A 54,613-nucleotide genomic window follows, 5' to 3' on the forward strand; every position below is an offset into this window, starting at 1 on the left:
CGATGCCGGTGCTGGAGAAGAAGATCGACGACTGGGTCGCGGCGCAGAAGTAACGCCGAACCCCAGCACGCGCGGGTCAGGGTAGCGGACGGTCGCGGGTCACCGGGCGGGCGGCGATGCCGAGTGCCGGGGCGAGTTTCGCCATCGCGTGCTCGGCGAGCGCGCGGGCGGTGGTGATCTTGCCCCCGAAGATCGAGAGGATCGGCGCGGCGTCCGCATCGAGTTCTAGGTGATAGTCGCGGGTGACCGTCCGCGCCTCGCCCGCGCCATCGTCGTGCAGCGCGCGGATGCCGGACCACGTGCCGGTGACGGTCTCCGGTGCGATCTGGTCCCGGAAATAGCGGTTCGCCGCTGCGCAGAGATAGGCGATCTCCGCAGGGTCGATGCCCGCGTCTTCGGGCCGGTCGACCGGAACGTCGGTGGTGCCGATCATGGTCTGGCCCTGCCACGGCGCAGCGAAGACGACGCGGCGGTCGGGCTGTTGCAGGATATAGGCGTGGTCGCCCTGCCACAGCGGCGGGACCGTGATGTGGCTGCCCTTGACCAGCCGCAGGCCGCTGTCGGTGCGGATGTCCAGCGTGGCGAGCACCTGCTTCACCCACGGGCCGGCGGCATTGACGACCGCACGGGTGGCGACGCTGCGACCGTCGGACAGCGCGACCTTCCAGCCCTTTCCTTCGCGCTGAGCGCCGGTGACGGCGACCCCGGTTTCGATCCGCGCGCCGTTCGCGGTCGCGTCGGCGGCGTTGGCGCGGGTTAGGGCGACGTCGTCGACCTGCGCGTCCCAGTAGAGAAAGCCGCTGCTGTCAGGCCGCAGCGGGGCGAGGCGCGGATCCTCGCGGCGCAGCGCACGTGAGCGCGGGAGCGAGGACCCGATCCCGAGCGCGTCGTAGAGATACAGGCCCGCACGCACCATCCACCAGGGGCGGACGGCATGCGCGTGGGGGAGGACGAACGCCATCGGCCGGATCAGCTGAGGCGCAGTGGCGAGCATCCGTTCGCGCTCGACCAGCGCTTCGCGCACCAGCCGGAACTCATAGGTTTCGAGATAGCGGAGCCCGCCATGGATCAGCTTGCTCGATGCCGATGAGGTGTGGGCGGCGAGATCGTCCTTCTCGACCAGCAGGACGCCGAGCCCCAGCAGCGCCGCTTCACGCGCGATGGCGCAGCCGTTGATGCCGCCGCCGACGATCAGGATGTCATAGGTCACGCACGGCAGTGTAGAGGCTCGCGCGCGGTGGATCGACCGCTTTTGTCCCGCTGGGCGGCCTCCCGCCTGTAAGCGCTATTCGACGTCGAAGAATTCGACGATGCCCGAGCCGATATGATATTCGGCGCCGACGATCTTGAGCTTGCCAGCGCGGCGGGGCGCGGCGAGCAGGCGCTGGTGCGGCGCGCGCAGGTCGTGCACCACATGATGCACATTTTCCCGGATCGAGTTTTCGACCAGATCGCCGACGATGCCGTGCGCGGTGTGCACGGCGGGGACGATCGGTTCGACCATCGCGCCCAGGCTGCCGGGTAGCTTGGCGTCCTTGTCGACGACCTCGATCGCGGCCTTGACCGCACCGCACGAGCTATGGCCGAGCACGACGATCAGCGGCACGCCGAGATGCGCGATCGAATATTCGATGCTGCCCATCGCCTGCGGGTTGGCGACCGTGCTGCCCGCGTTGCGCACGACGAACAGCTGGCCCACGCCGGTTTCGAAAATCTGTTCGGGCGCGGCGCGGCTGTCCGAACAGCAGACGATCGTCGCGAACGGGCGCTGCCCGGCGAGAAAGGCGCGGCGCTGGCCATCGTTCAGGCCATAGTTGAACGCGCGGCCCATGGTGAACGCCTGGTTGCCCTTCTTCAACGTCGCGAGCGCAGCGTCGGGGGTGATCGCCGAGCCGGCATGGCCGCTCTCGGCGGCAACGAGCGGGCGGGTGGCGAGCGCGGCGCCACCGGCAGCGGCGGCGGCAAAGAAATGGCGACGAGTAAGAGACATGGCGCGGATCTCGGGATGATGGAGCGTTGGTGCTTCATAGATCGCCGCGAGACGGGTCCGGTGTCGGGCGGCAGGTTTTTTGCGCGCGCCGCGGCCGATTGGACTTGGCCGCGATGCGCACTATCTTGAGGGCCAATGACAAAACAGAACAAAGCAAAGAACAGGCCCGCACCGGGCATGCCGACACGGCAGCAGATCATCGATTTCATCACCTCTTCGAACACGCCGGCGGGTAAGCGCGAAATCGCGCGCGCCTTCGGCCTGTCGGGGCAGGAGAAGATCGCGCTCAAGGCGCTGCTCAAGGACATGAGCGACGAGGGGCTGATCGACGCTGCCCCAGGTCGCGCCTTTCACAAGATGGGCGGGGTGCCCAAGGTGACCGTGCTGCGCGTGGTCGAGGCCGATGGCGACACCGTATGGGCGGTGCCCGAACGCTGGGAGGCCGAGGGCATTCCGGTGCCGCGGCTGCGTGTTCGCGAAAAGCGCGGGCCGGGCGGCGCGCTGGGCGTCGGCGATCGCATCCTCGCGCGCACCGAAGAAGCCGGGAAGGGCTGGGTCGCGCACCCGATGAAGAAGCTCGCCAAGGGCGATGCGGCGGTGCTCGGCGTGGTCCACGAAGAGGGCGGGCGGCTGTATCTGCAGGGGCTCGACAAGAAGGAGCGCGCCAGCCCGGTGATTTCGGAGCGCAACGGGGCCGAACCCGGCGACCTGGTGATGGCGGAAGTTACGGGCAAGGGCCCACGGCTGTTCGCCAAGGTCACCGAAATCCTGGGCGATCCGTTCGCGCCGCGCAGCTTCTCGCTCATCGCGATCCACAAGCATGAGATCCCGCACATCTTTTCCGAAGAATTGCTTGCCGAAGCCGAGCGGGTGGCGAAGCAGCCGCTGGGCGACGGTCGCGAGGATCTGACCGACCTGCCGATTGTCGCGATCGACCCGGCGGACGCGCGTGACCATGACGATTCGGTGTGGGCGACGCCCGACGATGACCCGAAGAACAAGGGCGGGTGGAAGGCGGTCGTCGCGATCGCCGACGTCAGCTTCTATGTCCGCCCCGGATCGCTGCTCGACCGCGAGGCGCGCAAGCGGGGCAACAGCGTCTATTTCCCCGACCGCGTCGTACCGATGCTGCCCGAGATCCTGTCGGCGGATGTGTGTTCGCTCAAGGAAGGTGTCGAGCGCGCGGCGATGGCGTGCCACATGCGCATCTCCGCCGATGGCGAGATCAGGGACTGGCGCTTCACCCGTGCGGTGGTGAAGCTGGCGGCGAATATCGCGTACGAGGACGCGCAGGCGGCGATCGACGGAGCGAGCGACCATCCGCTGACCGAAACCGCGCTGCGCCCGCTCTGGGATTGCTGGGCAGCGCTGGGCAAGGCGCGGGCGAAGCGCGAGCCGCTCGACCTCGACCTGCCCGAACGGCGCATCGTGCTCGACGAGAAGGGGCGTATCCTCTCGGTCGCACCGCGCGAGCGGCTCGATGCGCACAAGCTGATCGAGGATTACATGATCGCCGCCAACGTCGCGGCGGCCAAGGCGCTCGAGAAGAAGAAGGCGCCGGTGATGTACCGCATCCACGAGCCGCCGAGCCGAGAGAAGCTGGTCGCGCTCAAGGACTATCTCAAGACGCTCGATGTCGCCTTCACCTTGGGGCAGGTGATCCGGCCCAAGACGTTCAACCATGTCATCGAGCGGACCAAGGACGCCGATTTCCACGGCGATGTGATGACGCAGGTGCTGCGCACGCAGACCCAGGCCTATTACGGGCCGCAGAACGCCGGGCATTTCGGGCTGGCGCTGGGCAGCTACGCGCATTTCACCTCGCCGATCCGCCGCTATGCCGACCTCGTCGTCCACCGCGCGCTGACCGAGGCGTTCAAGCTGGGGCCGGGCGGCGAACTGCCGGCGGACAAGGATATGGAGCGGACAGGGGAGCTGATCAGCAAGCTCGAGCGTCGCGCGATGGAGGCCGAGCGCGACACGGTCGATCGCTATGTCGCCGCCTATCTCGCCACCCATGTCGGCGAGGTGCTGGATGCCAAGATCACCGGCGTGCAGAGTTTCGGCTTCTTCGCGACGGTCGAGGGGATCGGCGGCGACGGGCTGGTTCCCGCGCGCGATCTCGGCCGCGAATATTTCCGCTATGACGAGGCGGGACAACGGCTGGTCGGCGAGCAGACCGGCGAGGCGTTCGCGCTGGGCCAGCGGCTGAAACTGCGGCTGGCCGAGGCGAACCCCGTGTCGGGCGCGCTGCGCTTCGAACTGCCCGACGGCAAGGGCAGCGGATCGGGTCCGGGCGGCGAGGGCGACGGCCGCCGCAAGGGTGGACCGCCGCGCCCGCTGCACCGGCGCGGGCGGCCGGCGAACATCCGGCATCAGGGCAAGAAGCGCTAGCTCCCGCCGCGGCTGGCCTGCCATGCCGCCGCGACCATCAGTTGCGCGGCTTCGGTGCGCTTGCGGGCGAGGGCGACATCGCTGGCACTCGCCCGCGCGGCATCGCCGACGAACCGTGCCGAGGTGCGCGCGGCGAGCGCGATGCGCGCCGGAGTGAGTGCGGCACCCGCTCGGCCCGACCGCAGCAGCGCGCGGGCAAATGGCTCGGCGACGTCGAGCGATTGCGGACTGTCGACGCCATAGATGCGCGTGCTGGTCGCGAGCCGCTCGCCGAACAGCTTCGTCCCTTCGTCCTTGCCCTGCATCGTCAGATTGGATGCGAGCGCAAGCAGCGCTTCGCGGCGATATTCGCCCTCCCACGGGATCATGTCGTTCTGTTCGATCTTCCTGAGCAACAGGCGCCGGATCGGTTCGGCCTGCGCGGCGCGGCCCTGGCGTTCGAGCAGATGGGCGAGCCGCGCGCGGACGAAGACATTGGGGTCGTTGAACGCCGCGGCGATGTTCATCTTCTCGTCGCTGTCGCCGAGCGTCAGTGCTTCGCGAACCAGCGCCTCCGCCTCCGCCAGCGCGCCCGACGCCTCGACGGTTTCGGCGCGGGTCAGGATATAGAACATGCGCCGCCACGCATTCACGTCCGCCGCCGCGCGCACCTTTGCGAGACCGTCCCCGGTGAAAGAGGATGCTTCCGCCGTGAGGCCGCGCGCGAGCAGGGTGCGGGCAATGCCGGAAAAGGCGTTACGCACGTCCTCATCGTCATAGACGCCGTGGCGGACGCCGAGGTCCCAGATACGGCGGTAGAGCAGTTCGGCCTCGGCCGCGCGGTTCTGCGCTTCGACCGCCGCGCCGAGATCGACGACATAGCCGACCGCCCAGCCCGATTCCGGCCCCCAGCGCTTTTCCGCCGCCGCGAGAAGCTCGATCACGATCGCTTCCGACCGCGCCGGTTCCCCGCTGGTCAGATAGAGGTTGGCGAGCGCCGCCCCGGCATTCTGTCGCTTGAGATCGTCGACGGCGAGCTGCTGGCGATAGACCGGATAGACGCGTTCGTAGATGGCGAGCGTGGCGGCGTTGCCGGTGCCGGTATAGCCGGCAAGATCGGCCAGCTTGTCGGCAACCGCGCGCGAGATCGTCGGGGAGGGTGGTTCGCGCAGCGCGGTCTGCACGGCGCGGATGCCGGCGTCGATCTCTCCGGCCGAGAACATCAGCGCGATCTCGACGTCCTCGGGCGGCGCGCCGGGCTTGCGCGCCTTGGCATAGGCGGCGCGTGCGCCGGCGACGTCTCCGCTCGTGCTCAGGAACGCGCCCTGCACGCGGTAGAGTGCCCGGACGGCGTCGGGCGCGCGCCCGCCCGGTCGGTCGAAGGTGGCGAGCGCGAAGTTCGTCAGGCGGACCGCGCGCGGCTTGTCCTCGCCGCCCCAGCTCTGAACGCTGAGCGCGCGTTCGCTCATGTCCTTGGCGAAGGCGGCTTCGAAAGCCGGATCGGGGGCGGCGATGAAGGGCGCGATGAATGCCTTGGCGCGGTCCAGCTCGCCCGCCAGGACGAGGCCGTAGGTCATGAAGAACAGGTCGTCGATATCGTCGGGTTCGACCGGTCCGGTCTCGCTTGTTCGGCCCGCCGCGCCCTTCATGCGATAGGCCGAGGTGAGCCAGGCCCAGCGCGCGAAGGCCGCGAAATCGCGCGCCTTCATCGCGGCGGAGCGTGCGGCGAGCCAGCGCGAATAGACGTCGAACTGGGTGGCGCCTTCGAGCTTTGCGACGTCGTCGGCCGGGCCGGCGAGCGCGAGCGCCTGCGTCACCAGCGGCAATGCTTCGGCACGGCGACCGGCGATCAGCTGCTCGGTGGCCTGGATCAGCAGCGTATCGGCGCGGGCCTGATCCTGCGCGGTCAGCGTCGGAGGTGCCGGCGGCGGCGCGTCCTGCGCGGCGGCGGGGAGGGCGAGGAGCAGCGACAGGGCAAGGGCGGTGGTGCGCATCGGGTTCCTTCCGGCAGCCTGTGTCGCATCGCCCGGCGGGGTCGGCAACGGTTGAAATCGGGCGGGGGGCACCGAATCCTCCCCCGCCAGGGGGAGGTGGCAGCGAAGCTGACGGAGGGGGCGGAAAGGTATCGGCCCGAAACATGCGTTCGAGCCCGTCCTCCCCCTCCGTCGCCTGCGGCGCCACCTCCCCCTTGCGGGGGAGGATTACATACGGCTCAGATCGCCTGACCGGCTGCCCAGCCGCTCGACCACGCCCATTGGAAATTATAGCCGCCGAGCCAGCCGGTGACGTCGACGGCTTCACCGATGGCATAGAGGCCAGGGACGGTGCGGGCTTCCATCGTTTGCGACGAGAGGTCGGCGGTGCTGATGCCGCCGATGGTTACCTCGGCCTTGGCGAAGCCTTCCGTCCCGTTGGGGTGGAAGGTCCAGGCGGCCAGCGCGCGTTCGGCTTCGGCGAGGCGCTTGTCGGCGGTGTTGGCGAGTTCGGTGTCGAGCGCGAGTTGGTCGGCGAGCGTGTCGGCGAGGCGGTTTGGGAGCGCGTCACCGAGTAGCTTGCGCACGGTGGTGCGCGGGGCGGTGCGCTTCGCCTCGGTCAGCCAGCCGGGCGCGCGGTCGGGGAGGAAGTCGATCGCGACCGGCTGGCCGTGGCGCCAGTAGGAGCTGATCTGGAGGATCGCGGGGCCGGAGAGGCCACGATGGGTGAAGAGCGCGGCTTCGCGAAAGCTGGTCTTCCCGGCGCGGGCCGCAACCGGGGCGGCGACGCCGGAGAGTTCGCGGAACAGCACTTCGTCGCCACCGAGCGTGAGCGGGACGAGCGCGGGGCGCGGCTCGACCACCTTGAGCCCGAACTTGCGGGCAAGGTCATAGGCGAAGCCGGTGGCGCCCATTTTAGGGATCGACGGCCCGCCGGTGGCGATGACCAGTGCGGGGGCGGTGGCCTGACGTTCGCCCCAGGTGACGGTGTAGCTGGCGTCGGAATGGGTGACGTCGCGGATGGCGTGGCCGAGCGCGATCTCGACATCGCCAGCTTCGCATTCGGCGAGCAGCATCGCGACGATCTGCTTGGCGCTGCCGTCGCAGAACAGCTGGCCGAGCGTCTTTTCGTGCCACGCGATGCCGTGCCGGTCGACCAGCGCGATGAAATCATGCTGGGTGTAGCGGCGCAGCGCGGACTTGGCGAAATGGGGGTTGGCGGACAGGTAGCGGTCGGGTGTTATACCCAGATTGGTGAAATTGCACCGGCCGCCGCCGGAGATCAGGATTTTCTTTCCGACCTGTTCCGCGTGATCGATCAGCAGGACCCGGCGCCCGCGCTGGCCAGCGATGAACGCGCACATCAGGCCGGCTGCGCCTGCGCCGAGGATGATCGCGTCGTAGGGAGTGGGGGTGGACAGGGCGGCGCTTTCAAACTTTTGTCACCCCGGCCCTGTGCCGGGGTCCACCGGGCGGCAGGCGCGAAGCGAGAGGCTCAAGCGCCGGATGTGCGGCACAGCGGACCCCGGCACAAGGCCGGGGTGACGACCAGGGATATGGGAAGTGGAAGTGCTACCGCAGCTTCGCGATCGACAGGCCGTCTTCCTTGGCGCGCGCCTTCACCGATTCCTCGCTGCGGGTCAGCGCCTTGGCGATGGCCTTGAGCGCCATGCCCTTCTTGGCCAGCGTGTGCAGCTTCTGGATTTCGTCCTGCCGCCAGGGTTGGCGGTGACGTTCGAATTTTCCCTCCGCCATGATTATGCGTAGGGTGGGTTGTGGCGGCCGGTGGGGCTCTGCGTGAAGATTTCGCAGCCGGTCTCGGTGATGCCGATCGAATGTTCGAACTGCGCCGAGAGCGAGCGGTCGCGGGTGACCGCGGTCCAGCCATCGTCGAGCAGCTTCACGTCGGGGCGGCCGATGTTGATCATCGGCTCGATCGTGAAGAACATGCCGGGCTTCAGCTCCGGCCCGGTGCCGGGGCGGCCGACATGGACGACTTCGGGCGCGTCGTGGAACACGCGGCCAAGGCCGTGGCCGCAGAAGTCGCGCACGACGCCATAGCGGTGCTTTTCGGCATGGCGCTGAATCGCGTGGCCGATATCGCCCATGGTGTTGCCGGGCTTGGCCATTTCGATGCCGATCATCAGGCACTCATAGGTCACGTCGACCAGCCGCCTGGCCTTCAACGGGACGTCACCGACCAGGTACATGCGGCTGGTGTCGCCATGCCAGCCGTCGAGTAACGGGGTCACGTCGATATTGACGATGTCGCCATCCTTGAGCGTGCGATCGCCGGGAATGCCGTGGCACACGACATGGTTCACGCTGATGCAGCAGCTGTGCGTATAGCCGCGATATCCGAGCGTGGCAGGGACCGCGCCACCGTCGAACGTCATGCGGCGCACGATGTCGTCGAGTTCGGCGGTGGTCACGCCGGGCACCACGTGCGGCACCAGCGCGTCGAGGATTTCGGCGGCAAGGCGCCCGGCGGCGCGCATCCCGGCGAACCCGTCGGGGCCATAGAGCTTGATCGCTCCGTCGCGGGCGAAATTGGTGTCGGCGGTTACGGCAACATAGTCGGTCATCGCGAACATATAGGCGAAATGTCCGCGCTTTGCGAGGGCGCGGGTCGACGCTATGGCATTCGCCATGAGCGAACGTATTTGGACAGCGGGACTGGTCGTCATCGGCGACGAGATCCTCTCGGGCCGGACCCAGGACAAGAATGTCGCGCAGATCGCGCTGTGGCTCAACGTTCAGGGCATTCGCCTGTCCGAAGTGCGCGTGGTCCCCGATGTGCAGGAGCGCATCGTCGAGGCGGTGAACGCGGTCCGCACCGGCTATGACTATTGCTTCACGACCGGCGGGATTGGACCCACGCATGACGACATCACCGTCGACGCGATCGCCGCGGCGCTGGGCGTGCCGGTCGTCGTCCATCCGCAGGCGCGCGCGGTGCTGGAGAAACACTATGAAACGCGCGGCGGGCTGACCGAGGCGCGGCTGCGCATGGCGCGCGTGCCGGAGGGCGCGGACCTGATCGTCAATCGCATGTCAGGGGCGCCCGGGATTCGCATCGGCAATGTCCTGATCCTTGCCGGGGTGCCGTCGATCACCGCGGGCATGCTCGATGCGCTGACCGGCACGCTGGAGGGCGGCCGGCCGGTGGTGAGCGGGACGCTCGGCTGCTGGGTCGCGGAGAGCGAGATCGCCGATCTGCTGCGCGCGACCGAAAAGGCGCATGCCGGGGTCGCGATCGGCAGCTACCCCTTTTTCCGCGAGGGCACGACCGGGGCGAATTTCGTCGTCCGGGCGACCGACCAGTCGCTGGTCGATGCCTGTATCGCCGACCTGACCCAGCGGCTTGCGGAAACCGGCCGCGAGGTGGTTGCGGGCGGAATCTAGCGCGCAGGTCTTCGTTCCGACTTTCCTTTTATCGATAAGCGATATATCGTTTATCGATAAATAGGGGACTCGGATATGGCTGGAGACAGGTTGTTGATCGCTGCGCGATGGGCGGTGCGCCTGCTCGCCTGGGCCAATGTCGCATGCGCGATCGGCTTCCTCGTCGCCCTCATCGCCAGCGTGCCGTTCGGATCGATGATCGAAGCCCGGCTGGTCGCGAAATATGGCGCCGGCTTCGACGTGGCGACCCTCGTCACGATCCTGCGGCTGATGCTCGCGCTCGGCATCGCCGCCAGCCTCGCGCTCTGGATCATCCTCGACCGGTTGTCGCGCATGTTGAAGACAGTCGAGGCCGGCGACCCGTTCGTGCGGGCCAATGCCCGACGGTTGCAAGCGATCGGCTGGGCGCTGCTGGCGCTGCAGTTCGTCGAGCTCGGCTTTGGCGGACTCGTGCGCTGGCTCGACGCGCTGGGCGCAGACAGTGGTGCCGGGTGGCAGCCATCGGTGATGGGGTGGATCGCAGTCCTGCTCGTCTTCGTCCTGGCGCGAATTTTCGCGGTGGGAAGCGCGATGCGCGACGATCTCGAAGGAACGGTCTGACCATGCCGGTCATCGTCACCCTCGACGAAGCGCTCCACCGCCGTCGCATGACCCTCACCGATCTGTCGGAACAGGTCGGAATCACGCTCGCCAACCTGTCGGTGCTCAAGACCGGGAAGGCGAAGGCGATCCGCTTTTCGACGCTGGAGGCCATTTGCGAGGCGCTGGACTGTCAGCCCGGCGACATTTTGACGTTCACGGACGCAGGGGAACAACCATGATCGCTGCCTTGAAGACTGTGTTCGGGGGCTCGGCGCGTTACGCATGGGCCTGTCCCCTGCTGTTCGCGGTGCCGTTGCTCGCCGAGTTCGCCCAGCATGTCGTCGAGGTGCACCTTGGCCTGTATGAAAGCGTCGCTCAGGCAAAGGCGCTGGAGGGCCATCCGCTGCGCATGGGGTTCGGCTATATCAAGGTCATCGCGCTGGTCCTGACCGGATATTGGGCGGTGCGCTTCCTCGGCTTTGGCAATTCTGCACGGGCGGCGCGCCGGATCGATCCGGTCGCGCTGCGCCTGTATGGCTGGGTCGTCGCCTGGGGCCTGTTCTGGCTGGCGGTGAACATGGCGCCAGGCTGGTTCGTGACCGACCAGACCGCGCTGATGTCGATCACGCTAGCCTTGATGGTGTTCGGAACAGCGTTCGAGATCTGCCTAAGCGGGTGGAAGGCGGCAGCGGCGATGGGCAATCCGCGGATCGGATTCCTTCGATCCATCACGATGATCCGCGGCAGCTTCTGGTGGGCGGTGGGGGTGTTTCTCCTGACGATCATGCCGCTGATGATTGCGCATTATGCGGCATTCGCGCTGGCATTGGGGGCGGGGCCGGTCCGGATGTGGACGGTGATGGTGCTCGATTCGGTCCTCACCGCCTATCTGGGCGTGGTGATCGCGGCGAATGTATATGTGGTCGGGCGACGCATGGCGGAGCGCCATGGCGAGACGCTGGCCCCGGCCTGAGGATAGCGCCGAGAAAGCGGCTTTCGCGTTCGATGCTGTACCGATAGCATCGCGCACAATCGATCTGATGAGGGGATGATCATGACGATGAAGCGATGGGTGACGGCGGTCGCGCTCGCCGGGGCGGCGCTGCCGCTCGGGCTGGCGGCGATGCCAGCGGCGGCGCAAGAGGCGCCGGCAAGGCTGAAGGTCGAGACGCAGTATTTCACGCTCGACAACGGGCTGCGCGTCGTGCTGGCCAAGGATACGATCAGCCCGACCGTGACCGTCGGCGTCTATTACGGCATCGGGTTCCGCGTCGAGCCGCGTGAGCGCACCGGCTTTGCGCATCTGTTCGAGCATCTGCTGTTCCAGGGATCGAAGAACGCGCCAAAGGGCGTGCATATCAGCACGATCAGCAATGCCGGCGGCGTGCTCAACGGTTCGACCCGCTTCGACTTCACCAACTATTTCGAGGTCGTCCCCTCGAACGCACTGGAGCGCATGCTGTGGCTCGAGGCCGATCGAATGTCCGCGCCGGTGATCAACGACGAGGTGCTGAAGAACCAGCAGGGCGTCGTCGGCAACGAGGTGAAGGTCAACGTCCTCAACCAGCCCTACAGCACCTGGCCGTGGATCGACCTGCCAATGCTGGCCAACACCAACTGGTACAACAGCCATAACTTCTACGGCGAGCTGAAGGAGATCGAGGCGGCGACCGTGGCCGATGCCAAGACCTTCTTCGACGCCTTCTACAAGCCGTCCAATGCGGTTCTAGTGGTCGCGGGCGACATCGATTATGCGCAGACCCGCGCGATGGTGCAGAAATATTTCGGCTGGATGCCGAAGGCGCCGCCAGTCGCGCTTCCCGATATCAGCGAACCGCGCCAGACGGCGGAGAAGTTCCGTGCGCGTACTGACCGGCTGGCGCCCAAGCCGGGCTGGGCGGCGGGTTACCATGTCCCCGCGCGCGGCACGCCCGAATGGTATGCGATGGGCCTGATCGACCAGATGCTGGTCAAGGGGCAGGACAGCCGCCTCTATCGCAAGCTGGTTGCCGAGACCGGCATCGCTGGGGAAGTCAGCGGGGGCATCAATTATCCGCTGGGCAACATGTTCAACTATCATGGGCCGATGCTGTGGAGCTTCAACTTCACGCATGACGCCAATCGAAGCCGCGACGAGATCAAGATGGCGGTGGACGCGGTGATCGAGGATTTGCGCACCAGGCCGGTCGGCAAGGAGGAACTGGAGCGTGCGCGCACCAAGATGCGTTCCTCGCTCTATTCGACGATCGACGGGACAGGGCGGATCGGCCTGATCGACCTGCTCGCCGTCTATGCGCTGTTCGACAACGATCCGAACCGCGTCAACACGCTCGACGACGGCTTCGCCAAGGTGACGCCGGAGCTGATCCAGAAGACTGCGCAGGAATATCTGCGCCCCACCAACCGGTCGATCTACGTCATCGATCCCGGCGCGGCCCAGCCCGCCGCCGCCGCCGCCCAGCAAGGAGGCAAGTGAGATGCGCCGCCTGATCGCCAGCCTGACGGCTGCCGCCCTGCTCGCCGCGCCGGTTGCCGGTGTCGCGGCGCAGGAGCTTCCCTCCACGCCCCCACCGATCCCCGCGCCCAAGTCGTTCAAGATGCCGGCGAGCGAGACCTATACGCTCGCGAACGGGATGAAGGTGACGCTGATCCCCTATGGTGTCGCGCCCAAGGCGGTGGTTTCGCTCCAGGTCTATGCGGGGGGAATCAACGAAGGGCCGGATACCTGGCTCGCCGGGCTGACGCTCGACATGATGCGCGAGGGTGCGGCAGGCATGACCGCAGCGCAGATCGCGCAGAAGGCCGCGGATATGGGCGGCGGTCTCGGCACGGGGGCAGGGGCCACCAGCTCCGGCGTGTCGATCAATGTACTGTCCGAGCGGACGCCCGATGCCATTGCACTGGTCGCCGATGTCGCGCAGCGGCCGAGCTTTCCCGAGAGCGAACTGGCGCGGGTCAAGGCCAACTGGAATCGTCGGCTGGCAATCGGCCTGACGCAGCCGGGTACGCTCGCCAATGCCGCGATCACGCGCGCTTATTATGGTGCGGATCACCCCTATGGTCGCGTCCTGCCCACGCCCGAGCAGTTCGGCGCCTATAGCGCCGCCCAGCTCAAGGCCTGGCATGCCGCCAATTTCGGGGCGAAGCGATCGCACCTCTACATCGCCGGCCGGTTCGACGCGAAAGCGGTGAAGGCGGCGGTGGAGAAGGCGTTCGGCGGCTGGGCCGCGGGGCCGGAGCGCGAACTGATCCCCGTCGATCCCAAGGCCGGGCCGAAGGTGTTGCTCGTCGACCGGCCCGGCGCGCCCCAGTCGACGATCAACCTGATGTTCCCCGCGCCCGATGCCGGGGACAAAGAGGATATCCCGACGCGGGTGATGAATGCGCTGTTGGGCGGGTCGTTCAGCTCACGCATCACGCGGAATATTCGCGAGGAAAAGGGGTATACCTATTCGCCGGGATCGGGGGTCAGCCAGCTGCCGACCAATGCGGTGTGGACGTTCAACGCGGACGTCACCACCGCCGCGACCGGCGCGTCGCTGATCGAGGTGTTCAAGGAGATCCGCACGCTCCAGCAGACGCCCCCGGGCGACGAGGAAGCGGCCGGGATGCGGCAATATATGGCGGGACTGTTCGTCATCACCAATTCCACCGCAGGCACGCTGGTGAACACGCTGGCTACGCGCGATTCACTGGGCCTGCCCCGCGACTGGGTCGACAACTATGTCCCGGCGACGCTCGCCGTCACCCCGGCGCAGATGAGCGAGGCGGCCCGCCGCCTTCCGCTCGAGAAGATGACGCTGGTGGTGGTCGGCGATCTGAAAGTGATCACTCCGCAGCTACAGGCCGTACCCGAGTTGAAGGGAATCAAGTTCGAGACGGTCACTGTTCCCTGAACAACTATTCAGGAAGTAACTAGTCAGGGAAAGGGGGCGTCGAAAGTCGCCCCTCTTTTCATTTCGTCTCCAGAATGGATATTCACTTGGGCGACCGAAGTAAACAATTTGCCGCAATTGTGAGGCCCGATTGCGACGAATCGCAGGTTCCACTTGTTGAACCCCCGTTATGACCCACACACCACATCATGCGCACCCCGCGCTTCGCCGGGCCGCGGCGCTGCTTCTCGCCGCCGCCGCCTTCCCCTCAACAGCCCTTGCGCAGGAAACGGTAACGCCACCCACGGTGATGGTACCGAGCCAGCCTGCGCCAGCCCCAGCGCCCGCACCGGTCACACCGCCGCGCGTGCAGGTGCCAACCGCCACGACCTCCAGCCAAACGACGTCCGGCGAATCGCGGACCACGATCGCGCCCGGCGTCGTCGAACAGGCCGAGCAGGAGGCACGCCAGCGCGCCGCCGCGCGTCAGGCAGAGGCGCGTGCTGCCCGGACCACGCGCGCCGCAGGCCAGCCCGCGCGTGCGCCGGCATCGGCTCCGGCGGCCGCTTCGGCCCCCGCTGCCGACGCGGCGCCGACAGCCGAAGCAGCGCCGGTGACGCCGCCGACTGAAACGGCGCCGGCGGAGCCCGTACTGGAAGCGGCTCCCGCCGCGCCACCGGTCGCCGACGTCGCGCCTGCGCCCGTCGAGCAGCCCGCCACTGGCGGCACGATGTGGCTGATTCTGGCCGCACTGGGCGGCGTCGCCGTGCTGGTCGCGGGAGCGATGATGCTCCGCCGCCGCCGCGAGGACGCGCCCTATATTGAGGAAGAGGTCGCGGTCGCCGCCCCGGTGAGCGAACGCCCGGTCGACCCTGTAACTGTGACCGAGCGCGCGATCGTCGCGCCGCCTGTCGAAGCGCCGATCGAACGGCCGATCGCCGATCCGGTCGCTGCCACGCCGGTGCTGGCGGGCTTCACGCCGCCGCGTGCCGACCCTGTCGCGGCGCCGAGCGCAGCGGTGAAGAAAACCGCCGTGTCCGAGCGTACGGCACTAGAGCATGCCGAGTTCACCGACGCTGACCCCGCCGATGTCGCGGCGGTGCTGGGCGGTGCGAGCCCCGCTGGCCAGCGCCCGCAGCTCGAACTGGCCATGCGACCGATCCGGGCCGGCATGAGCCGCCGTGGCGCGATGGTCGGGTTCGAGCTGACCGTCGCCAATGCCGGCGGCGTCGCCGCGGACGATGTCCGGATCGGCGCATTCATGCTGGGCGAGAATGCCGCGCGTGAGACGGAGATCGAGCGTCTGCTGGTCAGTCCGCCGGTCGACTCGATCCTTCCCGCCGATCGGATCGCGCCGGGCGACGGCACGACGCTCGAGGCTTCGGTCACCATGTCGCGCGACGAGGTCGACGGGATCGCCGATGGCGAGGACAGCTTCACCCCGGTGCTGGTCGCCGATGCGCGCTATCGTCTCCCGGACGGTCGCGAGGGGCGTACCGCCGCGGCGTTCAAGATCGGTCGCGTCAATGGTGGCGAACATCTGGTCCCGATCGCGATCCAGGACGATCCGTCGATGTATGTCGATATCGAGGCCGAACTGGTCGGGGTACCGGCCAAGGTCTGATCACGCTCCCGCCATCCCGGCATTGCGCCGGGATGGCTTAATCCCGGGCGGCCGCGCGCATTTTTTGATGCGCGGGGCCGCCCTTCTCATGCTAACGCGCCCCGCGTGACTGCGTTGACTCTCCGCGCGACGACCGCGCTGACCTCCTTCCTGCTCCTTGCGGCTCCGGCGACAGCCCAGAACAGCCAGGCGCCCGTGATCATCACGCCGCCGATCGGCGATTTCGATCTGCAGCCGCGCGGCGCGACCCCGACACCATCGCCGCGGCCGGTCGCATCGCCGAGCCCGACACAGCGCCCCGGACCGAGTCCGACGCCCGCCCCACGTCCAACGGCATCGCCCACCCCGACGCGGAGCCAGGCGCGGCCCACGCCAGTCCCGACGCCAGCCGCGACGCCGAGCCGGGCCGTTCCATCGCCCGGCGCCCCGTTGCCGTCGTCAGCGCCCCCCGTGCAGCTCGATCCGATCCCGACCCTGTCGCCGATCCCTTCCGCGCCTGCGGTGGAGAGTACGCTTAGCCCGGACATCGCCGCGGCGCCCACTGCCCAGGCCCCGGGGTGGCTGTGGCCGCTTCTGGGCGGGGCCGGGCTGTTGCTGGCGGGGCTGGCTGGCGGCTGGTGGATGGCCAATCGGGCGCGACGGCGCGAGGAGGAGGAAACCGAGAAAGTGGCGCTGGCGCCTGCTGCGGTCGTCGTGCCGCCACCGACCCCCGGCCCGCCGGCGCGCACATCGCCAACCGGCCCGGTTCCCGCGGCGCCCGCATCCCCGGCACCTGCCGCGCGTGTGCCGCCGCCGCCGCCCGCGCAACCGGGAACGCCGGCGGCGCCGGTCGCCCCGCCCCCCGGGCCGCTGGTCATGGAAATCCGGCCCCTGCGTGCGGCGATCCGCGACGGGCTGGTGAGCGTGGAACTGGAACTCTACATCCAGAATCGCGGGCGCGAATCCGCCGACAATGTCCGTGCGGTGCTGGCGCTGCTGGGCGCGAACGCCGAGCAGGATGCGCAGATCGCCGCATTTCACGGCGCGGCGCGGATGGCGCCCGGGTCGGAACCGTTCAGCATCGCGTCGGGCGGGATCCACATGCTCAAGGCGCAGGTCAGCCTGCCGGGCGACCAGATGCGGGTGGTCACCGTGCAGGGCAAGCCGATGTTCGTGCCGATCGTGCCGGTCGCGCTCAAATGGTATTCGGGCCTGTCGATCCGCACGCTGCGCGACGCGTTCATGGTGGGGACGGTCCCCGCGCCGGGCAGCGACCGGCTGGGGCCGCTATGGGTCGAGCGTGCAGCCGAGGGGTTCGGGCGGCTGGCGGCGAAGCGCTACGTGCCGACGGTTGCCGCCGGAACCTAGCGCACCACGGCGATCAGCAGCGCGACGATCGCTACGCCGGCAATCAGCAGAACGACCATCATCCTGCTGAGATTTCCAAGGGCGCGAGCCGGAAATGCCTCTTCGAGCAGCGGACTGTCGGGCGTGATCGTCGCGGGATCGACGCCGGTTTCCTGCGTGAGGGCGGTCGCGAACCGACCCCATGTCTCGGGAGCGAGCGCGACGTCCGGCGGAAGGCAGGCTTGGAGCGCGCGGAACACGTCGCCAGCGGTCTGCCACGTCGCGGCGTAGGCATAGTCGAGCGTGACCCCGAAGGTCATCTCGACCTCGTCGATCGCCGCGATTTCGTCGCTGTCGCCGCCAAGGCCGACGCTGACCGGCTTGCTCTCATCCATCGGTGCGCAGCGCTATCAGTTCGAGCCGCGACCGCAAACGAAAAGGGGGCGGCCCGTTGCCGGACCGCCCCCTTCATAAGCTGCAGGTGCAGCCGCGAGATTACTTGATCTCGACGGTCGCGCCGGCTTCCTCGAGCTGCTTCTTGAGCTTCTCGGCTTCGTCCTTGCTCACGCCTTCCTTGACGGGCTTCGGCGCGCCTTCGACGAGCGCCTTGGCTTCGGTCAGGCCGAGCTGCGTGATCGCGCGGACTTCCTTGATGACGTTGATCTTCTTGCCACCGTCGCCGGTGAGGATCACGTCGAACTCGGTCTTCTCTTCGGCAGCCGGAGCAGCCGCACCGGCGCCGCCGGCAGCCGCAACGGCGACCGGAGCAGCGGCGCTGACGCCCCACTTTTCTTCGAGAAGCTTCGAGAGCTCAGCGGCCTCGAGGACGGTCAGTTCCGACAGCTGGTCAACAAGAGCGTTCAGGTCAGCCATTTGATATTCCCTTCAAAAATTCAGATTGGTTCGAAAAAGTCGCAAATGAACGCGGCCTCAGGCTGCGTCCTTCTCCGCATAGGCATTGAACACGCGGGCGAGCTGCGCCGCGGGTGCCTGGGTGATCGCTGCGAGCTTCGATGCCGGGGCCTGAAGCAGGCCGACAATCTTGCCACGCAGTTCGTCGAGCGAAGGCAGCGATGCGAGCGCCTTCACGCCGTCCGCGTCGAGCAGTTGGCTTCCCATCGCGCCGCCGACGATCTCGATCTTGTCGGTCGTCTTGGCGAAATCCGACACCACCTTGGCGGCGGCGACCGGATCGGTCGAATAGGAAAGCGCCGTCGGACCCGTCAGCAGGTCCGCGAGCACCGAATAATCGGTGCCGTCGATCGCGATCTTGGCAAGGCGGTTCTTCGCGACCTTGTAGCTCGCACCGGCTTCGCGCGCCTTGTTGCGGAGGTCCGTCGACTGCTTGACGGTCATCCCGAGGTTGCGGGTGACGACCACCACTGCAACTTCGCCAAAGGTGCGGTTCAGCTCGGCAACGGCTTCGGTCTTCTGAGCACGATCCATGCCGGTCTCCTCAAAATACCCCGATCCAGGCGGATCGGAGCCGGTTACGCCGGAGGTCGGGCGGATGCCCGGCCCCCTCGTCCGAGGGGCATGATCGTCAGGGCCAGATGGCTCCGGCGGGCTGACCCGGACGCTCCGCAGCGCGGAAACGGCCGGTAAAATCCGTGTCCCCGTCTTGGCAGGACATTAAGACCGGCATATTCCGGTCACCTGCTGTCTCGGACGGTACGCGCGCAGGTTCCCCCGCGACGCGAAGGCGCGCTCATAGCGGCTGGGCCGCAGGAGTCAAGCTGCCTGCGGCCCCGCGCCGGCGTTACTGGACGGGCGCGACGGTGTTGCCGACGGACTCGCTGCGATCGACGCGCGCGGTCATGCCGACCGATTCCGCGTCGTCGATGATCTGCTCTTCATCGGGGAGCGGGGCTGCGGCGATGGGCGTCGGGGTCGCGCTGGGGGTCGGGGTCGGTTCGGGTTCGGCGAAATTCTCGATCGGCGCTTCCTCGATCACGTCGACATCGTTGGTCGTCTCGTTGACGGGCGCCGGAGCCTCGTCGCTGCCCGAACAGGCGGCAAGGGCGGCGCTGGCGAGCAGCGTGGCGGTGAGGGCGGTAATGCGACGGTTCATGCGTGGTCCCCTTGGTTCAGCGTGCGGCGGACTGGGCCTGGGTGGCCGAGCGCGCCTCGATCTTCGAGGCGAGCGCCTTGTCCCAGTTATACGGATCGCCGCGGAAATTCATCGTGCCGTTCGAACTGCCATAGGCAGTCCAGTAGAGCAGGTAGACCGCGACCTGCTTCTGCAGCGGGACGCGCGTGGTCTCCCCCTCGGCGACCGTCTCCGCGATCTTTTCCGGGGTCCATTCAGGGTCGCCCTGGAGCAGCAAATTGGCAAGGTCTTCCGGGCGTTCGAGGCGGATGCAGCCATGGCTGGCGAGCCGGTCGAAGCGCGAGAAGGTCCCCTTGGTCGGGGTATCGTGCAGATAGACGGCGAAGGGATTGTTGAAGTCGAACTTGAACTTGCCCAGCGCCGAATGCGACGGCTGTTGCTGCAGGCGGCGGCCGGCGCCGGTGCCGATCACCTTGAACCCGTTGCGGGCGAGATAGGCCGAGCCCTTGGGGAAGAGCTCGCGCGCGGCGATGCCGGCCGGGACGTTCCAGGGCGGATTGACCACGATCGAATGGATGTTCGACGCCAGCATCGGCGTCTCGCCGCCGCCGGGCTTTCCGGTGACGCCGCGCATCGACATGACCGGGCGATCGCCCTCGAACACCGCGACGCTGGCTGAGGCGATGTTTACCTGCACCCGGTCGGTCGGCATCGTCTTGGGCATCCAGCGCCAGCGTTCCATGTTCGCCATGATCTGGCGGATGCGCTGCTCCACCGGCACGTTGAGTGCGCCGAGCGTGCCGCTCGACACGGTGCCGGTGGGGTTCAGGCCGTAGCGGCGCTGGGCGCGGATCACCGCTTCCTTGAGTTCGGCGTCGAAGGAGGTGCCGAGCCGGGCGACGTCGTCGTCCTCGACCGCGAGCCGCGCGCGCAGGGCGGTGACGCGCGCGCCGGTGGCGCCAACGCTCATATCGGGTCCGGCGGGGATCGCGCTCCAGCCGCCGGCCGCCTCGATCAGGCGGTAGCGGGCGAGGCCGTCGCGCAACGTCTCATAGCCGGCATAGGGCGGGGCGAGATCGCGGAACCACGCCGCCAGCCGGTTCTCGGCCAGCGCGCGGGTGAAACCGGGCAGCGGATCCCAGTCGGCGGGACGCAGCGCCCAATCCTCCTGGAAGTCGGACGGGTCGAGCCGTCCGATATGGATCGCGCGCGCATAATCGAGCGCGGCGCGCACGAGGCCGGCATCGTCGGCGGGCAGGATTTCGGCCGCGGCGGAGGAATAGCGCAGTCCCTGGCCGATGCGGCCCTGGACGATGATGCGGCGCAGCTGGTCGGCCTGGTCGGGCGTGACCGTAGGAAGCGGCAGCGCGACGGGCTGGATCTGGAGCGGCGCGGGGGTCGCGGACGGAGCAGGGGTCGGCGCAGCGGTCTGCGCCGAAGCGGGCAGGGTGGCGCCAAGTGCGAGGGAGGCGGCAGCGGCGTGCAGCCCGGATCGTCCGAACATCGAGAGCATTTTCCTTCTCACCGGTCTGGTGATGATAGGGGCGGCCACGGCGAATGTCACCCGCCGAGCGCCCGGTTCAACTTGCTGCGGTCAGCTTCGTACCGACCACCCCGACTACCACGAGCGCCATGAATGCCGCCTGCACCGGCGACACGCGGTCGCCGAACAGGATCATGCCGCCGATGATGACGCCGACCGCGCCGAGGCCGGTCCAGATCGCATAGGCGGTGCCGGCCGGAATGTCGCGCATCGCCAGCGCGAGCAGTGCCATATTGACGAAGCTGAGCACGACCGGGACCGCCGACGCCTGCCAGGTGCCGACAGTCGCGGCCCATTTGAGGCTGAGCGCCCAGATGATTTCGGTGACGACGGCGATGCCGAGGATGAGCCACGCCATGTGGACCTCCATAAGTCGGGCTCGTGGGGGAACGGCGCGCGGGCCGGAAACCCGTAAGAGGCGGCGCGCCGGACCGGGCGGACCCGGTGTTCGCCGCGCATCTGGCCGCTCGGCGTGGCGGGGTCAAGCCGGAGCGGCTATCCGGGCGTCGGTCCAGGCGAGGATATCGGCCAGCACCTCTTCCTTGCCGATATCGGCGAGGAGGTCGTGATAATGGCCCTCATAGAGTTTGAGCGTCTTGTCGACGGAGCCGGCATGATCGTGGAAGAAGCGGCTGCCGGCCGGGAGGGTCGCATGATCCTGCGTCCCGTGGATGATCAGCAGGGGCAGGGTCAGCGTGTCGAACGAAGCCTCGAGCCGCTTGTCTGCCTTCCACATCTCGCCCACCGTCTTCGCCGGCTGGGTCTCGTTCGCGATCAGCGGATCGGCGTCCATCATCGCGACATGCGCGGGATCGCGCGAGAAATCGGCATTTTTGAGCTTCAGCACGCCGAGACGCGGGAACGGGCCGCTGAGCCATTGCAGCAGGTTGAGCACCAGGCGCGGCGCGGGGACGCGGAAGGCGAAGCTGTGGCAGATCAGGCCGGCGAGCGCGCCCTGATGCCGCAGCGCATAGCTGGTTGCGACGACGCCGCCCGCGCTGTGGCCGATCAGGAAGACCGGCAGGCCGGGGTGGTCGGCGCGCGCGCGATCGAATGCGAGCTGCAGATCGGCGAGATATTCGTCGAAATCGTCGACGAAGAAGCGTTCGCCGTCCGATTTTCCCCGGCCACGCAGATCGACCGCATAACAGGCATAGCCCGCCGCGCTGAACCGGAACGCCGCCCAGGCCATGTGCCCGCCATGCGCGTTGAACCCGTGCTGGAGCAGCATGACCGCGCGTGCGGCGCCGGTGGCGGGCCAGATGTGAAGGTTGATGCCGGTACCGTCGGGGTGGGTGATCCGCTCTTCGCTCATGCGCGCCTCCGCTGAAGCGACGCGCATGCTATCACGGCTGCGCAACGATCACGATTGCATTGTGGGTAAGCGTCAGCGCGCGAGCCGGACGAGCAGTTCGTCGAGCGCGGACAGGAAGCGCGACCGATCTTCCTTGCGAAACGGGGGCGGTCCGCCGATCTGGTCGCCGCCCGCGCGCAGGTCTGCCATGATCGCGCGCGTGGCGATCGCCGCGCCGATCGAACTGGTGGTGAACGGCTTCCCATTGGGTGCCAGGACGCTCGCGCCCGCCTTGAGACAGCGGTCGGCGAGGAGGATGTCGGCGGTGATGACGACGGTGTTCGAGCCCGCGCGTTCGGCGATCCAGTCGTCGGCGGCGTCGAACCCGTCGGAGACGATCTCGCGGGCGATCAGCGGGTGATCGGGGATGCGGATGAAGCTGTTGGCGACGATGGTGACGGGCACCGCGCGGCGCCAGGCGACCTTGTAGATCTCGTCCTTTACGGGGCAGGCGTCGGCGTCGACGAGGATTTGGAGCGGTGCGGTCATGGCCTTATCCCTCCTTCGTCACCCCGGCCTTGTGCCGGGGTCCACCGGGCTCCGTTTCCCGTCGTTTGCCGCGCTCGCCCCGCGTCAGCCGCGCGCGCTGGGAAGGTCTGAAGAGTGGACCCCGGCACAAGGCCGGGGTGACGAGCGTGGGTGGGGCTCACTTCTTCGGCGGTTTGCCGCGATGGGGCTTGGGCGGGCGGCCGGTGCCGGCGCCGGGGCCGCCGGCGGGGCGGGCGCGGTGCATCGGGCGACTGTGGTCGCGCGGCTTGCCGTGACGCGGGCGGTGGTCGTTCGGGGCATGATCGCCGCGCGTGCCGGGCGGGGGCGGGCCGTCGGCCGGTTCGATCAGCACATCTTCATCCGGCCCCGCCGACTTGCCGACTTCGCGCATGAAGCGGTCTGCGATCGTGCGCGGGATCTGGAAGCGGCTCTCGCCCGCGCCGATGCGGATCGCGCCGATCTCGCTCTTGGTGACGTGCCCGCGGCGGCAGATCAGCGGGAGCAGCCAGCGCGGGTCGGCATTCTGGCGGCGGCCGACATTGACGCGGAACCAGACGATGTCCTCGAACCCCGGCCGATGCACCGGCCCGCGCTGATCGGACGGGCCGCGGTCGATCAGCTCCTCAGGCGCGGGCATCGATGCGCGGTGGGCGCGGACCAAAGCGGCGGCGATATCCTCCGCCGTCATCTTTTCCATCAGCTCGGTGGCGAGCGTGCGATCGTCCTCGTCCGGCTCGACCGGGGCGGTGATCTTTTCGATCAGGCGGTCGCGGTCCTTGGCCTTGATGTCCTCGACGCTGGGGACGGGCAGCCACTCGGCGTTAATCTTGGCCTGCTTGAGCGTCATTTCGACTCGGCGGCGGCGCGGATAGGGAACGATGAGCACGGCGGTGCCCTTCTTCCCCGCGCGTCCGGTACGGCCCGAACGGTGCTGAAGCGCTTCGGCATCGCGCGGCAGCTCGACATGGATGACCAGGCTGAGCGTCGGCAGGTCGATCCCGCGCGCGGCGACGTCGGTGGCGACGCAGACGCGCGCACGGCGGTCGCGCAACGCCTGAAGCGCGTGGTTGCGCTCCGACTGGCTGTGCTCGCCCGACAGCGCCACGGCGGAAAAGCCGCGCTCGACCAGATTGGCGTGGAGGTGACGGACATTGTCGCGCGTCGCGCAGAACAGCATCGCCGTTTCCGCCTCGTGAAAGCGCAGCAGGTTGATTACGGCATGTTCGATATCGGACGGCGCGACGGTGATCGCCTGATAGGCGATGTCACCATGGCCGCGGTCTTCGCCCACGGTCGAAATACGCAGCGCGTCGCGCTGATAGCGCTTGGCCAGCGTGACGATCGGCTTGGCAAGCGTCGCGGAGAACAGGAAGGTGCGGCGCTCGGTCGGGGTCGCATCGAGCAGCGCCTCCAGCTCCTCGCGAAAGCCCATGTCGAGCATCTCGTCGGCTTCATCGAGCACAGCGACCTTGAGCGCGGACAGGTCGAGCGCGCCGCGTTCGAGATGGTCGCGCAGGCGCCCCGGCGTCCCGACGACGATATGCGTGCCGTGCGACAGCGCACGCCGCTCACGCGAGGCGTCCATGCCACCGACACAGGTCGCGACCCGGGCGCCCGCCGCAGCGTAGAGCCACCCCAGTTCCTTGGCGACCTGAAGCGCCAGTTCGCGCGTCGGAGCGATCACCAGCGCCAGCGGGAGGCGCGGCGCGGGGAGGGCGTCGCCGTCGAGCAGTTCGTCGGCCATGGCGAGGCCGAAGGCGACGGTCTTGCCCGATCCGGTCTGGGCCGAGACGAGGAGGTCGCGACCGCGCGCTTCGTCCTGGGTGACTTCGGCCTGGACCGGGGTGAGCGCGGCGTATCCGCGCTGGGTCAGCGCCTCGGCGAGGCGCGTGGGAAGGTGTGAAAAGGGCATCAAGCTCACAAATATGCCGCGCGCCCCGCGGGCAGCGCGTCGGAATCGAATTTATCGCGGGGATTTGCGCGGCCCATAGCGCATTTTCGCGCCGTTGGCGAGGGGCGCGCGCCGCCACGAAAAAACCCCGGGGTTTCCCCCGGGGTCCTTCATGTTCGGTACGGGACCGAGGATCAGACGGCCGAAACCTCGGCGACGTCGATCTTCACGCCCGGGCCCATCGAGGACGAGACCGCGGCCTTGCGCAGATACTTGCCCTTGGCGCCCGACGGCTTGGCCTTCACGATCGCGTCGACCAGCGCGTCGAAGTTCGCGCGCAGGTCGGCGGCCGAGAACGACGCCTTGCCGATGCCCGAATGGATGATGCCGGCCTTTTCGACGCGATATTCGACCTGGCCGCCCTTGGCAGCCTTGACCGCTTCGGCGACGTTCATGGTCACGGTGCCGAGCTTCGGGTTCGGCATCAGGCCCTTGGGACCCAGCACCTTGCCGAGGCGGCCGACCAGACCCATCATGTCCGGGGTCGCGATGCAGCGATCGAACTCGATCTTGCCGCCCTGAACGATCTCGAGCAGGTCTTCGGCGCCGACGACGTCCGCACCCGCTTCACGGGCTTCGTCTGCCTTCGCGCCCTTGGCGAACACGCCGACGCGAACGGTCTTGCCGGTGCCGGCGGGCAGGGTGACGACGCCACGGACCATCTGGTCGGCGTGACGCGGATCGACGCCGAGGTTCAGCGCGACTTCGATCGTCTCGTCGAACTTGGCGGTCGCGTTCTTCTGCGCCAGCGCGATGGCTTCGTCGACGCCGTACAGCTTTTCGCGGTCGACGGTGCCGGCCAGGGCCTTCTGCTTCTTGGTCTGCTTAGCCATGGGTTCAGCCCTCCACCACTTCGAGGCCCATCGAGCGGGCGCTGCCTTCAAGGATGCGCGTCGCGGCGTCGATGTCGTTCGCGTTCAGATCCTTCATCTTGGTCTCGGCGATGGCCGACAGCGCGCTGCGCTTGATCTTGCCCGCGCTCGCCTTGCCCGGCTCCTTCGAACCCGACTTGAGGTTCGCCGCCTTCTTGATGAGGTAGGTTGCCGGCGGCTGCTTCGTTTCGAAGCTGAAGCTGCGATCGGCATAGACGGTGATGACGGTGGGGAGGGGCGTGCCCTTCTCCTGCTCGCCGGTCGCCGCGTTGAACGCCTTGCAGAATTCCATGATGTTCACGCCGCGCTGACCCAAGGCAGGGCCGATCGGCGGCGAGGGATTGGCGGCGCCCGCAGGCACCTGGAGCTTGATATAGCCCGTGATTTTCTTAGCCATTGCACTCACTCTGTAGCGGGGCGAAGCCTAGGGTTCCGCCCGGTTCAAGTTTAGCGGTTCATGCGCCCCGGACTTGCGCCCGATGCTCCCGCAATTCCAACGATGCCTCGTGGAAGCGGGCGCCCTTAGCCAAGAGTGGGCGCAATGGCAAGGGGAGCGACAGAGCGCTTGCAATGTTGGAACTCATATGTTCCACTATTGTTCTTGATCAGATGCGCCCGACCCCGCTCTTGTCGCCCCTTGTGCGGCGTCAAAAGCGGGGCTAAAGGCACGCACCGCACAGGGGTGTAGCTCAGCTGGTTAGAGCGTCGGTCTCCAAAACCGAAGGCCCTCGGTTCGAATCCGAGCTCCCCTGCCATCCTTCCCGGGCGCGCCCGGACCCCTTGCAGAGGTTTCGCCCCGCATGTTCCGCGCGCTGTACGACTGGACGCTGAGGCTCGCCGGTCACCGCCATGCCGACCGTTACATGGCCGCGGTCAGTTTCGCCGAATCGAGCTTCTTCCCGATCCCGCCCGACGTGATGCTGGTGCCGATGATCCTGGCGCGGCGCGAGCAGGCGTATCGCATCGCCGCGATCTGCACGATCGCGTCGGTGCTGGGCGGCATCGTCGGCTATGGCATCGGCTATTTCCTGTACGAGAGCGTCGGCCAGTGGGTGATCACCGCCTATGGCATGGGCGACAAGATCGCCGATGCGCGGGCATGGTTCGACAAATGGGGCGCGGCGGTGATCCTGATCAAGGGACTAACGCCGATCCCGTTCAAGCTGGTCACCATCGTCAGCGGGGTGATGGAGTTCAATTTCCTGATCTTCGTCGTCACCGCGACGATCACGCGCGGCGCGCGCTTCTTCCTGGTCGCGTTCCTGCTCAAGAAGTTCGGCGCGCCGGTGCAGAAGGTGCTCGAGGAGCGGCTGAACCTGATCGGCTGGATCGTCCTCGCCGCGCTGATCGGCGGATTTGCTGTCGTCGCGCTGATCTGAGGCGGCACCCCGTCAGGACCTGACCGAGGATCGCGGCGCGCGTCGCGGATAGCGGCATGGCGATCCCGTTTCCGATGGAGGATGCCATGCTGAAGAAGTTCCTGATGACGACGCTTGCCGCCACGGCGCTGATGGGCGCCAGCGCGCAGGCCGCGCCGGCGCGTGCGCTGAGCCTTGCCCGCGTGTCGGCCGATGTCCGGGCGGCGAGCGCGCCGGGCAAGGCGAACGGGCTGTTCGGCCTGGGCGCCACGGGGACACTGGCGGGCGTTCTGGCCGCGATGCTGGGGATCTGGGGGATCGTCGAACTCGCCGATGACGATGCGCCGACCAGTCCGTGACCCGGCGCGGCCGGCCCGGCCCGGTTCGCAATCCTGACGGGGCGTCCGGCGCGGCGCCCCGTTTTGCGTTCGCAGCGCTGGGCGCAACGCCCCTTGCCCCCCATGGGCCAAGTCGCTAGATAGCGTCCCCAATCCGACAGCGTGATGGGTATCGCCGGGTCTCTCCAACGAGGGGCCGGGCGGAGAAACCTGTCCCGCTGACGGGCACATTATTTGCGAGGCAGAAAGTGGCGAAGACGAATCCAGTGGAATTCATGCGCCAGGTCGAGGCAGAGCGAAAGAAGATCGCCTGGCCGACCCGCAAGGAAACCGTGATGACCGCCGTGATGGTGTTCATCATGGCCGCACTGCTCGGCATCTTCTTCTTCGGCATCGATCGCCTGTTCGGCGCGATCGTCAACTTCCTGCTCAGCCTCGCGGGCTGAGCGGCCAGATAACGGGAAAAACCATGGCGGCGCGCTGGTTCATCATTCACGCCTATTCGGGCTTCGAAAACAAGGTTCGCGACCAGATCCTGGCGGACGCGACGCGGCTGGGCCTCGACGCGCTGGTCGAGGCGGTGGAGGTGCCGGTCGAGACCGTCACCGAGGTGCGCCGCGGCAAGAAGGTGCAGTCGGAGCGGAAATTCTTCCCCGGCTATGTTCTCGCCAAGCTGAACATGAACGACGACGTCTATCACCTCGTCAAGAACACCCCCAAGGTCACCGGATTCCTGGGATCGTCGGGCAAGCCGCAGCCGATCAGCGAGGGCGAGGCCGCACGCATCCTGAACACCAAGGAAGAGGCGGCTGCAGCGCCCAAGCACCAGATCAAGGTCGATTACGAGATCGGCGATTCGGTCAAGGTGCTCGACGGCCCGTTCGCGAGCTTCAACGGCGTGGTCGAGGAACTGGATTTCGACAAGTCGAAGGTGAAGGTCAGCGTGTCGATCTTCGGACGCGCGACGCCGGTCGAACTGGACTTCGATCAGGTGGAGCGGTCGAAGTAAGACTGCGCGATATCATTGGATTACGGGAAAGCCGGGGTCGAAACGCCCCGGCTTTTTTGTTGGCGGCGGGGAGAGGGACCGCATTCGGCGCGAGTGCGGTCGCGCCGGATCGTTCCAGACGGCCTAGTGCGCGGGTTGGTCGGCAATCGGCGCGGGCGGTTGCACGCGGGGCGCGGCCACCGCGTTGCCCTGGGTGCCGCCGACAAACAGGATCGCCGCGACCGCGATCAGCGAGCCGCCGAGGATATCGACACCATAATGCCCGCCGATTGGCACCGCCGCGACGAGCATCAGTCCATTGGCGATGGTGGCGGCCGCGCGTGCCTGCCGGATCGGCCATAGCGCCCAGGCAAACAGGATCGCCATCGTGGCGTGAAAGCTGGGAAAGGTGAGAATGCCGCCGAGGTTGCGCAGATCGATCGCGGTCAGCGAGCCGTCGCGAAGGCCGGCGATGATCTCGCCATAGTGCAGCGCGTTCTGAGGCACGGGCGAATAGCCGTAAAAGGCAAAGGCGGCGATCGCCGGGAAGAAGAGCGCGACCGCTAATGTCACCACGAGCGCGACCGCGAACAGCTTGAGGAACCGGTAACAGCGATCCGACCGGTGCGTGGCGCACAGCAGCGCCACGATCAGCAGCGGCATCGGGGTGCACAGGTTATAGGCATGGGTCAGGACGGAGATGAGCACGGGCGTCTGCTCGACCCAGGCCCGGATCGCCGTCCAGCTGAATCCCATCGCACGATCCGCCTGATCGAGCAGACTGTCGGTCAGGGTGCCCGACTGTTTCATCCCCACATAGCTGGCGACCGCGCCCAGACCGCTGATGACGAGAAACAGGATCAGGGCATCCGCCGCGACGGCGACACGGCCAAAGGGAACGGGGTCCAGGTACAGGGCGATGGCGATGACGAGCGCGTAGAGGGCGAGGAGGTTCGCGCTGTCAGGGCTGACGGACAGTCCGGACAGATGGCAGGCGAAGAGCGTCACGCAGGCGGCGATGGCGGTCGCCACCCAAAGCGATCTGCGATCCTGAACGTCCATCCCCGGCCCCCGCTATCAGCCACGGGAGATATGCCAAACAGGAGTTAACAGATGTGACCGTATCGGGCGCAATGTTACGCTGGCGATTAATCATGCCGGTCGCGCGGCCGTGCGTATTCCGGACACCAAGGAAGAGGCGGACGCCGCGCCACGCACCAGATCAAGGTCGATTGCGAGATCGGCGATTCGATCAAGGTGCCCGACGGAACGTTCGCGCGCTTCAACGGCGTGGTCGAGGTGCTGGACTTCGACAAGTCGAAGGTGAAGGTGAGCGTGTCGATCTTCGGGCGCGCGACGCCTGTCGAGCTGGACTTCGGTCGGGTGGAGCGGTCGAAGTAAGGCTTTCGGAATTAGGTTATGAGGAGTCGGGGCGGCGACGCCCCGCCTTTTTCGGTTGCGGAACCCATTAAGTTAGGATGATCGGCCTGCAGCCAACGGAGGGGATCAGATTTCCTCGACCTTGGCGTTGGCCAGCGCCAGGCCCGTGACGCCTTCGGCCAGGAAGCAGTCCGCCAGCGCGTCCGAGATGAATACTGTCGCGCGGCCAAGGTAGCAGTCCGCCCACATATGGTAGGGCCTCACCGCCTCGGACCGAAATACCAGCTTTGAGGGTGCATCGGGATCGAGGCCGTCCGGCATCGGTTCGTTGTTGCGGAGCAAATCTCTCGGCAAACGCCATTGGCGCTTCAGCAGCGCCATGTTCGAGGGGCCACCCGCGACAGCGTCGATGCGATTGCCGACATTGACCCAGAAGCGGGTCTCAGTCGCGCCCCGACTGTAGGTATAAGCGACCGGCGCAAATTCGTGGACGCCCGGTTCCCAGCGTTCGATGATTGCTTTCGCCGTGGCTGAGACATTCAGCCACGGCGACACATCAAAGTCTGGAGCGGCGCGGCCAGCGCGATCGCGCCACAGCATGCTGTTGGGGAGAATGGGCATTCTTTTGCTCGAAAAGTCGGGCGTTCCGTCCGCCTTAGTCGGGAGCAAATGCCTGAATTCGTCTTTGAGCGACCCGATCTTCTTGAAGCGATCGTCGAGCGACTCGACCTTTGGATATTTTCCGTAAACGGGCTGGATGTTCAAACCATAGGCCATAAGCTCGAATTCACTTTCGTCGCCATGATCCGGTAGAGCGCAGATAGCGGTTCGGCGGTGAAGAAATGGTGAGTGGTCTCCGAGGCTTGAAGGCGAAGTACTTCTTTCTCACCCCTTCCCCTTGCGCCACCCCTTGACCTGATCGAGCGCCGGTAGCGTCGGGAATGGCTTCTCAAACGGGCTTTCGCTGCTTGCCGCCGTCGCCGCGCGGCGCTCTGCCTCGGCGACGTCGAAGGCGTCGCGGTCGCGTTGCAGGCGGGCCTTGTACATCTCGCTCAGGCGGAAGCTGTGTGCTTCGCGGCTTTCGCCGCGGCGTCGCTTGAGGTGCGGGGGTTCGGCCTGGAGGCGGACGCTCTGGTGGTGGAGGCGGAGCAGGGTCAGCGCCTCGTCCGCGGTCATGCTGGGGATCGGCGGGGGATCATTATGGCGCCAGGCGTCGTCGCGATAGCTGGACGGGTGGGCAGCGGCGAGGAGCGCCATCTCGACGCGCTCATAGCCGGTTTGCAGCGCGAGCTGCATTTCGCGGGCGAAGGCGGGGCTTTGACGGCGGCGGGCGTAGAAGGCGGAGTGGCTGAAACCGGCAGCTGCGGCGGAGAGGCGGATGTTCGCGGTGGCGCTGAGCGCGGACAGGAACGCCTGTTCGGCGGCGCGATCGAGCGCGCGGCCGGGGACGGCGCGCAGCTGCATGCGGCCCGATGCGGTGCGGATCGCGCGCGGCTCGGTGGTGTCGGGCTGGGCGGGGGTTGCTGCTTCGCTTCGTTCAGGCGGGCATGGGCGAAGGCGAGCGCGGCATCCCATTCGGCGGCGAACGCGGCGTCCCTGGCGCGGCGCTTGGTCATGGTCGAGCGATGGAAGCCGAGACTTCGTGCCGCCTCGCGCGCATTGCCGGTGCGGCGCAGCGCGGCGAGGAAGGCCTGGTTCTCGTGCGCCTGGCGCCGGTTGAAGGGGCGGGGGCCGGTCATCGGACAGTCTTCCGAAACCAGTTCCAACATTGCAAGGCCCAGATGGCCGTTGCCGCGCATATGCGCAGCGCGCTCGGCCCCTAGCCGACGCGCACGTCGCGCAGCACGCGGAAGCGCGCTTCGATCAGGCTGAACAGGCCGAAGCCGAACAGGCCGGCAGCGACCAGCAGGTCGACGGGGCTTTCGAGCCAGGCGAGCGCCTGGGCCATGCCGCCGGCCTGATCGGCGTCGGCCTCCAGCCCCGCCTGCACGATGAACCAGCCGCTGAGCGCGAAGATCACGCCGCGCGCCGCATAGCCCAGCCGCCCGCTCCATTTCGCCCAGGGGTGGCGCGCGATGCGGGGTTCGAGATGCTTGAGGAACGAGCCCTTTGCCGCGCGGACGAGCTGATAGACGCCGAGTGCGGCGAGCAGTATGCCTGCCACGACCACCAGCGCCGGGCCGGCGGGCAGGTCCAGCGCCATGCGCACGCCCTGTTCGGTGCTGTCGCCCGATGCGCGGGCGCCCTGGAACAGGTGGATCGCCTGCCATGCCAGCAGGAAGTGGACGGCACCGCTCAAGGCCGCGCCGACGCGTTCGGCCACACCCTTGGCATCGTCGTCGTGGCGCTCGACATTGAACGCGGCGTCGGCCAGCCGCCACACGCCATAGGCGATCAGGCCCGCGGCAATGACGATCAGCAAGATCCCCGAATGCGCGCCGAGATATTGCACGGCGCCGCCCGGATCCTCGGCCCGACCCAGCCGGGCGATGAGGATGGCGATGACGAGATAGAGGACGCCGCGGACGGCGAAGCCGACCCGGGTCAGCCAGGTCAGGCGCGTTGCGACATTCATCGGGTTCCTCCTGTGCCCGCCCAACGGTGCAGGCGGGGCAGGGTTCCGTGCCGGCGCGTGGCGTCCGCTTGACTTCAGTCTTGCGGTTGGGCCGGTGGGGGGACCGAGACGCCCGCGTCGGTCTGGACCACCGGCTTCAGCGTGCCGTCGGGATTGTACTGGAGATATTCGACGGTGACCGCGCGGCGGCCGAGTGCGCCCTCGCGGTCGCCGATGCGCAGCGCAGCATTGTGGAGGAACAGATACCAGTTGCCGCGGAACTGCGCGATGCCGGGGTGGATGGTGAAGCTGTTGCGCGCCGAGCCGGTGAGCTCGCCGCGGTAGGTCCACGGGCCGCGGATCGAGGGGGCGGTGGCGTAGGAGATGCGCTCGTCCTTGTGCGTCGCGCGGTCGAGCGAGGCGTAGGTGAGGTAATAGAGGTCGCCGCGCTTGTGCAGCCACGGCCCTTCCTCGAAATGCGGCGGGGTGATTTCGGTGATGTCGCCGTCGATCTCGATCATGTTGGGCTTGAGGCGGGCGATATAGGCCTGGCGGTTGCCCCAGGCGATCCAGGTCGTGCCGTCGTCGTCGGTGAAGACGGTGGGGTCGATATCCTCCCAGCTGTGATCGCCCTTGGGCGTCATCTGGTTGGTGATCAGCGCCGAGCCCTTGGCGTCGACAAACGGGCCGGTCGGGCTGTCGGAGACGGCGACGCCGATCGCCTTGCCGGGATGCGTGTCGTCATGCTCGACCGCGGCGTAGAACCAGTATTTGCCGTTCTTCGCGATCGTCTGCGCTGCCCAGGCGTCCTTCTTGGCCCATTTGAAGTCGGTCACTTTCATGATCGCGCCGTGATCGGTCCAGTGCTTCATGTCGGTGGTCGAATAGACGCGCCAGTCGCGCATGTTGAACATCTCGCCCGGGCCGGCCTCGTCATGCCCGACATAGAGGTAGAGCCGGTCGCCGATCACCAGCGGGGCGGGGTCGGCGGTGAAGCGATCTCGGATGATCGGGTTGGAACCTGGAGCCGGCGCGGACTGGGCCAGCGTCAGCGATGGGAGCGCTACCATTATCAATGCTGCGCCGATGCGTTGCCAGTTCATCATCCTCACCCGATCTGTATGATTGAGCGCGAAGCGTAGCGGCCCTGCGCGCCGGGTCAATGCGGGCGCGTCAGGCGACCTGGGCGATGCCGCTGTCGCTGTCGCGGGTGGCGAGGCCGCGGGCTTCGATGACGGGGAGCGGGCGGCCGAAATAATAGCCCTGCACCTTGGAGCAGCCGAGCGCCTGGATCATGCGGTGCTCGTCCTCGGTCTCCACGCCCTCGGCGGTGGTGGCCATGCCCAGGCTGTCGGCGAGCGCGACGACGGCGCGGATGATCGCGATCGCCTCCTTCTGCCCCTGCGACGCGCCCTGGACGAAGCTGCGGTCGATCTTGATCGAGCTGAAGCGGGTGCGCGAGAGATAGCCAAGCGAGGAATAACCGGTGCCGAAATCGTCGAGGCTGAGGCGCACGCCCATGTCGAGGATCGCCTCGAGCGTCTGCACCGCAGCGGTCCCTTCGCGCATGAACACGCTTTCGGTGACCTCGAGTTCGAGACGGCTCGGGTGGAGCCCGCTTTCCCGGAGCGCCTGGGCGACGAAGGCGGCGAAATTGGCGTTGTGGAGCTGTTCGGGGCTGACATTGACCGCGACGCGGATCGGATCGTCCCATTTGGCGGCTTCGCGACATGCGCTGCGCAGCACCCATTCGCCGATCGGCGCGATGAGGCGGGCGTCCTCGGCCAGCGGCACGAACTTGACCGGAGAGATCGGGCCGAGTTCGGGATGGGTCCAGCGCAACAGCGCCTCGAACCCCATCAGCGCGCCGGTGCCGGCCTGGACGACGGGCTGATAGAGAAGATGGAGCTGATCGTTCTCGATCGCGCTGCGCAGCGCGATTTCGAGGACGCGGCGCTCCTCCGCCTCGACGTGAAGCTGCGGCTCGTAGCTGTGGAAATGGCCGCCGCCAGCGTCCTTTGAGCGATAGAGGGCGAGGTCGGCCGAACGGATCAGCATCTCGGCGGTGCGGCCGTCGCGCGGGCCGATGGCGAGGCCGACGCTGGCGCCGATGTACAGGGTGTGGTGATCGACGTCGTAGGGGGCGGAGAGGACGTCGATGATGGTGCGCGCGAGCCCTTCGACCGCGGCGGTGTCGCTGGCGTCGCGCACGACGACGGCGAATTCGTCGCCACCCAGCCGGCCGATGATGTCGTTGGCGCTCATCAGCTGCCTCAGCCGCTCCGAGACGCGCATCAGCAAACGGTCGCCGACGGGGTGTCCGAGCGTATCGTTCACCGCCTTGAAGCGGTCGAGATCGATCATCATGAAGGCGCAGCGCGTGTTCCACTTGTCCGCCTCGGCCATCGCGGTGGCGAGCGTCTCGTTGATGAGCAGACGGTTGGGCAGGCCCGTCAGCGTATCGTAGCGCGCCATCTTGCTGATCTTGTTCGCGGATTCGCGCGCTTCGGTGACGTCGGAGCCGACGCCGCGAAAGCCGATGAAGCTGCCGTTTTCGCTGAACCGGGGCGAGCCGGTGAGCTCCCACCAGCGTTCGGCGCCGTCGACGATGACGGGGAGGAGGATGTCGCGAAACGGCTCGCGCTTCTTGAGCGATTCGGCGAGCACGCGCAGCCCGGGCGCGAAATTGCCGCTGTCCCAGGCGGGACCGGCCAACACCTGAAGAAAGGGCATGTTGTTGATCGCTTTCGGATCGACGCCCAGGGAAACGGCAAAGCGCGGATTTGCGCGACACACGCGGCGCTGCGCATCGGTTTCCCACAGCCAGTCGGCCGCCTTGTCCTCGAACTCGCGGAGCAACAGGCTGACGGTTTCGTCGCGCTCGGCGATTGCGATTTCGTCGGCGCGGATCACCACCAGCGCCTTCCCCCGTGCGGTGCACGCGAAAATGAGGAGAAGCGCGAAGAGCAAGGATGCGACGCCCAGCGCGGGCGAATGGATCAGGCTGATCGCAACGGCGTTGGCGCCGCCCAGCACGATGAGAAACAGGATCGTCGCCAGCGGAAGCGCAGCCATCGCAAACGACGAGGCTGCCATCAGGATCGAGAGGATGATCCACATTCCCGCGGCCGCTTCGGCATCGGCAAAGGCGCCGAACAACAGGGGGGCGATCGACCAGACCGCGCCCAGCGAAAGTCCGTCGAGCGCGGTGTCGCGGACGTCGCGCAACGTCGCCGTGCGTTCGGTGCGGTGGCGGGCGGCGAGGCGGCGAAAGGCGACCGCTACCCCGACGGCGCCGACCAGGGCACCCCAGCCGGCGAGTTTCCACAGCGGAACCAGCGCGGCGAAGTTGAGGACGATCAAAGCGGCGCCGACGACATTGGCGGCGAGCATGAACAGCGCAAGCTGGCTGCCCGCATTCATCTGGGCGGCGCGAATCGGACCCCAGTCGGTCGTGTCCGCCGGATCGTAGAGGCCGAGAAGCGCGCGCATGTCGATGCGCGGCCTGGCGAACTGGGAAGTCGTCTGGCTGGTCACGCGGCGACCCTAGCCGGGGATCGTTAGCGAGAGGTTAGAGTCCGGGGAAAGACGGAAAATTTCCCGATCTTTCCCCGAACGAGAGCGGATTCAGGCGGCGATGCTGTAGGGCTTGATCTCGCCGTTGAGGTAGAGATTGCGTGCCTTGGCGCGGCTGAGCTTGCCCGAACTGGTGCGTGGCAGCGTGCGCGGCGGGATCAGTTCGACCACGCAGTTCATGCCGGTGACGGCGCGGACGCGCTCGCGAATATCGTCGCGCAGCTTCGAACGTTCCGAATCGTCGCTGGTGCGGCACTGGACGAGGACGGCGGGCGTTTCCTCGCCGCCCGGCGTGGTGATCGCGAAGGCGGCGATGTCGCCCTGCTTGAAACCCGGCAACTGCTCCACGGCCCATTCGATGTCCTGGGGCCAGTGGTTCTTGCCGTTGATGATGATCATGTCCTTCGCCCGGCCGACGATATAGACATAGCCATCGGACATATAGCCCATGTCGCCGGTATCGAGCCAGCCGTCCTTCATGCACGCGGCGGTCGACTCGGGATCGCGGAAATAGCCGACCATGACGCTGGGACCGCGACACCAGACCTTGCCGATCGCGCGGTCGGGCAGCGGGGTGCCGTCCTCCTCGCGGATCTCGATCTCCATGTCCTTGACCGGCTTGCCGCAATTGACGATCGCGCGGTAGCGCTGCGGCCGGTTGCCGTCGGCGTCGGTGCCGCCCGACAGCTGGGTTTCCTCGACCAGTTCGACGATGATGCCCTCACCCGGGGGCATGATCGACACCGCCAGCGTCGCTTCGGCAAGGCCGTAGCTGGGCAGGAAGGCGCTGGCCTGGAAGCCGGCATCGGCGAAGGCGTCGACGAACGACTGCATCACGTCCGGACGGATCATGTCCGCGCCGTTGCCCGCGACGCGCCAGCGCGACAGGTCGAACCGCTCCGACGCCTTGGTCTGGCTCGACATGCGGCGCGCGCAGATGTCGTAGCCGAAGGTCGGCGAATAGGAGAGGGTGGTGCCGCTATTGCGCGTGATGAGGTCGAGCCAGGCGAGCGGACGACGGGCGAAATCCTCGGTCTTGAGATAGTCGGTCGAGACCTGATTGGCGACGACCGAGAGGAAGCAGCCGACCAGCCCCATGTCGTGATACCAGGGCAGCCACGAGACGCAGCGGTCGCTGTCGCGGATTTCCATGCCGTGGCTGTGCGCCGAGAGGTTGTTGAGCAGCGCGTGATGGGTGATCGCGACGCCGTGCGGGAAGCGCGTCGAGCCGCTGCTGTACTGGAGATAGGCGATGTCGTCGGTCTTCGCCTGGGGCAGGTCGGCGGCGGGCGCGTCGCGTCCGGCGAATTCGGCCCAGTCGATCCCCTCGACGCCCTTGAGGCGCGCCGCCTCACCCGCCATCGCGGCGAGTTCGGTCGGGAAGAACAGCATCGTCGGGTCGCAGCTTTCGAGCTGGACCGAGAGCTGGTCGATATAATGCTGGCTGCCGCCGAAGCTGGTGGGCAGCGGCAGCGGTACCGGCCAGGCGCCCGCATAGATCACGCCGAAGAACAGCGAGGCGAAATCGGTGCCGGTTTCCGCGATCAACGCGATGCGGTCGAGCGGCTTGACGCCCGCAGCGATCAGGCGGCGTGCCTGGTCGAGCGCGTCGGCGCGCATCTCGCTGAACGGATAGGGGCGCAGCAGCGCGCCGCGGGCATCATGGAAATTCAGCCCGCGCGCGCCTTGCGCAGCATAATCCAATGCCTCGCCCAGCGTTGCGAAATCCGCCAGTCGGCGGGGGAGAGTATCGTCGGTCGGCGTCGGCTGCACTGCTGCTTCCTTCACCTCAACCTGATCCTTCACGTCCAAAGCCATATCCTATAATCCGTGCCCCTGATCGCGCAGGCCACCCGCCCATCATCGACGAAAAGGCCCCACATCGGAAAATGCGGGCGGCTCTGCTACGCACTGTCGTTCAAATTCGGTTGCCAGTGTGGCACAAACAAGGCGCATGCGCTCCTCACGTCGTCCCATCCCCCCGCTCGACCGCGCTTCGCTCGATCGGCTGGCGCTGCGCTATGTCGAGAGATTCGCGACCACGCGGGGCAAGCTGACCGCCTATCTTGCGCGCAAGATCCGCGAGCGCGGGTGGGACGGGGAGCCTGCCGATCCGCAGGCCATCGCCGAACGCTTTGCCGAACTGGGCTATATCAACGACCGGTTGTACGCCGAATCCAAGGCCGCGGCGATGGCGCGACGCGGATTGGGCGCACGGCGGGTGGGCGAGGCGCTGCGCCACGCCGGAATCGAGGGCGACGATGCCGAAGCCGTGGCGCCGCAGGTCGAGGAGCGTGCCGAGGAGACGGCGCTCGCCTTTGCCAGGCGGCGGCGAATCGGGCCTTATGCGACAGCGGTGGCGGATCGCGAGGCGATCGCCAAGCAGGTCGCGGCGATGGTGCGCGCGGGACATTCGCCCGCGTTGGCGTGGCGGATCGCGCGGATGGAGCCGGATGCGGATGTCGATGGCCTGATCTGACCGCCCAGCTTCCCCAATCGAGGTGCCGACAGGCTCGATGGTGCATACTCGATCTTCTGAACAGATCGTAACAAAGGATTCGCACCTTACGGAAATGCTGTGTTAACATCCCGATCCAGGGGGAAATGTTGTAATGCGAGCCGACCCGCACCGTGCTTCGCACGATGTTGGAAACCTGGGGGAGCCGAACGCCGCGCCGGTGCTGGCCGACGCGGTCGGCGACGAATGCCTGTCCGGTACCGTGAAGTGGTTCGACGTGACCCGCGGCTTCGGATTCATCGTTGCCGACGACGAGCGTGCCGGCGACATCCTGGTTCATTTCTCGGTGCTCCAGCCGCTCGGCCGTCGCAGCCTGCCCGAAGGCGCGCGGGTCGAATGCACGGTGGTGCAGCGCGAGCGGGGATTGCAGGCGCGCGAAATCGTCTCGCTCGATCTGACCGATGCGATCGAGCCGCTGCGGACCCGCCCGGGGGCCGGGGACCGGATCGACCGGGTGAAGCTGATCGAAGAGGCCGGGCCGTTCGAGGCGGTGACCGTCAAATGGTTCAACCGGCTCAAAGGCTATGGGTTTCTGGTGCGCGACGACGATTCGGCGGATATATTCGTGCATATGGAAACGCTGCGCCGTGCGGAGATTTATGACGTCGAACCCGAACAACCGCTCCGTGCCCGCATCGTCGAGGGCGAGAAGGGGCCGCTCGCCGTCCTGGTCGAACCGGCCTGACCGCGCACTGGTCCTGGCGCTGGCAGCGTGCGCGCTGCTGCCGGGATGCACGGGGACAGAGACCAAGGAAGCCGCTGCGACAGCGCAGCAGGGGCTGACGACCGTCACGATCGAATCGGGAGCGGCGCGGCACGTCTTCAAGGTCGAACTGGCCCGCACGCCGGACGAGCAGAAGCGCGGACTGATGTTCCGCACCGACATCCCGTCCGACGGGGGGATGCTGTTCGCGCCATATCCGCCCGAAGGCGGCGGGCCGCGTGAAGCGACGTTCTGGATGAAGGACACGCCGAGCCCGCTCGATATCATCTTCATCCGCGCCGACGGCACGATCGCGCATATCGCCGAGAATACGATCCCATATTCGACCGATCCGGTCCCGTCGGGCGAGCCGGTGGCGGCCGTGCTGGAGCTTGCCGGGGGCAGGGCCGGCGAACTCGGCATTTCGCCGGGGGACACCGTGCGCTGGTAAGCGATTGCGCGAACCCGGGTGGTGATATAAAGATGATATCATCATTTAGGGAGGCGAACATGATTCGGATGGTCGGAGTAGCTGCAGCGATGGTGCTGAGCGCAAACGCGACGCTGGCACAGGAAAGCATGCCAACCGGCGTGGCGATCGAGGCGCCGGGTCCGCAGGGCGCGCTGGCCGGGACCTTGCTGGACGCGGGCAAGGGCGCGCCGGTGGTGCTGATCGTGCCGGGATCCGGACCCACCGATCGTGACGGCAACAGTCCGATGGGGGTCACCGCGGGCTATCTGCGCCAGCTTGCCGAGGGTCTCGCCGCCAAGGGGATCACCAGCGCGCGGGTCGACAAGCGCGGGATGTTCGGCAGTCGTGCGGCGGTGAGCGATCCCAACAGCGCGACGATCGCCGGCTATGCCGACGATGTCGTCGCCTGGACCCGGGTGCTGAAGGCGCGGGCGGGGACGCAATGCGTATGGGTTGCCGGGCATAGCGAGGGCGCACTGGTGGCGCTGGCCGCCGGGCAGCGCGACGCGGATATCTGCGGACTGATCCTGATTGCCGGGCCGGGGCGCAAGCTGGGCACGATCATGCGCGAGCAGTTCCGCGCAAATCCGGCCAATGCCCCGTTCCTCGATTCGCTGCTGGGGATGATGGACGCGCTCGAGGCCGGGCGGACGGTGGCGGCGGACGCGCTTCCGCCAGCGATCGCGCCCTACTTCCCGCCGGGGGTGCAGACCTATCTGATCGATGTGCTGAAGCAGGACCCGGCGGCGTTGGCGAAGGCCTATGGCGGGCCGATGCTGATCGTGCGGGGCGGGCGCGACGTTCAGGTCGCGCAGGCCGATGCCGATGCGCTGCGTGCGGCCGCACCCAAGGCAGATTATGTCGCGCTGCCCATGATGAACCATGTGCTGAAGGCGGTCGACAGCGAGGATCGCGCCGCGAACCTGGCCACCTATGCCGATGCAAGCCGGCCGCTGGCGCCGGGGCTGGTCGACGCGGTCGCCGCGTTCGTGAAGCGATGAACGCCGTTGCCCGAGCGGCCCGCGCCGCGTAAAGCGCGGGCCATGGGTATTCTCGCGAACATCTTCACCTGGTGGAACGGCTCCACCTTCGGCACTTGGGTCGGCCTGCGCGGCAAGGATCAGATGGGCGAAGACGCGCTCGGAAATCTGTATTTCCAGGGGGGTGCCGACATGCATGGCCGCCCGCGCCGTTGGGTGATCTACAAGGGATCGAACGATTCGAGCCGCGTGCCGCCCGAATGGTTCAGCTGGCTGCACCACCAGATCGACGATGTGCCCGATCGCGCGCTGCCGCCGGTGCGCAAATGGGAGCAGCCCGCCGTCCCCAACATGACTGGGACCGCGATGGCCTATCGACCTGCCGGCGCGCTGGAAAAGGGCGGCAAGCGGGTCGCGGCGACGGGCGACTACGAAGCCTGGACGCCCGGCGCCTGATGCGTCTGCCGCTGACCGCTGCGCTGCTGCTCGCGCCGCTTGCGCTCACGGCGTGCGGAAAGGGCGAGGAGGCGCGCAACGATGCGCCCGTGGTCGACCGGGTCGAGATCGAACCCAAGGCCGCGCCGGGCGAGGAAGTCGTCGCGATCGATGCCGGGCCGACGGCATCGGTAACCGGCGCGACGCCGATGCAGGATCGCGTCGCCGTGCTCGGCCTGCTCAACAAGCGCAATGGCGAGGCGCGCGACCTGACGCTCAAGCCCGGCCAGGCGGTCCGCGCGGGCGACGTGATCGTGCGGCTGCGCGCGTGCGAGAAGACCGCGCCGTGGGAAACCGAGCAGTATAATGGCGCCTTTGCCCAGGTGGATGTGCGCGGCACCGACGGCAAGTTCAGCCGCGTCTTTTCCGGCTGGCTGTTCAAGGAGCGCCCCGGCCTGAACGTGGTGCAGCACCCGATCTACGATGTCTGGGTCAAGAGCTGTGCGATGACCTTCCCCGACACCGGTGGGACGGAAGTGGGCGGCAGTGCGCCGGACTCCGCCGCGCCCAAGCGGTCGAGCGCGCCGAAATCGGCCGGTGAGGGGCAGGAGGCGGCGCCGGCGGCGGCGCCGAGCCCGGCGATGCCTTCGCCCAGCGCATCGGACAGCAGCGCCAGATAATCCTCGCGCGGGATCTCCACCGCGCCGAGCGAAGCGAGGTGGTCGGTTATGAACTGGCAGTCGAGCAAGGCGAACCCGCCGACGCGCAGCCGCGCGACCAGCGCGGCGATCGCGACCTTCGATGCGTCGCGCGCGCGGCTGACCATGCTCTCGCCGAAGAACGCGCGCCCGAGCGCGAGGCCGTAAAGCCCGCCGACCAGCCGATCGCCGTCCCAACATTCGACCGAGTGGGCGAAGCCGCGCGCGTGGAGCGATACGAATACCCGCTCGATCACCGGGTTGATCCAGGTATCCTTGCGGTCCGGCGCGGATTCGGCGCAGAGCGCGATCACCGCCTCGAACGCGGTATCGGCGGTGACGCGGAAGCGATCGCCCGCGATCGTCTTGCGCAACGAGCGGGAGAGATGGAAGCCGTCGAGCGGCAGAATCGCACGCTGGCGCGGCTCGACCCAGAAGACGCTGGGATCGTCGCGATGCTCGGCCATCGGGAATACCCCCATCGCATAGGCGCGCAGGACCAGATCGGGGTCGAGATCGCTGGAACGGGGCGTGACGCGGGTCATCTGGTCTTCTTGGACTTCGACAGGCGCAGCTCGATCGCCTGCCACAGCGTTGCCACGGCCCGCGCGCCAGGGCTGCGCGGGGCGAAGGCGCCGAGCGGGGCACGGCGCGCGGCCATCGATTCGACGATGCTGGCCATCGGGATCACCGGCCAGTCGGGGTGACGCTCCAGTGCCTCGGCGTGCAGCTTGCGGCGGCGGTCGACCATCGAATGCACTGGCATCAGCGGCACCTTTGCCTTCCCGCCGAGATGGCGCGTCACCTCTTCAAGCGCGCGTTCCGAGAGCGGGGAGGGGATTACCGGCACGACGATCAGGTCGGCGGCGCGCATCACCTGCTCGCTCGTTTCGGTGAGGCCCGGCGGGCAGTCGAGCAGCATCCGGTCATAGGCGCTGTCGAGTTGGGCCAGCAATTTGGCGAGGCGCTTCTTCTTGTCGAGTTCGTGGAACAACAGGTCGAGCCCGCGCAGCGAGGCGTCGGCGTTGATCAGGTCGAGCCGCTCGATCGCGGTCGCTTGCGCCAGCTTCGATGGTTCGACGTCCTTGGTGAACACCGCCTGTGCCTGCGCCTTGCCCGGCGTACCGCCGAGCAGGAAGGTCGAGGCGGCCTGGGGATCGAGGTCCCACAGCAGCGTGCGCCGCGCCGAGAGCATCGCCGAGCACCAGGCAAGGTTGACCGCCAGCGAGGTTTTGCCGACGCCGCCCTTCAGGCTGTAAACCGCGATCGTCGCCAAACCCGCCTCCCTTCCTGAGCGCCAAGGTGGCGAATGGCGGCGGCTAGTGCAACGCCGAAAGGTGGCGCAGCTTGTCGGGATTGCGCATGATGTAGATCGCGACGATGCGGCCGTCGGCGATATCGAGCGCGGTGGTCTGGATCTCGCCATCGGCCTCCATCGTCACGAAGCCGGGCAGGCCGTTGACGAAGCCGGTCCGCAACAGGTGCGAGCCATATTTGCGGAACAGGACGGCGAGCGATTTGTGCAGCTTCAGCACGTGGCGCAGACCGAGCACGAGGCGGATCGCCGCCGGGCGCTTGCCGCCGCCGTCGGAATGGACGCTGACATCGTCAGCCAGCATCGCACCCAGTGCGGTCATGTCGCCGGTACGCGAGGCCGCGAAGAACGCCTCTGCGATCTCGAGCCCGCGCTGCTGCTCGACCCGGAAACGCGGGCGCGCGGCGCGGACATGGTCGCGCGCGCGGGCGGCGAGCTGGCGACAGGCGGCGGCGTCGCGGTCGAGCGTCGTGGCGACCTCGTCGAACGCGACGCCGAACACGTCGTGCAGCAGGAACGCGGCGCGTTCGAGCGGGGAGAGACGTTCGAGCGCGAGCATGAGCGGCAACGTGACGTCGTCGTCCGGCGCCTCCTCGACCACAGGGTCGGGCAGCCAGGGGCCGATATAGGTCTCGCGCCGGTGCCGCGCGGATTTGAGCTGGTCAAGACAGAGGCGGGTTACGGTGCGGCGCAGAAACGCCTCCGGCACGCGGACCGCGGTCCGGTCGGTCGCCATCCAGCGGATGAACGCCTCCTGCACCACGTCCTCGGCATCGGCGACCGAGCCGAGCATGCGATAGGCGACGCGGAGGAGTTTGGGGCGCAGCGGATCGAACGAGTCCGCTGCGCCCTCAAGTTGCTGGGGCGTCACGCCGCCGCCTTTGCCGCTGCGGGTTCGATCCACATATCGAAGCCCACTGCCAGCCGGTTCCAGCCCGTGATCACGTTGATCATCAAGGTAAGCTTCACCTGCTCCTCCTCGCTGAACTCCGCCGCGAGCGCGTCATAGGCTTCGTGATGGGTGTGTCCTTCGGAGAGGCGCGTCAAGGCTTCGGTCCAGCCGAGCGCGGCGCGCTCGCGCGGGGTGTAGCAAGGGGCTTCGCGCCAGGCGGAGAGGAGGTAGATGCGCTGTTCGCTCTCGCCCTGGGCGCGGGCCTCGACGGTGTGGAGGTTGAGGCAGTTGGCGCACTGGTTGATCTGCGAGGCGCGGATCTTCACCAGTTCGACCAGCGCGGGTTCGAGGCTGGCGGCAATCGCGGCGGAGGCGGCGAACCAGGATTTCATCACGGCCGGAGCGGCGGCGAAGGGATCGAGTTTGGCGGTCATGGTCATGCTCCTTGCTGGGTTGCATCGACATGACGAGACGGCAGCGGCGCATGTGACATGCGGACAAAAAAAAGAGCCGGTTTGCACCGGCTCTTTCGATCGAATGAATGGGATTGGGCGCTTTAGCCCTTGCAGTTCAGCGTGCCCTTGCCCGGGATCTCGACGGTGGCCGAGGTCGAGCTGCCGGTCAGCTTCCAGCCGCCGTCGGCGGTGAAGGGCTGGCCTGCTTCTGGAGCCTTGAGATCGGTGGGCGTGCCGCCCTTTTCGGTGCGCAGCTTGACCAGCTTGTCGCCCTCGAAAAACTCGGCATAGACCAGCGCGTTGCCCGGCTGGCAGCGCATCGAGACGCTGGCCTTGATCGCCGGCGGCAGTTCGACCGGAGCGGCGTTCGCGAGCTGCGATTCCATGGGATCCGGAGCGCGTTCGCTGACAACTTCGGGTTCGGGTTTACAGGCCGCGAGCGGCAGGAGCGCGATCGCGATGGCGGCGGGGAGGAGGCGCATGTTCATAGCGGCACTCCCCTTTGCGCATGCAGCATCGCCGGTCAAGATAGTAAGGATAGCCTATAGCAATCTCGTTTTGCGTCGCATCGATATAATATCATGTGTCACTCGTGAAATTCATCCAGATCCGGTATGCGGCCGAACGCAATTTTCGTTCCCACGCGGTCGGTACGGCTGCCGTCCATCGGCCCGACCGAGACGGCGTGGCGCCCGAACTTCTCGTTGAGCGAATCCATCGCCTTGCTGAGCGATAGCGTCCGGGTTTCGCGTGCCAGCGGATCGTTGGGGTCGAGCGCGGCGAACAACGAATCCTGCGCCGCGCCCAGCGGTGCGATCTCCGCCAGCGTGACGCCGATCATGCGGATCGCGAAGCCGCCGGGGCGTTCCCGGCCCGCCGCCGCAAGCCGGGGGAAGATCGCGTCGAGCGCGGCGAGCACGGCGAAGCTGTCCTGCGTCGCGGGCAGCTTGATCGAGGTGCGCCACACCGACTTGTCGTCCTCCCACTTGGCGTGAAGCACGAGCAGCCGGCTGACATAGCCCTTGCGCCGCAGGCGGCTGGCGGATTTGAGCGCCAGGCGGCGCGCGGTGAGGCGGACCGGTTCCAGCCCGCGCTTGCGGGGGCTGAGCACATGGCTGTGGCCAATGGTGCGGTTCTGCGTCGGCTTTTCGGGCAGGTCGAAGCCGTGGAGCAGATACCAGAGCCGGTCGCCATTGACCCCGCCCCAGGCGGATCCGGCATCGCGGGGGCGGCGATCGCAGAGCTGGCCGATGTCGAGAATGCCCTGCTGTGCCAGCCGTTTTTCCATCTTCGCGCCGATCCCGGCGATGTCGCGCAGCTTGAGGCTGAACAGCCGGTCGGGCAGCATCTCCTGCGACAGCACGGTAAGGCCGTCGGGCTTTTCCATGTCGCTGGCGAGCTTGGCCAACAGGCGGTTGGGGGCGATGCCGACCGAGCTGGTCAGGCAATCGCCCACTTCGCGGCGAATCCCGGCCTTGATCCGCCGCGCCAGCGCCATCGCGGTGTCGGGGTCGTTCTCGTTGTCGAGCAGACGGCACGCCACCTCGTCGATCGAACAAACTGCGGTGACGGGGATATGGCGCCAGATCTCCGCGACGATCGCCTCGTGGAACTCGACATATTTGGCGTGCTGGCCGGGGGTGACGATCAGGTCGCGGCACAGCCGCTTCGCCTCCCACACCGGGGTGCCGGTGCGGATGCCGTATTTCTTTGCCTCGACCGATGCGGCGATGGCGACGGTGGTGTCGCTGTCCACCGGCGCGACGATGATCGGCCGGCCGCGCAGATCGGGGTTCAGCTGCTGCTCGACACTGGCGAAGTAGCTGTTGAGATCGAGATACAGCCAGCGCAGCGGACGGGGCGGCAGGGAGAGGAACGCCGGGTCGGCCATTTCGGAACAATAGCGGAACGGGGCGACGAGTCACGCCATTCACGCGCAGATCTGGGACCCAAAATCGGATGCTGTCGCGAACGCGGATGCATATGAGGGGGCGTGGACTGCGGTCAATCGACACGGCTGCGCGGGATGGATTGAATTGGCGGCGCCCAATCGGCTATAGCGCGTCCATTCAATCGCATCCGCTTTCGTCGCAGGGCCGTTGCCGGTTTAATCGGCGACCGTGCCAGCGCGGGCGGTGCGCCCCGCTTCAACCGTTCAAGGAACCTTCGTGCCGTCATATAAAGAACCTTCGTTTCAGGAACGCACCGCGCTGGCCGCAAAGGCGCGTGAAAAGGCGCTGGCCAAGCTGAAGGCCAAGCCGCCCATCGACCCTGCCGTAGCGCAGGCGCGGCGCGAGGCGGCCGAGGCCAAGGAGAAGGCACAGGCCGAGGCGCGTGCGGCCAAGGCCGAGGCGATCGCGAAGGCGAAGGCCGAGAAGGCGGCGCTGGCCGAAGCCGCGCGCATCAAACGCGAGGAAGAGGAAGCTGCTGCAGCCGAAGCCGCGGCGCTGAAGGCTGCGCGGCTGGCTCCGCCGAGCGCGGCGGAGATGAAGGCGGCGCGCGATGCCCGCTATGCGGCGCGCAAGGCGCGGAAGTAAGCGCGGCCCCCGGCCTGGCGTCTGTCGGCCGGATTAATCGCCCAGCACCTCCCGCAACGCGAGCCAAGCGGGCAGCTTTGCCGCGATGCCGACGGTGTGGAGCGGGCTGGACGAGGGGAGCGGGAGGATCGTCCACCGCTGTGCCGCGTCCCCCAGCTGGCGCAGGCCGAGGCGATGCGCGGTGGCGCCGTTGAAGGCGATGGCGCGCAGATCGGGCAGGCGGGTGGCTAGGGTGGCGAGATCGTTCGGCTCGACCGCGGCGATCGCGGCATCGCTGCTGCCGGTGCGCGTGGCGCTGGCGACCGCATCCCACAGGCCGATGCGCGCGTCGCGCAGCGCGGCGAGGCGGGCTTCATAGGTGAGGGCGGGAAGGTCTTCATGGCCGATCACCGCGCCGACCAGTGCCCAGAACTGGTTTTGCGGGTGCGCGTAATAGCGCTGTTCGGCGAGGCTGCGCTCGCCCGGCAAGCTGCCGCAGATCAGGATGCGGGTGCGCGCGTCGGTGACCGGGGGGAAGCTGGATTTGCGTGGGATTGATTGCATGGTGGCGCCGTCCTAGCATCGGGGCATGGCCCGCGCGATCACCCGCTATGCCGAGTTCTGGCCGCATTATCTGCGCGAACATGCCAGGCCACAGACGCGCGCGCTGCATTATGCCGGGACGGCGCTGACCTTTGTCGCGCTGGCGGCGGGGCTGGCGTGGAATGCGTGGTGGTTCGTGGCGATCCCGCTGGCGGGCTATGGCTTTGCCTGGGGCGCGCATTTCGCGGTGGAGCGCAACCGGCCGGCGACCTTCACCTATCCGACGTGGTCGCTGGTGAGCGATTATCGCATGTTCTTCCTGTGGCTGACCGGGCGATTGGGGCCGCACCTGAAGCAGGCTGGGGTAGTGGGTTGATGCCGGTGCGGGACCAGCTCTGCTGAACCACGCACATAGTTTCGCTTGCTTGCGCGGGCGGGGGCCGTGCCTATGTTCGGCGGATGCATGTAGCAAATGATACGATCGCGCTGATCGGCAATACCCCGCTGGTGCGGCTGAAGGGGCCGAGCGAGGCTGCGGGCTGCGACATTTTCGGCAAGTGCGAGTTCGCTAATCCGGGCGCGAGCGTCAAGGATCGCGCGGCGCTGTCCATCGTCGAGGATGCCGAGGAGCGCGGGCTGATCCAGCCGGGCGGCACGATCGTCGAGGGGACGGCGGGGAACACCGGGATCGGCCTGGCGCTGGTGGCCAACGCCAAGGGCTACAAGACGATCATCGTTATGCCCGAGACGCAGAGTCGCGAGAAGATGGACACGCTGCGCGCGCTGGGGGCGGAGCTGGTGCTGGTGCCGGCGGCGCCCTATTCGAACCCCGGGCATTTCGTGCACACCAGCCGCCGCATCGCCGAGGAGACGCCGAACGCGATCTGGGCGAACCAGTTCGACAATATCGCCAATCGCCGCGCGCATATCGTCGGCACGGCCGAGGAGATCTGGACGCAGATGGAGGGCCGCATCGACGGCTTTACCTGTGCTGCCGGGACCGGCGGGACGATCGCCGGGGTGGGGCTCGGCCTCAAGGAAAAGGACGAGAAGATCCGCATCGCGCTGTCCGATCCGCATGGCGCGGCGCTGTATTCCTATTACGCGACCGGCGAGCTGAAGGCCGAGGGGTCGTCGGTCGCCGAAGGGATCGGGCAGGGGCGGATCACCGCGAACCTGGAGGGTGCGCCGATCGATACGCAGTTCCGCATCAGCGATGCCGAGGGGATGGAGTGGGTCCGCCGCCTGCTCGCCGAGGAAGGGCTGTGCCTCGGCCTGTCGTCGGGGATCAACGTCGCGGGCGCGGTGCGGCTGGGGCGCGAGCTGGGGCCGGGGGCGCGGGTCGCGACGATCCTGTGCGATACCGGGTTTCGCTATCTTTCGACGCTGTACAATGCGGAGTGGCTGCGCGCGAAGGGGCTGGCGGTGCCCGAATGGCTCGACGCCTGACAGGCTGGCGGCCCGTCAAACTCCCGTTCGACAATCGGCTGTTAAGGCGTTACATTTATGCCACAGCCATGAAGTCGTTACCCACCGATCCACAATCGAGCATGCAGCGAGTCCGCGTCGGATTGACCGGGCTGGCCACCGTGCTGCTGTTGATCGGCGTGGCGAGTGCGATCTTCACCTCTGCCGATAATGAGGACCCGGTGGTCGCCGACGGGGCGTCCAAGCCTGATGTCGTCGCCAACATGACCGACGGCGTGATGACCAACAGCGCGGCGCTTCCCAAGGACGAGCCGATCGCCGAACTGGGCATCGCGCCGCGCACCGCCGAAACCCCGGCGCCGGAAATCACCCCCTATCCGATCCCCGAGAAATGACCCGTCAGCCGCGCCCGATCCGGTTCGCGCGGGAATTTCCGGGAAATTCCGCCACTGGCGCGGTTCGCGCCTGCAGGAGCGGCTCTGTCCTGAGGCCGCCGCCGCTGGACCGCAGGAACATAACGTGTTCACTTAACGAATGAAGTGAATACAGCGGCAAGAAGTGGCGCCAAGTGGGGCTTTTTACCGCGAAATCCCGAGTAGAGGCATTGAAAACCTGGATCGCTTGCGATACGCCAGCGGTACACAGGGTGACCTTTATCGTCGGCCGTTAACGGTCCGGGAGCGACGTAACGACGCGGTTCCGGAGACGGGGAAGGTGTGCCCGCCAAAAGGGGCGAGCGTGGCGCGGAGCGGCTACAGAGGCGTGGGGTTGCAGATGGTGGACGACAAGGGTCGCGTCGCCATCCCCGCAGCGCTGCGCGCCGCGCTGGAGAAGAACAGCGGCCTGCCGACCGACAGCAAGGAAGCGCGCGTTGCGATCCTGGCGACGCACGAGACCGACGAGTGCCTGGTCGCCTATGACGAACCCCATTTCAATGCGATGATGGAGCGGCTCGACGCGCGCGCGCTCGAATTTGCGGGCGATCGCGGGCAGGTCGACTATAATATCTGGCGCGACGGCGTGGGAACGAGCGAGAATATCGCGTTCGATCCTTCGGGCCGCTTCGTGATGCCCGCGATCCTCGGCCGGATCGGCGGCATTCCCAAATCCTCCTACGCCTTCTTCGTCGGCGTGGGCGCGATGATCGAGATCTGGAATCCCAAGACGCTGCTCGACAATCCGTCGATCTCCGAGAAGCTGAAGATCGCTTGCCGCTTCAGCCTCGAGGAAAAGGGGGTGGTGCTGTGAGCGCGTCCGCCAGCCCGATCGTTAACCAGGATCGTCCACATATTCCGGTGCTGTTGGCGGCGGTGCTCGATGGCCTCGCCATCCAGCCCGGCGAGCGGCACGTCGACGCCACGTTCGGCGCCGGCGGCTATACACGCGCGTTCCTCGAGCGGGGCGCCGAGGTGGCCGCTTTCGATCGCGACCCAAGCGCGATCGAAGGCGGCCAAGCCCTTGTTGCGGAAAGCGAAAACCGCCTGATCCTGATCCAGGCGCCGTTTTCCGCGATGGATCGCGAACTGGAAATCCGCGGGCTGGCGCCGGTCGACGGCGTGACGCTCGACATCGGGGTGTCGTCGATGCAGCTCGACCAGGCCGAGCGGGGGTTCAGCTTTCAGAGCGACGGGCCGCTGGACATGCGGATGGACCAGTCGGGCATGACCGCGGCCGAATTGGTTAACGAAATCAGTGAGTCCGATTTAACCACGATATTGCGGAATTACGGGGAAGAAAAACAGGCCCGACGTGTGGCACAAGCGATCGTGAAGGCACGGCCCCACGCGCGCACCGGGGACCTGGCCAACGTGGTGCGGCGGGCGCTCGGCTATCGTCCGCACGAGAAGAAGGACCCGGCCACAAGGACCTTCCAGGCGATCCGGATCCACCTCAACCGCGAGCTCGACGAGCTCGAGGAAGGGCTGGCTGCGGCCGAGCGGGCGCTGAAGCCCGGGGGCCGGCTGGCGGTGGTGACGTTCCACAGCCTGGAGGACCGGATGGTCAAGAAATTCCTGCGCGAGCGCAGCGGGAGCGAGCCGGCGGGATCGCGGCATCGCCCGGCGGTGACGGCGGCGCGGGCACCGAGCTTCGAGACGCCCGCGAAGGCGGTGCGGCCGAGCGAGGACGAGATTGCGGTGAACCCGCGGGCACGGTCGGCGACGTTGCGCGTCGCCCGCCGCACCGCAGCACCGGCGTGGCAGTGACTGGGAGGCGAAGGTGGCGATCAAGGCGTTGAACGGGTTCGGGTGGTTCCTGACCGGCGTGGTCGTGGCGCCGGCATGCTATCTGGTGTCGTCGCAGGTTGCGGCCGAACGATCGAAGGTCGAGGCGGTCGAGCGCGCGATCGTGAAGGCGCGCAAGGATATTCGCGGTCTGGAAACCGAGTTCGACACGCGCGCCAACCTGGCGCAGCTCGAGCGGTGGAACGGCGAGGTGATGCGCTACACCGCGCCGACGCCGCGCCAGTTCCTGGCGAGCGATACCGAGCTGGCCGGGCTGCGTCCGATGGAAGGCGACGGCATGGCCGAGCGCTATGCCGCGATGATCGTGCCGCAGGGTTTGCCTGACGTGGTGACGGGCACGGCGCAAACGGCATCCGACGCGGTGGCGCCGACGCCCAAGCCTGTCGCGGCCGTCGCCACCGCGAAGGTCGAGGCCGTCGCCCGGCAGCCGGAGAAGCTGGCCGCGGCCGTCGCCGCACCTGCGCGCGTCGCCAAGGACGAGGCAGTCGCGATGCTCGATCGCAAGCTGCTCAAGGATTCGAGCTTCGGCGACCTGATGAAGGGCGTTCGCGCGGAGGCGACGAAAATCCGGTGACGGTGCTCGTCGCCCCCGCGCCGCGCCTGCGGTCCCGCGACGGCCAGCGTGCCGCGCCGATGGCGGTCGCGCATGTGCGACTGATGATCCTGACCTTGCTGTTCGCCGCCGCGATCACGGTGATCATCGCGCGGCTGGCGCTGCTTGCGGTGATGGCCGAACCGGCACAGGCGACCAGCGTCAACGCGATGCTGGTGCCGCTGCGCGGCGACCTCGTCGACCGGAACGGCGCGCCGCTCGCGCGGACGATCGACGCCTGGTCGATCGGCGTGCGGCCCGACCGGGTGATCGGCGACAAGGCGCAGCTGGCGCAGATGCTGGCTGCGACATTGCCGGGGGCGAGCGCGAGCGAATATGCCAAGCTTTTGAACAGCAACGCCAAATTCACCTATCTGAAGCGCCGCGCGGTGCCCGAGCTGGTCGCCGCGGTCCATGCGCTGGGCGAGCCGGGGATCGAGTTCGCGCGCGAGCCGCAGCGGCTCTATCCGCAGGCGACGCTGGCGGCGCACGCACTGGGCTTCGTCGATTTCGACGGTAAGGGGATCAGCGGCGCCGAACTGATCCTGAACAAGCAGCTGACCGACCCGGCGCGGCGCGGCCAGCCGGTCGCGCTGTCGATCGATCTGCGCGCGCAGGCGGCGCTGGAGAGCGAGCTGGGCGCGGCGATGACGAGCTTTCAGGCGCGTGGCGCGGCGGGCGTGATCCTCGACGTCGCGACGGGCGAGGTGATGGCGATGACGTCGCTGCCGACGTTCAACCCGAACAACGTCAAGGGGGCGAACCCCGAGCATTTTCGCAACAATGTCACGCAGAGCGTCTATGAGCTCGGCTCCACCTTCAAGCCGCTGACGATGGCGTTCGCGATCGAGAGCGGGGTCGCGCCGTCGATGGCCAAGCGCTACGACGCCACCCAGCCGCTGCAGGTCGGCGCGTTCCGCATCCGCGACGACCATGCGCAGAAGCGCTGGCTGAACATTCCCGAGACGCTGATCCATTCGTCGAACATCGCCACCGCGCGGATCGCCGACGAACTGGGCAAGGACCGGATGGCGGCGATGTTCCAGCGCCTGGGCTTCCACGACCGCATGCCGATCGAGCTGAACGGTGCCGCCAAGCCGCTGTGGCCGCAATATTGGGCGCGCACCACGGTGATGACCACCGCCTATGGCCATGGCATCGCGGTGACCCCGCTGCACCTGGCCAGCGCCTATGCCGCGATGGTCAATGGCGGGGTGTGGCGCCCGGCGACGCTGCACAAGATCGAGCCGGGCAAGGCGCCCGCCGGCCAGCGCGTGATTTCCGAGGCGACGAGCGCGCGGATGCGCCAGCTGCTGCGCCTGATCGTCACGCATGGAACGGGCAGCAAGGCGAATGCGCCGGGCTATCGCGTCGGCGGCAAGACCGGCACCGCCGAGGTGCCGGGCCGCGGCGGTTATCAACGGAACAAGAACGTCTCGACCTTCGCAGCGGCTTTCCCGATGGACGCACCGCGCTATGTGGTGCTGGTGATGCTCGATTCGCCGATTGGAAATGCACAGTCCGCGGGCCAGACCACCGCAGGCTGGACCGCCGCCCCCGTCGTCAACCGCGTGGTGATGCGGACCGGCGCGATGCTGGGCGTGGTGCCCGACGAACGCCGGGACGTCGACGTCTCTGACCTCACCCCGCTGCTGTGGGAGCCGGATGCGAAGGCCAAGCCCGCAGCCGCGGCGCTCGGCGCGGGGGCGGACGAGTGAGGCTGGGCGAACTTACCGGCAACGGCGAGCAGGATATCGTCACGGGCTTCGCGATCGACCACCGCAAGGTTGCGCCTGGCACGATATTCGGCGCGTTTCGCGGCACCCGCTTCAACGGCGAGGAATTCATTCCCGATGCGATCGCGCGCGGCGCTGTGGCGGTGGTCGCGCGGCCCGAGGTGAAGGTCGAGGGCGCGGCGCATATCGCGAGCGACCATCCGCGCACCGAATTCGCGCGGATCGCGGCGAAATTCTTTGCGCCGTTCCCCGAAACATCGGTCGCGGTCACCGGGACCAACGGCAAGACGTCGACGGTCGAGATGGTGCGCCAGCTGTGGCTGATGGCCGGGCATCATGCTGCGTCGATCGGCACGCTGGGCGTCACCACGGCGAGCGAGATGGTGTCGACCGGGCTGACCACGCCCGACGTCGTCACCTTCCTGTCCAACGTCGCGGGGCTCGCTCGCGAGGGCGTGACGCATCTGGCGTTCGAAGCATCGAGCCACGGCCTGTCACAGTACCGGACCGAGGGTTTGCCAGTTCGCGCCGCGGCGTTCACCAACCTCAGCCGCGATCACCTCGACTATCACAAGGACATGGCGGATTATTTCACCGCCAAGCTGCGCCTGTTCGCCGACGTGCTCGATCCCGACGGCGCGGTGGTGGTTTGGGCGGACGATCCGCACAGCGAGCGCGTGATCGACATCGCGCGGATGCGTGGGAACCGGATACTTACCGTCGGCGAGCATGGCGACACGCTGCGCCTCGTCTCGCGCGAGCCGACCTTGCTCGACCAGAAGCTGGTGGTTGCCGCAGGCGGGGTGGAGCACCGCGTCAGCCTGCCGCTGATCGGCGGATATCAGGCGGCGAATGCGCTGGTCGCGGCCGGGCTGGTGATCGCAACCGGGGGCGATCAGGCGGAGACCATCGCCAACCTCGCGCGATTGCGGCCGGTGCGCGGGCGGCTGGAGCGCGCGGCGATCTGCAAGAGCGGAGCGCCGGTCTATGTCGACTATGCGCATACGCCCGACGCGATCGAGGCGGCGATCGCGGCGTTGAAGCCGCACGCTGCCGGGCGGCTGATCATCGTGTTCGGCGCGGGCGGCGACCGCGACATCGGCAAGCGCGAGCCGATGGGCATTGCCGCCTGTTCGGGCGCCGACATGGTGATCGTCACCGACGACAATCCGCGCGGCGAAGATGCCGCGACGATCCGCCGCCAGGTCATCAAGGGCTGTCCGGGCGCGACCGAGATCGGCGACCGCCGTGCGGCGATCACTGCAGCAGTCGCGGCGGCCGGACCCGCGGACATCGTGCTGATCGCGGGCAAGGGGCATGAGCAGGGCCAGATCGTCGGCGACATGGTGCTGCCGTTCGACGATGTCAGCGTCGCGCGGGAGGCGGCGGCATGAGCGAGCCGCTGTGGACCTCGGGCGAGATTGCCGCTGCCACCGGCGGAACTGCTTCGGCCGAGTTCGATGTCGAAGCCGTCGCGTTCGACAGC

Annotated in this window: 61 protein-coding genes, 1 tRNA gene and 2 pseudogenes (2 of these 64 only partly in view); 33 read left to right on the forward strand and 31 right to left on the reverse strand. The window is 67.5% G+C overall.

Annotated elements, in window-relative coordinates:
- On the forward strand, positions 1–53 hold the 3' end of the coding sequence (locus ABS767_RS10225) for a DUF885 domain-containing protein (RefSeq protein WP_408078252.1). 1,759 nt of this gene lie to the left of the window's left edge; only the last 53 of its 1,812 coding nucleotides appear in the window; its start codon lies off the left edge, out of view; the stop codon is at positions 51–53.
- A 23-nt stretch (positions 54–76) separates the two neighbouring features.
- On the opposite strand, the gene glpD is transcribed toward ABS767_RS10225, so the two are convergent.
- Together glpD and ABS767_RS10235 are read right to left on the reverse strand one after the other, a co-directional pair.
- Positions 77–1,210 (reverse strand): glycerol-3-phosphate dehydrogenase, encoded by a 1,134-nt coding sequence (gene glpD / locus ABS767_RS10230; RefSeq protein ID WP_408078253.1) that lies wholly within the window; start codon positions 1,208–1,210, stop codon positions 77–79.
- Positions 1,211–1,285: 75 nt separating this feature from the next.
- Positions 1,286–1,990: a carbonic anhydrase gene (locus ABS767_RS10235; protein WP_408078254.1), complete on the reverse strand. Its 705-nt coding sequence runs from the start codon at positions 1,988–1,990 to the stop codon at positions 1,286–1,288.
- 177 nt (positions 1,991–2,167) lie between these two features.
- On the opposite strand from ABS767_RS10235, the gene rnr reads away from it, so the two are divergent.
- Positions 2,168–4,384 (forward strand): ribonuclease R, encoded by a 2,217-nt coding sequence (gene rnr, locus ABS767_RS10240; RefSeq protein WP_408078255.1) that lies wholly within the window; start codon positions 2,168–2,170, stop codon positions 4,382–4,384.
- Here rnr and ABS767_RS10245 read toward each other — a convergent pair.
- The 4 genes from ABS767_RS10245 to map form a co-directional block, all read right to left on the reverse strand.
- The gene (locus ABS767_RS10245) at positions 4,381–6,357 is read right to left on the reverse strand and encodes a hypothetical protein (RefSeq protein ID WP_408078256.1); all 1,977 of its coding nucleotides are present in this window, start codon (positions 6,355–6,357) and stop codon (positions 4,381–4,383) included. The two genes, rnr and ABS767_RS10245, sit on opposite strands and share 4 nt — an antisense overlap.
- A 218-nt stretch (positions 6,358–6,575) precedes the next feature.
- Entirely contained in the window at positions 6,576–7,757 is a 1,182-nt protein-coding gene (locus tag ABS767_RS10250) for a BaiN/RdsA family NAD(P)/FAD-dependent oxidoreductase (RefSeq protein ID WP_408078681.1), read from the reverse strand.
- Between the two features lie 151 nt (positions 7,758–7,908).
- Complete coding sequence (locus ABS767_RS10255; protein ID WP_408078257.1) at positions 7,909–8,091, reverse strand: hypothetical protein; 183 nt, start codon at positions 8,089–8,091, stop codon at positions 7,909–7,911.
- 2 nt (positions 8,092–8,093) lie between these two features.
- On the reverse strand, positions 8,094–8,921 hold the full coding sequence (gene map / locus ABS767_RS10260; RefSeq protein WP_408078258.1) for a type I methionyl aminopeptidase: 828 nt from the start codon (positions 8,919–8,921) through the stop codon (positions 8,094–8,096).
- Between the two features lie 64 nt (positions 8,922–8,985).
- On the opposite strand from map, the gene ABS767_RS10265 reads away from it, so the two are divergent.
- The 8 genes from ABS767_RS10265 to ABS767_RS10300 all read left to right on the forward strand — a co-directional run bounded on the left by ABS767_RS10265 (position 8,986) and on the right by ABS767_RS10300 (position 17,169).
- A complete protein-coding gene (locus tag ABS767_RS10265; RefSeq protein ID WP_408078259.1) occupies positions 8,986–9,741 on the forward strand; it encodes a competence/damage-inducible protein A in 756 nt (251 codons plus the stop codon).
- A 93-nt stretch (positions 9,742–9,834) separates the two neighbouring features.
- Entirely contained in the window at positions 9,835–10,341 is a 507-nt protein-coding gene (locus ABS767_RS10270; RefSeq protein WP_408078260.1) for a DUF2975 domain-containing protein, read from the forward strand.
- Positions 10,342–10,343: 2 nt separating this feature from the next.
- On the forward strand, positions 10,344–10,562 hold the full coding sequence (locus tag ABS767_RS10275) for a helix-turn-helix domain-containing protein (protein ID WP_408078261.1): 219 nt from the start codon (positions 10,344–10,346) through the stop codon (positions 10,560–10,562).
- Complete coding sequence (locus tag ABS767_RS10280; protein ID WP_408078262.1) at positions 10,559–11,296, forward strand: hypothetical protein; 738 nt, start codon at positions 10,559–10,561, stop codon at positions 11,294–11,296. Before ABS767_RS10275 ends, ABS767_RS10280 begins: the two co-directional genes overlap by 4 nt.
- An 81-nt stretch (positions 11,297–11,377) precedes the next feature.
- Positions 11,378–12,799, forward strand: a complete 1,422-nt coding sequence (locus tag ABS767_RS10285) for a M16 family metallopeptidase (RefSeq protein WP_408078263.1) — start codon at positions 11,378–11,380, stop codon at positions 12,797–12,799.
- A gap of 1 nt (position 12,800) precedes the next feature.
- Positions 12,801–14,219 (forward strand): M16 family metallopeptidase, encoded by a 1,419-nt coding sequence (locus ABS767_RS10290; RefSeq protein WP_408078264.1) that lies wholly within the window; start codon positions 12,801–12,803, stop codon positions 14,217–14,219.
- Positions 14,220–14,388: 169 nt separating this feature from the next.
- Complete coding sequence (locus ABS767_RS10295; protein WP_408078265.1) at positions 14,389–15,822, forward strand: LPXTG cell wall anchor domain-containing protein; 1,434 nt, start codon at positions 14,389–14,391, stop codon at positions 15,820–15,822.
- Between the two features lie 450 nt (positions 15,823–16,272).
- A complete protein-coding gene (locus ABS767_RS10300; protein WP_408078266.1) occupies positions 16,273–17,169 on the forward strand; it encodes a hypothetical protein in 897 nt (298 codons plus the stop codon).
- On the opposite strand, the gene ABS767_RS10305 is transcribed toward ABS767_RS10300, so the two are convergent.
- The 11 genes from ABS767_RS10305 to rplK all read right to left on the reverse strand — a co-directional run bounded on the left by ABS767_RS10305 (position 17,166) and on the right by rplK (position 25,804).
- On the reverse strand, positions 17,166–17,543 hold the full coding sequence (locus ABS767_RS10305; protein ID WP_408078267.1) for a hypothetical protein: 378 nt from the start codon (positions 17,541–17,543) through the stop codon (positions 17,166–17,168). The genes ABS767_RS10300 and ABS767_RS10305 overlap by 4 nt on opposite strands.
- 100 nt (positions 17,544–17,643) lie before the next feature.
- Positions 17,644–18,021 carry a 50S ribosomal protein L7/L12 gene (rplL, locus tag ABS767_RS10310; protein ID WP_145846227.1) on the reverse strand — a complete coding sequence of 126 codons (378 nt, stop codon included), beginning with the start codon at positions 18,019–18,021 and terminating at the stop codon, positions 17,644–17,646.
- 57 nt (positions 18,022–18,078) lie between these two features.
- Positions 18,079–18,594, reverse strand: a complete 516-nt coding sequence (rplJ, locus tag ABS767_RS10315) for a 50S ribosomal protein L10 (protein WP_408078268.1) — start codon at positions 18,592–18,594, stop codon at positions 18,079–18,081.
- Between the two features lie 313 nt (positions 18,595–18,907).
- Positions 18,908–19,219 carry a hypothetical protein gene (locus ABS767_RS10320; protein ID WP_408078269.1) on the reverse strand — a complete coding sequence of 104 codons (312 nt, stop codon included), beginning with the start codon at positions 19,217–19,219 and terminating at the stop codon, positions 18,908–18,910.
- A 16-nt stretch (positions 19,220–19,235) separates the two neighbouring features.
- Positions 19,236–20,702 carry a L,D-transpeptidase family protein gene (locus tag ABS767_RS10325; protein WP_408078270.1) on the reverse strand — a complete coding sequence of 489 codons (1,467 nt, stop codon included), beginning with the start codon at positions 20,700–20,702 and terminating at the stop codon, positions 19,236–19,238.
- Between the two features lie 76 nt (positions 20,703–20,778).
- Positions 20,779–21,099: a DMT family transporter gene (locus ABS767_RS10330; protein WP_408078271.1), complete on the reverse strand. Its 321-nt coding sequence runs from the start codon at positions 21,097–21,099 to the stop codon at positions 20,779–20,781.
- A 123-nt stretch (positions 21,100–21,222) separates the two neighbouring features.
- Positions 21,223–22,056, reverse strand: coding sequence for an alpha/beta hydrolase (locus tag ABS767_RS10335; RefSeq protein ID WP_408078272.1), 834 nt, complete (start codon positions 22,054–22,056; stop codon positions 21,223–21,225).
- 72 nt (positions 22,057–22,128) lie between these two features.
- Complete coding sequence (locus tag ABS767_RS10340) at positions 22,129–22,584, reverse strand: YaiI/YqxD family protein (RefSeq protein ID WP_408078273.1); 456 nt, start codon at positions 22,582–22,584, stop codon at positions 22,129–22,131.
- Between the two features lie 157 nt (positions 22,585–22,741).
- Positions 22,742–24,496 (reverse strand): DEAD/DEAH box helicase, encoded by a 1,755-nt coding sequence (locus ABS767_RS10345; RefSeq protein WP_408078682.1) that lies wholly within the window; start codon positions 24,494–24,496, stop codon positions 22,742–22,744.
- A gap of 173 nt (positions 24,497–24,669) precedes the next feature.
- Positions 24,670–25,368, reverse strand: a complete 699-nt coding sequence (gene rplA, locus ABS767_RS10350; protein WP_408078274.1) for a 50S ribosomal protein L1 — start codon at positions 25,366–25,368, stop codon at positions 24,670–24,672.
- Between the two features lie 4 nt (positions 25,369–25,372).
- Positions 25,373–25,804 (reverse strand): 50S ribosomal protein L11, encoded by a 432-nt coding sequence (gene rplK / locus ABS767_RS10355; protein WP_408078275.1) that lies wholly within the window; start codon positions 25,802–25,804, stop codon positions 25,373–25,375.
- A 281-nt stretch (positions 25,805–26,085) separates the two neighbouring features.
- Here rplK and ABS767_RS10360 point away from each other — a divergent pair.
- The 5 genes from ABS767_RS10360 to nusG all read left to right on the forward strand — a co-directional run bounded on the left by ABS767_RS10360 (position 26,086) and on the right by nusG (position 28,112).
- Positions 26,086–26,162 (forward strand) — tRNA-Trp (locus ABS767_RS10360).
- 45 nt (positions 26,163–26,207) lie between these two features.
- Positions 26,208–26,786 (forward strand): YqaA family protein, encoded by a 579-nt coding sequence (locus tag ABS767_RS10365; protein ID WP_408078276.1) that lies wholly within the window; start codon positions 26,208–26,210, stop codon positions 26,784–26,786.
- 56 nt (positions 26,787–26,842) lie between these two features.
- Positions 26,843–27,124, forward strand: coding sequence for a hypothetical protein (locus ABS767_RS10370; RefSeq protein WP_408078277.1), 282 nt, complete (start codon positions 26,843–26,845; stop codon positions 27,122–27,124).
- Positions 27,125–27,351: 227 nt separating this feature from the next.
- Positions 27,352–27,549, forward strand: coding sequence for a preprotein translocase subunit SecE (gene secE, locus ABS767_RS10375; protein WP_408078278.1), 198 nt, complete (start codon positions 27,352–27,354; stop codon positions 27,547–27,549).
- Between the two features lie 23 nt (positions 27,550–27,572).
- On the forward strand, positions 27,573–28,112 hold the full coding sequence (nusG, locus tag ABS767_RS10380; protein ID WP_408078279.1) for a transcription termination/antitermination protein NusG: 540 nt from the start codon (positions 27,573–27,575) through the stop codon (positions 28,110–28,112).
- A gap of 123 nt (positions 28,113–28,235) precedes the next feature.
- On the opposite strand, the gene ABS767_RS10385 is transcribed toward nusG, so the two are convergent.
- Positions 28,236–29,123 carry a phosphatase PAP2 family protein gene (locus ABS767_RS10385; protein ID WP_408078280.1) on the reverse strand — a complete coding sequence of 296 codons (888 nt, stop codon included), beginning with the start codon at positions 29,121–29,123 and terminating at the stop codon, positions 28,236–28,238.
- A 163-nt stretch (positions 29,124–29,286) separates the two neighbouring features.
- Here ABS767_RS10385 and ABS767_RS10390 point away from each other — a divergent pair.
- Positions 29,287–29,492 (forward strand): annotated as a pseudogene (locus tag ABS767_RS10390) (transcription termination/antitermination protein NusG); the annotation flags it as partial.
- Between the two features lie 105 nt (positions 29,493–29,597).
- Here the strand turns inward: ABS767_RS10390 and ABS767_RS10395 are convergent.
- A complete protein-coding gene (locus tag ABS767_RS10395; protein WP_408078281.1) occupies positions 29,598–30,248 on the reverse strand; it encodes an imm11 family protein in 651 nt (216 codons plus the stop codon).
- A 108-nt stretch (positions 30,249–30,356) separates the two neighbouring features.
- Positions 30,357–30,935: a hypothetical protein gene (locus ABS767_RS10400; RefSeq protein WP_408078282.1), complete on the reverse strand. Its 579-nt coding sequence runs from the start codon at positions 30,933–30,935 to the stop codon at positions 30,357–30,359.
- Positions 30,936–30,991: 56 nt separating this feature from the next.
- On the opposite strand from ABS767_RS10400, the gene ABS767_RS10405 reads away from it, so the two are divergent.
- Positions 30,992–31,294, forward strand: coding sequence for a hypothetical protein (locus ABS767_RS10405; protein WP_408078283.1), 303 nt, complete (start codon positions 30,992–30,994; stop codon positions 31,292–31,294).
- On the opposite strand, the gene ABS767_RS10410 is transcribed toward ABS767_RS10405, so the two are convergent.
- The 4 genes from ABS767_RS10410 to ABS767_RS10425 form a co-directional block, all read right to left on the reverse strand.
- Positions 31,291–32,046 (reverse strand): DUF1206 domain-containing protein, encoded by a 756-nt coding sequence (locus tag ABS767_RS10410; protein ID WP_408078284.1) that lies wholly within the window; start codon positions 32,044–32,046, stop codon positions 31,291–31,293. The two genes, ABS767_RS10405 and ABS767_RS10410, sit on opposite strands and share 4 nt — an antisense overlap.
- A 74-nt stretch (positions 32,047–32,120) precedes the next feature.
- Positions 32,121–33,095 (reverse strand): glycoside hydrolase family 43 protein, encoded by a 975-nt coding sequence (locus ABS767_RS10415; RefSeq protein WP_408078285.1) that lies wholly within the window; start codon positions 33,093–33,095, stop codon positions 32,121–32,123.
- 103 nt (positions 33,096–33,198) lie between these two features.
- Positions 33,199–35,517: a putative bifunctional diguanylate cyclase/phosphodiesterase gene (locus ABS767_RS10420; protein WP_408078683.1), complete on the reverse strand. Its 2,319-nt coding sequence runs from the start codon at positions 35,515–35,517 to the stop codon at positions 33,199–33,201.
- Positions 35,518–35,652: 135 nt separating this feature from the next.
- Entirely contained in the window at positions 35,653–37,419 is a 1,767-nt protein-coding gene (locus tag ABS767_RS10425) for a fatty acyl-AMP ligase (protein WP_408078286.1), read from the reverse strand.
- A gap of 136 nt (positions 37,420–37,555) precedes the next feature.
- Between ABS767_RS10425 and ABS767_RS10430 the strand changes: the two genes are divergently transcribed.
- The 6 genes and pseudogenes from ABS767_RS10430 to ABS767_RS10455 form a co-directional block, all read left to right on the forward strand.
- Positions 37,556–38,080, forward strand: a complete 525-nt coding sequence (locus ABS767_RS10430) for a regulatory protein RecX (protein ID WP_408078287.1) — start codon at positions 37,556–37,558, stop codon at positions 38,078–38,080.
- 133 nt (positions 38,081–38,213) lie between these two features.
- Complete coding sequence (locus ABS767_RS10435) at positions 38,214–38,804, forward strand: cold-shock protein (RefSeq protein WP_408078288.1); 591 nt, start codon at positions 38,214–38,216, stop codon at positions 38,802–38,804.
- A gap of 7 nt (positions 38,805–38,811) precedes the next feature.
- Positions 38,812–39,273: a DUF192 domain-containing protein gene (locus ABS767_RS10440; protein ID WP_408078684.1), complete on the forward strand. Its 462-nt coding sequence runs from the start codon at positions 38,812–38,814 to the stop codon at positions 39,271–39,273.
- Positions 39,274–39,332: 59 nt separating this feature from the next.
- Positions 39,333–40,295 (forward strand): alpha/beta hydrolase, encoded by a 963-nt coding sequence (locus ABS767_RS10445; protein WP_408078289.1) that lies wholly within the window; start codon positions 39,333–39,335, stop codon positions 40,293–40,295.
- A 42-nt stretch (positions 40,296–40,337) separates the two neighbouring features.
- On the forward strand, positions 40,338–40,730 hold the full coding sequence (locus ABS767_RS10450; RefSeq protein WP_408078290.1) for an NADH:ubiquinone oxidoreductase subunit NDUFA12: 393 nt from the start codon (positions 40,338–40,340) through the stop codon (positions 40,728–40,730).
- Between the two features lie 188 nt (positions 40,731–40,918).
- Positions 40,919–41,152: pseudogene (locus ABS767_RS10455) on the forward strand (DUF2155 domain-containing protein); the annotation flags it as partial.
- A gap of 35 nt (positions 41,153–41,187) precedes the next feature.
- Here ABS767_RS10455 and aat read toward each other — a convergent pair.
- The 6 genes from aat to ABS767_RS10485 all read right to left on the reverse strand — a co-directional run bounded on the left by aat (position 41,188) and on the right by ABS767_RS10485 (position 45,960).
- Positions 41,188–41,952, reverse strand: coding sequence for a leucyl/phenylalanyl-tRNA--protein transferase (aat, locus tag ABS767_RS10460; protein ID WP_408078291.1), 765 nt, complete (start codon positions 41,950–41,952; stop codon positions 41,188–41,190).
- Positions 41,949–42,683, reverse strand: coding sequence for a ParA family protein (locus tag ABS767_RS10465; RefSeq protein ID WP_408078292.1), 735 nt, complete (start codon positions 42,681–42,683; stop codon positions 41,949–41,951). Before ABS767_RS10465 ends, aat begins: the two co-directional genes overlap by 4 nt.
- A gap of 43 nt (positions 42,684–42,726) precedes the next feature.
- Positions 42,727–43,593 carry a sigma-70 family RNA polymerase sigma factor gene (locus tag ABS767_RS10470; protein ID WP_408078293.1) on the reverse strand — a complete coding sequence of 289 codons (867 nt, stop codon included), beginning with the start codon at positions 43,591–43,593 and terminating at the stop codon, positions 42,727–42,729.
- Positions 43,590–44,048, reverse strand: coding sequence for a carboxymuconolactone decarboxylase family protein (locus ABS767_RS10475; protein WP_408078294.1), 459 nt, complete (start codon positions 44,046–44,048; stop codon positions 43,590–43,592). Before ABS767_RS10475 ends, ABS767_RS10470 begins: the two co-directional genes overlap by 4 nt.
- A 122-nt stretch (positions 44,049–44,170) precedes the next feature.
- Positions 44,171–44,557: a hypothetical protein gene (locus ABS767_RS10480; protein ID WP_408078295.1), complete on the reverse strand. Its 387-nt coding sequence runs from the start codon at positions 44,555–44,557 to the stop codon at positions 44,171–44,173.
- Positions 44,558–44,655: 98 nt separating this feature from the next.
- On the reverse strand, positions 44,656–45,960 hold the full coding sequence (locus tag ABS767_RS10485; RefSeq protein ID WP_408078296.1) for a DNA polymerase Y family protein: 1,305 nt from the start codon (positions 45,958–45,960) through the stop codon (positions 44,656–44,658).
- Positions 45,961–46,237: 277 nt separating this feature from the next.
- Here ABS767_RS10485 and ABS767_RS10490 point away from each other — a divergent pair, with 277 nt between their 5' ends.
- Entirely contained in the window at positions 46,238–46,606 is a 369-nt protein-coding gene (locus tag ABS767_RS10490) for a DUF6481 family protein (RefSeq protein WP_408078297.1), read from the forward strand.
- A gap of 33 nt (positions 46,607–46,639) precedes the next feature.
- Here the strand turns inward: ABS767_RS10490 and ABS767_RS10495 are convergent, their stop codons facing one another.
- Positions 46,640–47,149, reverse strand: a complete 510-nt coding sequence (locus ABS767_RS10495) for a DNA-deoxyinosine glycosylase (protein ID WP_408078298.1) — start codon at positions 47,147–47,149, stop codon at positions 46,640–46,642.
- Positions 47,150–47,174: 25 nt separating this feature from the next.
- Here ABS767_RS10495 and ABS767_RS10500 point away from each other — a divergent pair, with 25 nt between their 5' ends.
- The 9 genes from ABS767_RS10500 to ABS767_RS10540 form a co-directional block, all read left to right on the forward strand.
- The gene (locus tag ABS767_RS10500) at positions 47,175–47,504 is read left to right on the forward strand and encodes an Mpo1-like protein (RefSeq protein WP_408078299.1); all 330 of its coding nucleotides are present in this window, start codon (positions 47,175–47,177) and stop codon (positions 47,502–47,504) included.
- Between the two features lie 83 nt (positions 47,505–47,587).
- Positions 47,588–48,577, forward strand: a complete 990-nt coding sequence (locus tag ABS767_RS10505; RefSeq protein WP_408078300.1) for a cysteine synthase A — start codon at positions 47,588–47,590, stop codon at positions 48,575–48,577.
- A gap of 68 nt (positions 48,578–48,645) precedes the next feature.
- The gene (locus tag ABS767_RS10510; protein ID WP_408078301.1) at positions 48,646–48,951 is read left to right on the forward strand and encodes a hypothetical protein; all 306 of its coding nucleotides are present in this window, start codon (positions 48,646–48,648) and stop codon (positions 48,949–48,951) included.
- A gap of 343 nt (positions 48,952–49,294) precedes the next feature.
- Positions 49,295–49,804 carry a division/cell wall cluster transcriptional repressor MraZ gene (locus ABS767_RS10515; protein WP_408078302.1) on the forward strand — a complete coding sequence of 170 codons (510 nt, stop codon included), beginning with the start codon at positions 49,295–49,297 and terminating at the stop codon, positions 49,802–49,804.
- A gap of 17 nt (positions 49,805–49,821) precedes the next feature.
- A complete protein-coding gene (gene rsmH, locus ABS767_RS10520) occupies positions 49,822–50,760 on the forward strand; it encodes a 16S rRNA (cytosine(1402)-N(4))-methyltransferase RsmH (protein WP_408078685.1) in 939 nt (312 codons plus the stop codon).
- 13 nt (positions 50,761–50,773) lie between these two features.
- Positions 50,774–51,373 carry a hypothetical protein gene (locus tag ABS767_RS10525; protein ID WP_408078303.1) on the forward strand — a complete coding sequence of 200 codons (600 nt, stop codon included), beginning with the start codon at positions 50,774–50,776 and terminating at the stop codon, positions 51,371–51,373.
- Positions 51,370–53,109: a peptidoglycan D,D-transpeptidase FtsI family protein gene (locus ABS767_RS10530; protein ID WP_408078304.1), complete on the forward strand. Its 1,740-nt coding sequence runs from the start codon at positions 51,370–51,372 to the stop codon at positions 53,107–53,109. Before ABS767_RS10525 ends, ABS767_RS10530 begins: the two co-directional genes overlap by 4 nt.
- Complete coding sequence (locus ABS767_RS10535) at positions 53,106–54,521, forward strand: UDP-N-acetylmuramoyl-L-alanyl-D-glutamate--2,6-diaminopimelate ligase (RefSeq protein ID WP_408078305.1); 1,416 nt, start codon at positions 53,106–53,108, stop codon at positions 54,519–54,521. The genes ABS767_RS10530 and ABS767_RS10535 overlap by 4 nt, the downstream gene beginning before the upstream one ends.
- A protein-coding gene (locus tag ABS767_RS10540; RefSeq protein ID WP_408078306.1) for a UDP-N-acetylmuramoyl-tripeptide--D-alanyl-D-alanine ligase crosses the window boundary here: on the forward strand, positions 54,518–54,613 show its 5' end (the start). The gene runs 1,284 nt beyond the window's last position; the window shows 96 of its 1,380 coding nt (coding positions 1–96); its start codon is at positions 54,518–54,520; its stop codon lies off the right edge, out of view. Before ABS767_RS10535 ends, ABS767_RS10540 begins: the two co-directional genes overlap by 4 nt.

It is taken from the genome of Sphingomonas plantiphila (assembly GCF_046000505.1).
Classification (GTDB): Bacteria; Pseudomonadota; Alphaproteobacteria; order Sphingomonadales; family Sphingomonadaceae; genus Sphingomonas; species Sphingomonas plantiphila.

What these genes read in the sequence shown, in the direction of transcription:
- ABS767_RS10235 (WP_408078254.1), bottom strand. Translation starts at nt 1,990, where the DNA reads ATGTCTCTTACTCGTCGCCATTTCTTTGCCGCCGCCGCTGCCGGTGGC.
- rnr (WP_408078255.1), top strand. Translation starts at nt 2,168, where the DNA reads ATGCCGACACGGCAGCAGATCATCGATTTCATCACCTCTTCGAACACG.
- ABS767_RS10245 (WP_408078256.1), bottom strand. Translation starts at nt 6,357, where the DNA reads ATGCGCACCACCGCCCTTGCCCTGTCGCTGCTCCTCGCCCTCCCCGCC.
- ABS767_RS10255 (WP_408078257.1), bottom strand. Translation starts at nt 8,091, where the DNA reads ATGGCGGAGGGAAAATTCGAACGTCACCGCCAACCCTGGCGGCAGGAC.
- map (WP_408078258.1), bottom strand. Translation starts at nt 8,921, where the DNA reads ATGACCGACTATGTTGCCGTAACCGCCGACACCAATTTCGCCCGCGAC.
- ABS767_RS10265 (WP_408078259.1), top strand. Translation starts at nt 8,986, where the DNA reads ATGAGCGAACGTATTTGGACAGCGGGACTGGTCGTCATCGGCGACGAG.
- ABS767_RS10275 (WP_408078261.1), top strand. Translation starts at nt 10,344, where the DNA reads ATGCCGGTCATCGTCACCCTCGACGAAGCGCTCCACCGCCGTCGCATG.
- ABS767_RS10280 (WP_408078262.1), top strand. Translation starts at nt 10,559, where the DNA reads ATGATCGCTGCCTTGAAGACTGTGTTCGGGGGCTCGGCGCGTTACGCA.
- ABS767_RS10285 (WP_408078263.1), top strand. Translation starts at nt 11,378, where the DNA reads ATGACGATGAAGCGATGGGTGACGGCGGTCGCGCTCGCCGGGGCGGCG.
- ABS767_RS10290 (WP_408078264.1), top strand. Translation starts at nt 12,801, where the DNA reads ATGCGCCGCCTGATCGCCAGCCTGACGGCTGCCGCCCTGCTCGCCGCG.
- ABS767_RS10295 (WP_408078265.1), top strand. Translation starts at nt 14,389, where the DNA reads ATGACCCACACACCACATCATGCGCACCCCGCGCTTCGCCGGGCCGCG.
- ABS767_RS10305 (WP_408078267.1), bottom strand. Translation starts at nt 17,543, where the DNA reads ATGGATGAGAGCAAGCCGGTCAGCGTCGGCCTTGGCGGCGACAGCGAC.
- rplL (WP_145846227.1), bottom strand. Translation starts at nt 18,021, where the DNA reads ATGGCTGACCTGAACGCTCTTGTTGACCAGCTGTCGGAACTGACCGTC.
- rplJ (WP_408078268.1), bottom strand. Translation starts at nt 18,594, where the DNA reads ATGGATCGTGCTCAGAAGACCGAAGCCGTTGCCGAGCTGAACCGCACC.
- ABS767_RS10320 (WP_408078269.1), bottom strand. Translation starts at nt 19,219, where the DNA reads ATGAACCGTCGCATTACCGCCCTCACCGCCACGCTGCTCGCCAGCGCC.
- ABS767_RS10325 (WP_408078270.1), bottom strand. Translation starts at nt 20,702, where the DNA reads ATGTTCGGACGATCCGGGCTGCACGCCGCTGCCGCCTCCCTCGCACTT.
- ABS767_RS10330 (WP_408078271.1), bottom strand. Translation starts at nt 21,099, where the DNA reads ATGGCGTGGCTCATCCTCGGCATCGCCGTCGTCACCGAAATCATCTGG.
- ABS767_RS10335 (WP_408078272.1), bottom strand. Translation starts at nt 22,056, where the DNA reads ATGAGCGAAGAGCGGATCACCCACCCCGACGGTACCGGCATCAACCTT.
- ABS767_RS10340 (WP_408078273.1), bottom strand. Translation starts at nt 22,584, where the DNA reads ATGACCGCACCGCTCCAAATCCTCGTCGACGCCGACGCCTGCCCCGTA.
- ABS767_RS10345 (WP_408078682.1), bottom strand. Translation starts at nt 24,496, where the DNA reads ATGCCCTTTTCACACCTTCCCACGCGCCTCGCCGAGGCGCTGACCCAG.
- rplA (WP_408078274.1), bottom strand. Translation starts at nt 25,368, where the DNA reads ATGGCTAAGCAGACCAAGAAGCAGAAGGCCCTGGCCGGCACCGTCGAC.
- rplK (WP_408078275.1), bottom strand. Translation starts at nt 25,804, where the DNA reads ATGGCTAAGAAAATCACGGGCTATATCAAGCTCCAGGTGCCTGCGGGC.
- ABS767_RS10365 (WP_408078276.1), top strand. Translation starts at nt 26,208, where the DNA reads ATGTTCCGCGCGCTGTACGACTGGACGCTGAGGCTCGCCGGTCACCGC.
- ABS767_RS10370 (WP_408078277.1), top strand. Translation starts at nt 26,843, where the DNA reads ATGGCGATCCCGTTTCCGATGGAGGATGCCATGCTGAAGAAGTTCCTG.
- nusG (WP_408078279.1), top strand. Translation starts at nt 27,573, where the DNA reads ATGGCGGCGCGCTGGTTCATCATTCACGCCTATTCGGGCTTCGAAAAC.
- ABS767_RS10395 (WP_408078281.1), bottom strand. Translation starts at nt 30,248, where the DNA reads ATGGCCTATGGTTTGAACATCCAGCCCGTTTACGGAAAATATCCAAAG.
- ABS767_RS10400 (WP_408078282.1), bottom strand. Translation starts at nt 30,935, where the DNA reads ATGCAGCTGCGCGCCGTCCCCGGCCGCGCGCTCGATCGCGCCGCCGAA.
- ABS767_RS10410 (WP_408078284.1), bottom strand. Translation starts at nt 32,046, where the DNA reads ATGAATGTCGCAACGCGCCTGACCTGGCTGACCCGGGTCGGCTTCGCC.
- ABS767_RS10415 (WP_408078285.1), bottom strand. Translation starts at nt 33,095, where the DNA reads ATGGTAGCGCTCCCATCGCTGACGCTGGCCCAGTCCGCGCCGGCTCCA.
- ABS767_RS10420 (WP_408078683.1), bottom strand. Translation starts at nt 35,517, where the DNA reads ATGCGCGCGCTTCTCGGCCTCTACGATCCGGCGGACACGACCGACTGG.
- ABS767_RS10425 (WP_408078286.1), bottom strand. Translation starts at nt 37,419, where the DNA reads ATGGCTTTGGACGTGAAGGATCAGGTTGAGGTGAAGGAAGCAGCAGTG.
- ABS767_RS10430 (WP_408078287.1), top strand. Translation starts at nt 37,556, where the DNA reads ATGCGCTCCTCACGTCGTCCCATCCCCCCGCTCGACCGCGCTTCGCTC.
- ABS767_RS10435 (WP_408078288.1), top strand. Translation starts at nt 38,214, where the DNA reads ATGCGAGCCGACCCGCACCGTGCTTCGCACGATGTTGGAAACCTGGGG.
- ABS767_RS10445 (WP_408078289.1), top strand. Translation starts at nt 39,333, where the DNA reads ATGATTCGGATGGTCGGAGTAGCTGCAGCGATGGTGCTGAGCGCAAAC.
- ABS767_RS10450 (WP_408078290.1), top strand. Translation starts at nt 40,338, where the DNA reads ATGGGTATTCTCGCGAACATCTTCACCTGGTGGAACGGCTCCACCTTC.
- aat (WP_408078291.1), bottom strand. Translation starts at nt 41,952, where the DNA reads ATGACCCGCGTCACGCCCCGTTCCAGCGATCTCGACCCCGATCTGGTC.
- ABS767_RS10475 (WP_408078294.1), bottom strand. Translation starts at nt 44,048, where the DNA reads ATGACCGCCAAACTCGATCCCTTCGCCGCCGCTCCGGCCGTGATGAAA.
- ABS767_RS10480 (WP_408078295.1), bottom strand. Translation starts at nt 44,557, where the DNA reads ATGAACATGCGCCTCCTCCCCGCCGCCATCGCGATCGCGCTCCTGCCG.
- ABS767_RS10485 (WP_408078296.1), bottom strand. Translation starts at nt 45,960, where the DNA reads ATGGCCGACCCGGCGTTCCTCTCCCTGCCGCCCCGTCCGCTGCGCTGG.
- ABS767_RS10495 (WP_408078298.1), bottom strand. Translation starts at nt 47,149, where the DNA reads ATGCAATCAATCCCACGCAAATCCAGCTTCCCCCCGGTCACCGACGCG.
- ABS767_RS10500 (WP_408078299.1), top strand. Translation starts at nt 47,175, where the DNA reads ATGGCCCGCGCGATCACCCGCTATGCCGAGTTCTGGCCGCATTATCTG.
- ABS767_RS10505 (WP_408078300.1), top strand. Translation starts at nt 47,588, where the DNA reads ATGCATGTAGCAAATGATACGATCGCGCTGATCGGCAATACCCCGCTG.
- ABS767_RS10510 (WP_408078301.1), top strand. Translation starts at nt 48,646, where the DNA reads ATGAAGTCGTTACCCACCGATCCACAATCGAGCATGCAGCGAGTCCGC.